Source organism: Brevundimonas sp. KH_060 (assembly GCF_057838275.1).
The window spans coordinates 2072565-2127424 of sequence record NZ_CM174463.1 but is presented as its reverse complement, the minus strand read 5'-3'; the positions used below and the strand labels follow the sequence as shown (position 1 = coordinate 2127424).

The 54860-nt window shown below is 67.2% G+C and carries 55 protein-coding genes and 1 tRNA gene (2 of these 56 cut by a window edge); 21 read left to right on the top strand and 35 right to left on the bottom strand.

Annotated features, from left to right (window positions below; all coding sequences use genetic code 11):
- The 10 genes in view from AC3IPP_RS10470 to AC3IPP_RS10425 are tightly spaced (at most 53 nt apart) and all read right to left on the bottom strand, a layout consistent with a single transcriptional unit that may run on beyond the window.
- A protein-coding gene (locus tag AC3IPP_RS10470) for a FliI/YscN family ATPase (protein WP_489148951.1) crosses the window boundary here: on the bottom strand, window positions 1-560 show its 5' portion. Its footprint begins 760 nt before the window's first position; 560 of the gene's 1320 nt are visible here — the first part of the coding sequence; the start codon lies at window positions 558-560; its stop codon lies beyond the left edge, outside the window.
- Window positions 557-1168, bottom strand: coding sequence for a FliH/SctL family protein (locus tag AC3IPP_RS10465; protein WP_489148950.1), 612 nt, complete (start codon window positions 1166-1168; stop codon window positions 557-559). The genes AC3IPP_RS10470 and AC3IPP_RS10465 overlap by 4 nt, the downstream gene beginning before the upstream one ends.
- A complete protein-coding gene (locus tag AC3IPP_RS10460; protein WP_489148949.1) occupies window positions 1165-1701 on the bottom strand; it encodes a hypothetical protein in 537 nt (178 codons plus the stop codon). Before AC3IPP_RS10460 ends, AC3IPP_RS10465 begins: the two co-directional genes overlap by 4 nt.
- Window positions 1698-2420 carry a type III secretion system inner membrane ring lipoprotein SctJ gene (gene sctJ / locus AC3IPP_RS10455; protein ID WP_003164555.1) on the bottom strand — a complete coding sequence of 241 codons (723 nt, stop codon included), beginning with the start codon at window positions 2418-2420 and terminating at the stop codon, window positions 1698-1700. Before sctJ ends, AC3IPP_RS10460 begins: the two co-directional genes overlap by 4 nt.
- An 11-nt stretch (window positions 2421-2431) precedes the next feature.
- Window positions 2432-2830 (bottom strand): hypothetical protein, encoded by a 399-nt coding sequence (locus AC3IPP_RS10450; protein WP_313416746.1) that lies wholly within the window; start codon window positions 2828-2830, stop codon window positions 2432-2434.
- Between the two features lie 26 nt (window positions 2831-2856).
- Window positions 2857-3165: a hypothetical protein gene (locus tag AC3IPP_RS10445; protein WP_489148948.1), complete on the bottom strand. Its 309-nt coding sequence runs from the start codon at window positions 3163-3165 to the stop codon at window positions 2857-2859.
- Window positions 3166-3189: 24 nt separating this feature from the next.
- Window positions 3190-4347 carry a SctD/MshK family protein gene (locus tag AC3IPP_RS10440; protein ID WP_489148947.1) on the bottom strand — a complete coding sequence of 386 codons (1158 nt, stop codon included), beginning with the start codon at window positions 4345-4347 and terminating at the stop codon, window positions 3190-3192.
- A 6-nt stretch (window positions 4348-4353) separates the two neighbouring features.
- Complete coding sequence (sctC, locus tag AC3IPP_RS10435; RefSeq protein ID WP_489148946.1) at window positions 4354-6273, bottom strand: type III secretion system outer membrane ring subunit SctC; 1920 nt, start codon at window positions 6271-6273, stop codon at window positions 4354-4356.
- Window positions 6274-6288: 15 nt separating this feature from the next.
- On the bottom strand, window positions 6289-8313 hold the full coding sequence (locus AC3IPP_RS10430) for an FHIPEP family type III secretion protein (protein ID WP_489148945.1): 2025 nt from the start codon (window positions 8311-8313) through the stop codon (window positions 6289-6291).
- Window positions 8314-8366: 53 nt separating this feature from the next.
- Complete coding sequence (locus AC3IPP_RS10425; RefSeq protein ID WP_489148944.1) at window positions 8367-8861, bottom strand: lytic transglycosylase domain-containing protein; 495 nt, start codon at window positions 8859-8861, stop codon at window positions 8367-8369.
- Between the two features lie 491 nt (window positions 8862-9352).
- Here AC3IPP_RS10425 and AC3IPP_RS10420 point away from each other — a divergent pair, with 491 nt between their 5' ends.
- The 9 genes from AC3IPP_RS10420 (at window position 9353) to AC3IPP_RS10380 (ending at window position 18147) form a co-directional block, all read left to right on the top strand.
- Window positions 9353-10564 (top strand): EscU/YscU/HrcU family type III secretion system export apparatus switch protein, encoded by a 1212-nt coding sequence (locus tag AC3IPP_RS10420; protein WP_489148943.1) that lies wholly within the window; start codon window positions 9353-9355, stop codon window positions 10562-10564.
- Window positions 10561-10959: a flagellar biosynthetic protein FliO gene (locus AC3IPP_RS10415; protein WP_489148942.1), complete on the top strand. Its 399-nt coding sequence runs from the start codon at window positions 10561-10563 to the stop codon at window positions 10957-10959. Before AC3IPP_RS10420 ends, AC3IPP_RS10415 begins: the two co-directional genes overlap by 4 nt.
- Before the next feature lie 88 nt (window positions 10960-11047).
- Entirely contained in the window at window positions 11048-11710 is a 663-nt protein-coding gene (locus tag AC3IPP_RS10410; protein WP_087140545.1) for a hypothetical protein, read from the top strand.
- Between the two features lie 97 nt (window positions 11711-11807).
- On the top strand, window positions 11808-12566 hold the full coding sequence (locus tag AC3IPP_RS10405) for a DUF6683 family protein (RefSeq protein WP_489148941.1): 759 nt from the start codon (window positions 11808-11810) through the stop codon (window positions 12564-12566).
- Window positions 12567-12845: 279 nt separating this feature from the next.
- Complete coding sequence (locus tag AC3IPP_RS10400) at window positions 12846-13874, top strand: Ldh family oxidoreductase (RefSeq protein ID WP_489148940.1); 1029 nt, start codon at window positions 12846-12848, stop codon at window positions 13872-13874.
- A gap of 49 nt (window positions 13875-13923) precedes the next feature.
- Window positions 13924-15363, top strand: a complete 1440-nt coding sequence (locus AC3IPP_RS10395; protein WP_489148939.1) for an aldehyde dehydrogenase family protein — start codon at window positions 13924-13926, stop codon at window positions 15361-15363.
- 73 nt (window positions 15364-15436) lie between these two features.
- Window positions 15437-16366, top strand: a complete 930-nt coding sequence (locus AC3IPP_RS10390; RefSeq protein ID WP_087140549.1) for a dihydrodipicolinate synthase family protein — start codon at window positions 15437-15439, stop codon at window positions 16364-16366.
- Between the two features lie 12 nt (window positions 16367-16378).
- Window positions 16379-17377, top strand: a complete 999-nt coding sequence (locus AC3IPP_RS10385; protein WP_489148938.1) for a 4-hydroxyproline epimerase — start codon at window positions 16379-16381, stop codon at window positions 17375-17377.
- Between the two features lie 83 nt (window positions 17378-17460).
- Window positions 17461-18147: a GntR family transcriptional regulator gene (locus AC3IPP_RS10380; protein WP_489148937.1), complete on the top strand. Its 687-nt coding sequence runs from the start codon at window positions 17461-17463 to the stop codon at window positions 18145-18147.
- Between the two features lie 10 nt (window positions 18148-18157).
- Here AC3IPP_RS10380 and AC3IPP_RS10375 read toward each other — a convergent pair whose 3' ends face one another.
- Window positions 18158-19045 carry a sulfite exporter TauE/SafE family protein gene (locus tag AC3IPP_RS10375; RefSeq protein ID WP_087140552.1) on the bottom strand — a complete coding sequence of 296 codons (888 nt, stop codon included), beginning with the start codon at window positions 19043-19045 and terminating at the stop codon, window positions 18158-18160.
- Window positions 19046-19147: 102 nt separating this feature from the next.
- Entirely contained in the window at window positions 19148-19957 is an 810-nt protein-coding gene (locus AC3IPP_RS10370) for an AraC family transcriptional regulator (RefSeq protein ID WP_489148936.1), read from the bottom strand.
- Between the two features lie 114 nt (window positions 19958-20071).
- Here AC3IPP_RS10370 and AC3IPP_RS10365 point away from each other — a divergent pair, with 114 nt between their 5' ends.
- Window positions 20072-21250: an MFS transporter gene (locus tag AC3IPP_RS10365; RefSeq protein ID WP_489148935.1), complete on the top strand. Its 1179-nt coding sequence runs from the start codon at window positions 20072-20074 to the stop codon at window positions 21248-21250.
- A 6-nt stretch (window positions 21251-21256) separates the two neighbouring features.
- Here the strand turns inward: AC3IPP_RS10365 and AC3IPP_RS10360 are convergent, their stop codons facing one another.
- Window positions 21257-21904 (bottom strand): HAD-IB family hydrolase, encoded by a 648-nt coding sequence (locus AC3IPP_RS10360; protein WP_489148934.1) that lies wholly within the window; start codon window positions 21902-21904, stop codon window positions 21257-21259.
- A gap of 196 nt (window positions 21905-22100) precedes the next feature.
- On the opposite strand from AC3IPP_RS10360, the gene clpX reads away from it, so the two are divergent.
- The 6 genes from clpX to AC3IPP_RS10330 all read left to right on the top strand — a co-directional run bounded on the left by clpX (window position 22101) and on the right by AC3IPP_RS10330 (window position 30198).
- On the top strand, window positions 22101-23369 hold the full coding sequence (gene clpX, locus AC3IPP_RS10355; RefSeq protein ID WP_087140556.1) for an ATP-dependent Clp protease ATP-binding subunit ClpX: 1269 nt from the start codon (window positions 22101-22103) through the stop codon (window positions 23367-23369).
- Between the two features lie 276 nt (window positions 23370-23645).
- Window positions 23646-26045, top strand: coding sequence for an endopeptidase La (lon, locus tag AC3IPP_RS10350; RefSeq protein ID WP_489148933.1), 2400 nt, complete (start codon window positions 23646-23648; stop codon window positions 26043-26045).
- A gap of 119 nt (window positions 26046-26164) precedes the next feature.
- The gene (locus tag AC3IPP_RS10345; protein ID WP_489148932.1) at window positions 26165-26440 is read left to right on the top strand and encodes an HU family DNA-binding protein; all 276 of its coding nucleotides are present in this window, start codon (window positions 26165-26167) and stop codon (window positions 26438-26440) included.
- Between the two features lie 46 nt (window positions 26441-26486).
- A tRNA-Val gene (locus AC3IPP_RS10340) sits at window positions 26487-26563 on the top strand.
- A gap of 348 nt (window positions 26564-26911) precedes the next feature.
- Window positions 26912-29074, top strand: coding sequence for a TonB-dependent receptor (locus AC3IPP_RS10335; protein WP_489148931.1), 2163 nt, complete (start codon window positions 26912-26914; stop codon window positions 29072-29074).
- The gene (locus tag AC3IPP_RS10330; protein ID WP_489148930.1) at window positions 29074-30198 is read left to right on the top strand and encodes a PepSY-associated TM helix domain-containing protein; all 1125 of its coding nucleotides are present in this window, start codon (window positions 29074-29076) and stop codon (window positions 30196-30198) included. The genes AC3IPP_RS10335 and AC3IPP_RS10330 overlap by 1 nt, the downstream gene beginning before the upstream one ends.
- Before the next feature lie 62 nt (window positions 30199-30260).
- Here the strand turns inward: AC3IPP_RS10330 and AC3IPP_RS10325 are convergent, their stop codons facing one another.
- The gene (locus AC3IPP_RS10325; RefSeq protein ID WP_331032560.1) at window positions 30261-30710 is read right to left on the bottom strand and encodes a MerR family transcriptional regulator; all 450 of its coding nucleotides are present in this window, start codon (window positions 30708-30710) and stop codon (window positions 30261-30263) included.
- Between the two features lie 137 nt (window positions 30711-30847).
- On the opposite strand from AC3IPP_RS10325, the gene AC3IPP_RS10320 reads away from it, so the two are divergent.
- From AC3IPP_RS10320 to AC3IPP_RS10310, 3 genes are read left to right on the top strand one after another with little or no spacing between them, the layout of a single operon-like run.
- Window positions 30848-31240, top strand: a complete 393-nt coding sequence (locus AC3IPP_RS10320) for a hypothetical protein (RefSeq protein WP_331032561.1) — start codon at window positions 30848-30850, stop codon at window positions 31238-31240.
- A complete protein-coding gene (locus AC3IPP_RS10315; RefSeq protein ID WP_489148929.1) occupies window positions 31237-31518 on the top strand; it encodes a hypothetical protein in 282 nt (93 codons plus the stop codon). Before AC3IPP_RS10320 ends, AC3IPP_RS10315 begins: the two co-directional genes overlap by 4 nt.
- The gene (locus AC3IPP_RS10310; protein ID WP_489148928.1) at window positions 31515-31733 is read left to right on the top strand and encodes a GDCCVxC domain-containing (seleno)protein; all 219 of its coding nucleotides are present in this window, start codon (window positions 31515-31517) and stop codon (window positions 31731-31733) included. The genes AC3IPP_RS10315 and AC3IPP_RS10310 overlap by 4 nt, the downstream gene beginning before the upstream one ends.
- Before the next feature lie 40 nt (window positions 31734-31773).
- Here the strand turns inward: AC3IPP_RS10310 and chrA are convergent, their stop codons facing one another.
- From chrA to AC3IPP_RS10270, 8 genes are all read right to left on the bottom strand, one after another.
- On the bottom strand, window positions 31774-32985 hold the full coding sequence (chrA, locus tag AC3IPP_RS10305) for a chromate efflux transporter (protein WP_489148927.1): 1212 nt from the start codon (window positions 32983-32985) through the stop codon (window positions 31774-31776).
- 137 nt (window positions 32986-33122) lie between these two features.
- Window positions 33123-33869, bottom strand: coding sequence for an arsenical resistance protein ArsH (gene arsH, locus AC3IPP_RS10300; RefSeq protein ID WP_489148926.1), 747 nt, complete (start codon window positions 33867-33869; stop codon window positions 33123-33125).
- Window positions 33866-34306 carry an arsenic resistance N-acetyltransferase ArsN2 gene (gene arsN2, locus AC3IPP_RS10295; protein WP_489148925.1) on the bottom strand — a complete coding sequence of 147 codons (441 nt, stop codon included), beginning with the start codon at window positions 34304-34306 and terminating at the stop codon, window positions 33866-33868. The genes arsH and arsN2 overlap by 4 nt, the downstream gene beginning before the upstream one ends.
- Window positions 34306-35391, bottom strand: a complete 1086-nt coding sequence (gene arsB / locus AC3IPP_RS10290; protein WP_489148924.1) for an ACR3 family arsenite efflux transporter — start codon at window positions 35389-35391, stop codon at window positions 34306-34308. Before arsB ends, arsN2 begins: the two co-directional genes overlap by 1 nt.
- The gene (gene arsC, locus AC3IPP_RS10285) at window positions 35391-35813 is read right to left on the bottom strand and encodes an arsenate reductase (glutaredoxin) (RefSeq protein ID WP_489148923.1); all 423 of its coding nucleotides are present in this window, start codon (window positions 35811-35813) and stop codon (window positions 35391-35393) included. Before arsC ends, arsB begins: the two co-directional genes overlap by 1 nt.
- An 8-nt stretch (window positions 35814-35821) precedes the next feature.
- Window positions 35822-36157 (bottom strand): ArsR/SmtB family transcription factor, encoded by a 336-nt coding sequence (locus AC3IPP_RS10280; protein ID WP_489148922.1) that lies wholly within the window; start codon window positions 36155-36157, stop codon window positions 35822-35824.
- A 286-nt stretch (window positions 36158-36443) separates the two neighbouring features.
- Complete coding sequence (locus AC3IPP_RS10275) at window positions 36444-37142, bottom strand: sugar transferase (protein ID WP_489177396.1); 699 nt, start codon at window positions 37140-37142, stop codon at window positions 36444-36446.
- A gap of 462 nt (window positions 37143-37604) precedes the next feature.
- On the bottom strand, window positions 37605-37796 hold the full coding sequence (locus AC3IPP_RS10270) for a metal-sensing transcriptional repressor (RefSeq protein WP_489177395.1): 192 nt from the start codon (window positions 37794-37796) through the stop codon (window positions 37605-37607).
- Between the two features lie 169 nt (window positions 37797-37965).
- On the opposite strand from AC3IPP_RS10270, the gene AC3IPP_RS10265 reads away from it, so the two are divergent.
- The gene (locus AC3IPP_RS10265; protein WP_489148920.1) at window positions 37966-39300 is read left to right on the top strand and encodes an MFS transporter; all 1335 of its coding nucleotides are present in this window, start codon (window positions 37966-37968) and stop codon (window positions 39298-39300) included.
- 23 nt (window positions 39301-39323) lie between these two features.
- On the opposite strand, the gene AC3IPP_RS10260 is transcribed toward AC3IPP_RS10265, so the two are convergent.
- The 7 genes from AC3IPP_RS10260 to AC3IPP_RS10230 all read right to left on the bottom strand — a co-directional run bounded on the left by AC3IPP_RS10260 (window position 39324) and on the right by AC3IPP_RS10230 (window position 47997).
- Window positions 39324-40022, bottom strand: a complete 699-nt coding sequence (locus AC3IPP_RS10260; protein WP_489148919.1) for a transmembrane anchor protein — start codon at window positions 40020-40022, stop codon at window positions 39324-39326.
- Between the two features lie 14 nt (window positions 40023-40036).
- Complete coding sequence (locus tag AC3IPP_RS10255; RefSeq protein ID WP_489148918.1) at window positions 40037-40768, bottom strand: HupE/UreJ family protein; 732 nt, start codon at window positions 40766-40768, stop codon at window positions 40037-40039.
- Between the two features lie 111 nt (window positions 40769-40879).
- Window positions 40880-44065, bottom strand: coding sequence for an efflux RND transporter permease subunit (locus AC3IPP_RS10250; protein ID WP_489148917.1), 3186 nt, complete (start codon window positions 44063-44065; stop codon window positions 40880-40882).
- A gap of 14 nt (window positions 44066-44079) precedes the next feature.
- Window positions 44080-45333 (bottom strand): efflux RND transporter periplasmic adaptor subunit, encoded by a 1254-nt coding sequence (locus AC3IPP_RS10245; protein ID WP_489151058.1) that lies wholly within the window; start codon window positions 45331-45333, stop codon window positions 44080-44082.
- Window positions 45334-45335: 2 nt separating this feature from the next.
- Complete coding sequence (locus AC3IPP_RS10240; protein WP_489148916.1) at window positions 45336-46607, bottom strand: TolC family protein; 1272 nt, start codon at window positions 46605-46607, stop codon at window positions 45336-45338.
- Between the two features lie 112 nt (window positions 46608-46719).
- The gene (locus AC3IPP_RS10235) at window positions 46720-47136 is read right to left on the bottom strand and encodes a hypothetical protein (protein ID WP_489148915.1); all 417 of its coding nucleotides are present in this window, start codon (window positions 47134-47136) and stop codon (window positions 46720-46722) included.
- 438 nt (window positions 47137-47574) lie between these two features.
- Complete coding sequence (locus AC3IPP_RS10230; protein ID WP_489148914.1) at window positions 47575-47997, bottom strand: MerR family transcriptional regulator; 423 nt, start codon at window positions 47995-47997, stop codon at window positions 47575-47577.
- 68 nt (window positions 47998-48065) lie between these two features.
- Between AC3IPP_RS10230 and AC3IPP_RS10225 the strand changes: the two genes are divergently transcribed.
- A complete protein-coding gene (locus AC3IPP_RS10225; protein WP_489148913.1) occupies window positions 48066-50207 on the top strand; it encodes a heavy metal translocating P-type ATPase in 2142 nt (713 codons plus the stop codon).
- A 168-nt stretch (window positions 50208-50375) separates the two neighbouring features.
- Here the strand turns inward: AC3IPP_RS10225 and AC3IPP_RS10220 are convergent, their stop codons facing one another.
- The 6 genes in view from AC3IPP_RS10220 to AC3IPP_RS10195 are tightly spaced (at most 24 nt apart) and all read right to left on the bottom strand, a layout consistent with a single transcriptional unit that may run on beyond the window.
- Window positions 50376-50846: a hypothetical protein gene (locus AC3IPP_RS10220; protein ID WP_489148912.1), complete on the bottom strand. Its 471-nt coding sequence runs from the start codon at window positions 50844-50846 to the stop codon at window positions 50376-50378.
- 1 nt (window position 50847) lies between these two features.
- Window positions 50848-51291: a DUF305 domain-containing protein gene (locus AC3IPP_RS10215; protein ID WP_489148911.1), complete on the bottom strand. Its 444-nt coding sequence runs from the start codon at window positions 51289-51291 to the stop codon at window positions 50848-50850.
- A 24-nt stretch (window positions 51292-51315) separates the two neighbouring features.
- Window positions 51316-53814, bottom strand: a complete 2499-nt coding sequence (locus AC3IPP_RS10210) for a heavy metal translocating P-type ATPase (RefSeq protein ID WP_489177394.1) — start codon at window positions 53812-53814, stop codon at window positions 51316-51318.
- Window positions 53807-53983: a hypothetical protein gene (locus AC3IPP_RS10205; RefSeq protein ID WP_489148909.1), complete on the bottom strand. Its 177-nt coding sequence runs from the start codon at window positions 53981-53983 to the stop codon at window positions 53807-53809. Before AC3IPP_RS10205 ends, AC3IPP_RS10210 begins: the two co-directional genes overlap by 8 nt.
- Before the next feature lie 10 nt (window positions 53984-53993).
- The gene (locus tag AC3IPP_RS10200) at window positions 53994-54635 is read right to left on the bottom strand and encodes a methyltransferase family protein (protein ID WP_489148908.1); all 642 of its coding nucleotides are present in this window, start codon (window positions 54633-54635) and stop codon (window positions 53994-53996) included.
- Window positions 54632-54860: the 3' portion of a hypothetical protein gene (locus AC3IPP_RS10195; protein WP_489148907.1), read on the bottom strand. It continues 47 nt past the right edge of the window; 229 of the gene's 276 nt are visible here — the last part of the coding sequence; its start codon lies beyond the right edge, outside the window — the gene reads right to left on this strand; it ends in the stop codon at window positions 54632-54634. The genes AC3IPP_RS10200 and AC3IPP_RS10195 overlap by 4 nt, the downstream gene beginning before the upstream one ends.

The window sequence follows — 54860 nt, the reverse complement described above, 5'->3', positions numbered from 1 at the left end:
GCGCAGTGGCGGGCGAACATTCCCATCAGGGTCGACTTGCCGCCGCCGGCCATGGCGAAGACGCCGACCCTCTGTCCCACGCCGACGCTCAGCAGGGTATCGACCGCGCGCACGCCGGTCGGGAACAGGGCGTTGATCGGCGGCCGGGCCAGCGGATTGGGCGCGTCGGCATAGACGTCGCGCATGGCGACCGGCCCCGCGATGGGGCCGAGGCCGTCCAGCGGGCGGCCGAAGGCGTCGATGACCCGGCCCAGCAGGCCGGGGCCGCTGGGGACTTCTGTCCGGTCGTCGGCGGCGATGACCTCGGCTTCGGGACCGAGGCCGTTGAGGCTGGTCAGGGGCGTCAGTATGGCCGCGCCGTCGCTCAGGCCCACGACCTCGGCCTTGACCACGGGGCCGCCGGCGGGGTCGCGGATCTCGACCTGCTGGCCGATGCGGGCGTTCAGCCCGGTGGCGCGCACCGTGGTGCCGAAAGCCTGAACCACCCGCCCGCGTCGGTCCAGGGTGCGAGCGCGGCGCAGGGCGTCGTGCAGGCGTAGTTCAACGGTATCGTTGCTCATGCGGCGCGCCCTCGCTCAAAGGCGCGTTCAAGGGCGGCGAGCTGGACCTCAAGCCCGGCGTGGCTGCGTCCGGCTGCGGTTTCGATGACGCAGTCGCCGGGGGCCAGGGCGTCGTCGGGCCGCACCTCGATCGCCGCGCCGATGGGCCACAGCCGGGTCGAGACGGCGCCGACGCCGTCGGGCGCGACGTGAACCACGACCGGCGCCTCGGGCAAGACGTCCTTCACCGCGCGCTCGGCCAGGGCCGCCAGCACGGCCTCGGGCGCCAGTTCGGCGGCGATGCGGCGCACCACGTCCAGAGCCAGGCGTCCGGCGGTCTCACGCAGACGCTCGCGTTCGGCCTCCATCTCGCGATGCAGACGGGCGGCGCGTTCAGCCACGTCGCGGGCGGCGGCGGTCAGCCCGGCCTCATAGCCGGCGGCGTAGCCGTCGGCGCGGCCCGCCTCGCCCTCAGAAGCGCGATGGGCTTCGACTTCGGCCAGCCGCGCCTGGGCCTGAGCCAGAAGTTCCACCGCCGTCTCGACGACGGCGCGCTCCTCGCGGCGAATAACGGGGCTGTCGGTCAGCAGGGCCGCGTCGGGCGCGGCGGCGATCAGGTGAAAGCTCATGCGGCGACCCCGCAGAGGAGCAGGGCCAGACGGCGCGCGGTCTCGGCCTGGTCTGTGTCGAGGCGCAGCAGGGGCGGGGCCAGGCCGTCGGCCAACCGCCGGGCCGTCTCGCCCGCCAGACCGGCCAGCAGGGCGGCGGCGCCCAGACCTTCCAGCGCTTCGGCGTCCAGCGCGCCGACCGGCGGCGTCTCAGGTCGTTGGGCGGGCGGCAGGGCCAGGACGGCGTCCAGCGCGTCTTCGCCGATGCTGCGCCCGACGACGCCGAGCATCCGTCCGTCGATGCTAGCCGCCAGCCGTTCGGCCAGCAGCACGGCGCCGCAGGTCGCGGCCAGACGGCGGCGCTCGTTCAGGGGCAGGGCGGACCAGGCGGGCGCCTTGAGGATGGCGGCGTAGTCCATCGGCGCGCGCGGCGGCGTCAGGCGGCGGGCCAGGGCGCGCGCACGCGGCGAGCGCGCGGCGTCGTCCGCGCCGTCCAGGGCGCGGGCCCGGCGCCACAGGGCGGCGCGTTCGGTCCTGGCGGCGCCCGACGTCAAGCCTCGCCTCGCTTGGCGTCTGCCTTGGCGCGCGGTTTGGGCCGCCGATAGAGGCCGTAGATGCCCAGCCCCGCCGCGCCCAGGATCAGCACGCCCAGCGGCAGGCTGAGCTGGGTGACGGCCGGCGCCTGCGGCTGGGTCAGGACTTCGGACGCCGGGAAGGCGACGACCGTCACCTTGTCGTAGGGCAGGCCCTCGATCGAGTTGACCACCAGGGCCTTGATCGAGCCGGTCTGGGCCGAGATGTCGTAGTCGGGCCGGTGCTTGATGAAGACCGAGGCGGAGGAGGGCGGTTTCTCCTGCGCCAGCGGGTCGCTTTCCGGCACGGCGATATGGACGCGCGCCTGCACCACCCCGTCGATGGAGGAGATGGTCTGACCCAACTCCTGCTGCAGCGCGTACATCATGCGCATGCGCTGCTCCATCGGCGAGGAGACGAAGCCTTCCTTCTGGAAGACCTCGCCCATGCTGGCGAAGTTCTGGCGCGGATAGCCGCGATCATGCAGCAGGGCGACCGCGCGGGAGAAGTCGCCGCGGTCCGCCTTCAGCACCCAGTTGTCGCCGTCGCGGGTCTTGGAGGCGTCCAGCCCCTGAGCCTTGAGCACGGCGACCATTTCATTGGCGTCGCGTTCCGTCAGGCCGCCGTAAAGCTCCTGCTGGCCGCAGGCGGCGAGCAGGAGGGCCGCGCCCGCGAGGGCGGCGAGCGATCGGATTCGCATGGCCGCCTCCCTCAGGACTGCTGCCGGAACAGCTGCTGCAGGCCGTCCGAGGTGCGGTTGGCCATGTTGGAGGTGAGCTGGCAGTTGAACATGAACTCGTGCGCGCGGACGGTCATCATGACCATCTCGCCGGGCGTCATGCCGCCGGCCTTGCCCTCGGCGGCCTGGGCCAGGGCGGCGAGGTCCGAGGCCTGACCGTTCACCTGTTCCAGGGCGCCCATCATGGTCTTCATGACGCCGTTGGGCTCGGTCGGGGCCGCCGGGGCTGACAGGGGCGTGACGTGCAGCAGGTTTTGGAACTGCACCGCCTGGCTGAGGGTGGCGTTGTAACCGACGTCGATCTGCTGCGTCTGGGGTTGCAGCATCTCGGGCGGCATGGCCGCTGCAGCGGCCGAAGCTTCGAAGGACATGAGCCCCTCCTGTTGAAATGAAGGGCTCAGTTCTTGCGAGCCATGGTCTCCAGCGCCTTGCCGACGGAGTCGGTCGAGGTGGAGGAGGAGTTGGCCATGAAGTTCATGCGCATCGACTCGGCGGTCAGCATGGCCATGGTCGAGGGCTTGTCCTCGCCGCCCGGTCCGATCTGTTCGGACAGTTCGACGATGCGGCCGGCCTGGGCGTCCAGGGTCTGGCCCCAGGAATGGGCCATGGCCTCGAACCAGGAGCCGGGGCGGGCCTTGTCGCGTTCGCTGTTCAGGCTGGGCGAGACGGCCAGCATGCCGAGGCCGTTCAGACTTTGGGATGACATGGGTATTCTCCTTTTGGGCTGGGGTTAGAAGTTGAGTTCGGAACGGGAGCCGTTGCGCTCGACCAGGACGCGGGTGTCCTCGATCGAGACGATGCGGTGGCCGGTCGGCAGGACGGCGCCGGGGAAGTAGCGGGCGCCGTCGGCGGTGGTGACGTGGCCGCGCTCGCCGCCGATCACCGACACCACCCGCTTGCCGCCGCCTTGCTGAATGTCCTCGAAGCGGCCGCCCTCGTCGGCGCCGGGCAACATGCTGACGTCGATGCGGCGCAGGCCCTTGATCTCGCCCATGGCCAGCCGCTCCAGGCGGGCGGCCTCGTCCGGGTCGCTGCCGGTGACGTCTAGCCGCACCATGCCCGCGCCGACCGAGCGCGCGGCCGCCTTCACGCCGTTGGCGAGGTAGAGCTCCTCGACCTGACGGGCGATGCCGTCGTGGGTCTGAAGCTCCAGGCGGGGGCGCCATTCGCGTGCGGCTAGGATGCGTTGCAAACGCACGCGTTCGGCGTCCGAGGCCAGCATCCCCTCGATGCGCAGGTCGCCGGCTTCGGTCTTGGTGACGACCAGCTTGTCGAAGCCTTCCTCTGACAGGACGGCCTGGACCTTGGCGGGCTTGGGCTGCGACTTGGGCCAGGCGGGGACGCCTGAGCTGATGGCGAACAGGGCCGAGATGGTGACGACGGCGATCAGCAAAATCGGAACGAACTTGGCCGAACGCGACACCAGGGCGTTGGTGTTGTTCAGCAGATACTGCCAGTTGCGGCCGTCGTTGACCGAGTCTGCGTCCTCATCACCGTCATCATCCGGCAAGGGGCGGGCGGCGGCCAGGATGCGTTCGGCTTCGCTCCAGCGCGGGCTTTCGGCCTCGCCGATGGCGACGGCGTTGTCGCCGATCAGCAGCGGCAGATAGAGGGGCAGGATGGCCTGGGCCGGGGCGGTCAGCTCATGCCCCAGCAAGGTCACGGACCCGGACGTCAGGTCCAGGTCGGCGGCGTCCGCCCGCGCCTTCAGCGTCAGCCGCACCCCCTCGGCGCTGGCGTCGCGCAGCACGATGTCGGCGTCCAGGTCATGGCCCACGGCGATGACGCGGCCCCGCTCCAACGGCGCCGAGGCGCCGCGCACGCGTCCGGCCAGGACGCGAAGGACCAGGCTTTCGATCTCGGGTGCGGCGACGGCGTCGGCGGGCATGGCGGATCAGTCCTTGGCCGGTTCATAGGGGGTGAAACCGGGCGGCGGCGCTTCACGCACGGCGACGGCGGGCGTGGCGGCCGGGGCGGGCAGGGGATCGTTCGGCGCCGAGCCCTGGTTGAAGCCCATGCGTGGCCCGCCCTTGGGCAGGGCCGGGGCGGCGGGCAGGGGCTGCGCTTCCGGCGAGCCGGGGTCGGCGCCGAAGTCCAGGCGCGGCGCGGGCGTCTCCTCGCCGATGGACGCCAGGCGCGGGGTGATCAGGAACAGGCGCTCGATCCGTCCGGTTGAACGCTCCGAGCGGCGGAACAGCAGGCCCAGCGCCGGGATATCGCCCAGCACCGGCACCTTGGTCACGGCGTTGACGTCCTGCTGCACCACCATGCCGCCCAGCAGCAGGCTCTGGCCTTCCAGGATCATGGCCTGGGTGTTCAGGGCCGCGCGCTGCACGACCGGAATATCATCGACGTCGGCGTCGGTCAGGGAGCCGTCCTCGATCTGGATCTGCATCCGGATGCGGGTCTGGTTCTGGTCGCGCAGGACGTGGGGCGTGACCTTCAGCGTGGTCCCGGCGGTGACGTTGTAGAGGTCGACGTCCCGCTCGCCCTCCAGGCCGACGTAGAAGCTGCGGGTGTTCTCGAACAGGGCCTGGACGTTCGACAGGGTGACGATCTGCGGCCGCGAGACGATGCGGGCGACGCCCTCGTCCTCCATCGCCGTGATGCGCGAAACGAAGTAGTCGCCGTTGCCGATGATGGTCGAGATGGCCAATCCGTTGTTGCGCGGGGTGATGTCCTGACCCCGACGCAGGCGGTCGTCGTTGCGGGTGCCGTCGCCGAACAACACCCCGCCGCGTCCGTCGTCAAAGCGCCAGGTGATGCCCAGCTGGCGGGCGCGGGTGGTGTCGATGTCGATGATGGTGGCCTGGATTTCGAGAAGCTGCGGCTCCTTGTCCAGGGCGGCGATCAGCGCCTCATAGGCCCCCATGCGCTCGGCCGTGTCGCGCACGATGACGGCGTTCAGCCGCGTGTCGGCCTGGATGCGCGCGTGCTGGACCGGCGCGCCGCCCGCCATCTGTTCGTCGGCCAGCGCCAGACCGAGCGTGTCCGGCGTCGGAGTGAAACCGCCTTCGGCGTAGCTGGCGTCCATCAGGCTATTTTGCGCCGCGCCCTGCGACGCCAGACCCTGACCGCGCAGGCCGCCGACGCGCGGCGAGCGGCGCGTCTCGATGCGGCGGGCGACGGCGCCGTTAGGGTCGTTGCTGACCATGGCGCGCAGGATGGAGGCGACGCCTGGAATGGTGACTTCGCTCTGGGCTGTCTCGAAGGTCACGTCGTCAGCCCAGGCGTAGCGCAGGGTGAAGACGCGGTATTCGTAGGTCGGCTGGGCGGCTTCGGCGCGAGCGCCAGGGCCGGCGCGGGCGATCTCGTCGATCTGCTGGATGAAGCGGCGGGTGCCGTTGGCGACCAGCATCTGTCCGGCGGGCTGCAGGGTGTTGCGGCTGTCCAGCAGGCCCATTTCCTGGGCCGTGGCGCGCACGCGACGCAGCATCTGCGGCGAGGCGGGGATCGACTGGCTGGTCAGCTCGGAGGTCTGATAGATGTAGACCGCTCCGCCGTCATAATAGGCCACCAGATCGAAGGCGTCCGCCACCTGACTGAAGATGGTCGACGCCGGACCGCTGAAGGCGCCGTTCACCGTGCCGCGCAGATTGGGGCTGATGATCACCGGCATGCCTAGCTGGCCGAAGAAGCTTTGCAGGAACTGACCCACCGGCTGTTCGCGCGGGGCGATCTGCAGCGTCTGGTTGCCGATCGGCGGCTCGCCCGCCGCAGCGGGCGCGGACAGTCCGAGCAGCGTGGCCAAGGAGGCCATGGCCAGGAGGGCGGTCTTGAAGCTCTTGCGGGCGGTCGGCGTCTTGATCGTCATGCAGGGTCCGTCGTTTCAGGCCGCAGCGGCCGTGGAGGCGGGGGGAGCGGAAGGGGCGGTCGGCGTCGCGGCGGCGGGCGCATCGACGTCAGGCAGGGCGACCCGACCGACGATCTCGAGCTTCAGGCTGGGCAGCAGCTCGTGGAACGACAGGGCGGGCGTATCGAACAACTCGGGCTCGACCAGCTTGCGGATGTGACGGCGAAGGTCGATGGCGGCCAGCACGGCGTCAGCGTCCGTGTCGCGCACCGTCTTCTGCACGGCCTCGATGATCTGGCGGGCCATGTCCGGCTCCAGCGCCAGTTGCTGACCGGCGCCGCCGACGCGGATGGATTCGCGCAGGTGCTTCTCCAGCGCGGGCTCCAGCACGGCGGCCTTCAGCACGCCGTCAGGGGCGTAACGGTGGCTGATCTGGCGACGCAGGGCCACGCGGGCGAACTCGGTCAGGGCCAGAGGATCCTTCTCGCGCTGACCGGCGTCGGCCAGGGATTCCAGGATGTCGCGCAGGTTGCGCAGCGGCACCTCTTCCTCGGCCAGGCGTCGCATGATCTCGGCGATGCGGGCCAGGGGCAGGGCGCGGGCGACCTCCTTGACCACCTCGGGGTAGCTCTCGCCGGCGCGGTTCAGCAGGGTCGAGGCCTCCTGGATGCCGATGAACATCCCCGCGTTGCGGCGCAGCAGCCCGCGCACCCCGGCCAGGGTCGCATCCAGCGCGTCTTCGGCCGGGCCGGGATCGCCGGCGCCCAGGGGCGCCTCGAACGCCATCAGCCGCCAGCGGTCCGCCGCCTCAGCCGGGCCGTAGCGCACCGTCACGCGCGGCAGAGCCACGCCCAGCGAGGCTTCGAACTCGTCCAGCAGGGTCTCCAGGGCGGCGGTCAGTCGCTCGGGATCGGTCGCGCGCAGGGCGCGGCCGTCGATCTCCAGCAGCAGAGGCGTCATGGCGGCGCCTTCGGTCGGCCGTGTCTGGGTCGAGGCGATCGGCCCTTCGGTCTCTGCGGACGAGCGGCCGGTCAGAGCCCTCATCTTGCGCCCGGCGGACTTGCGCCAGCGCGGCTCGATCATGATGGAGGCGGTCATGGCCGCTGCGCCCAGCAGCAGGAACACAATGGTCGGAAAGCCGGGCACCAGGGCCAGCAGCCAGCACATGCCGCCCGCGACCAGGAAGACCTTGGGCTGGGCCGACAGCTGACGGTGCATCAAGGCGCCCAGGTGAGCGTCGGTCTCGGAATCTCCGCCGCGCGTCACCAGCAGACCCGCCGACATGGCCGCCAGCAGGGCCGGGATCTGCATCACCATGCCGTCGCCGATGGTCAGGATGGAGTATTTCTGGACCGCCGCGCCGAAATCCATGCCGTTCTGCAACATGCCCACGGCCAGGCCGCCCAGCAGGTTGATCACCACGATGATGATCCCGGCGATGGCGTCGCCCTTCACGAACTTCATCGCGCCGTCGAGATTGCCGTTCAGCTTGCTCTCCATCTCGAGCAGGCGGCGACGGCGCTTGGCCTCGTCCTTGTCGATCAGGCCCGAGCGCAGGTCGGAATCGATCGACAGCTGCTTGCCCGGCATGGCGTCCAGGCTGAAGCGGGCGGCGACCTCGGCCACGCGCTCGGCGCCTTTGGCGATGACGATGAACTGCACGACGGTGATGATCAGGAAGACCACCAGGCCGACGACCAGATTGCCGCCCGCCACCATGTTGCCGAAGGTGTTGATGATCGCCCCGGCGTGGCCTTCCAGCAGGATCATCCGCGTCGTCGCGATCGACAGGGCCAGCCGGAACAGGGTCGTGATCAGCAGCAGGCTAGGGAAGACCGAGATGTCGACGATCGAGGCGATGTAGATCGACACCAGCAGCATCACCACGCCCGCGCTGATGTTGATGGCCACCAGGGCGTCGATCGCCAGCGACGGCAGGGGCATGATCATCATGGCGATGATCGCCGCCACGCCCGCCACCAGGAACAGGTCCGAGTAGCGGCCGACTCCTCCGCCGTTGTGGCGCGGACTGAGCAGTTTCAGCGGGCTGGCGAAGGACATAGACGCGCTTTGAGGCTGCCGGCGGATCAGGCCGAACGGGAGATCGGTGAGAACTATCGGAAGGAGGAACGGCGGGCGGTGAGGAGCTGGTCGTAGCGAGCCATGACCTTGCGGACGTAGTCCTGGGTCTCGCGGTAGGGCGGGATGTTGCGGCCGTAACGCTGCACGGCGCCTTCGCCGGCGTTGTAGGCGGCCAGCACCAGGCGCAGGTCGTTGCCGAACATGCCCTGCAGGGTTTTCAGGTAGCGCGAGGCGGCGCGAATGTTGGTTTCCGGCTCGTGCAGCCGCATCTCGTCGGCGACGCCGAAGCGGCGGCCGGTGGCGGGCATCACCTGCATCAGACCGCGCGCGCCGACGGGTGATCGGGCGTTGGGATTGTCGGCGGATTCCACGCTGATGATCGCCTGCAACAGGGCTGGGTCGATGTCGTGTTCACGCGCCGCTGCTGTGATCAGATCGCCGTGCGGCGGCCTGCTGCGATGCGGTCCTGCGTCGGCCGTGAAACTCCCCGACTTGTAAAAAACAACGATTTCCGAGGAACCGATCACCTCGGTCGGCGACTCATTGTCGTAGATCAGTAGTTGCTGGGCTGCCCGCGCCTCTCGCTGGGCGTGTGTCGAGCAAGGCCCTGATCCGAACGCTCCGCTTCCCAACGCCAGGGAAAACTGGCTGACGGAAGCCGCTGAAGCGACCAGCTGCGACGAGGTAGCGCTACAGTCTTCCGCAATTGCGGAGTGATTCCATGCAGTAATTATAAGTATTACTGTGCTTGTTACCGAGCAAAATTGTCTCACTTCGCATTTCGCCCGAAGCTATGTGAATTTCGATCTTGTGTGACAGCGATATTATTGCTCATGAATGTTGTCAACGAGATCGGGAATGAAAATTTCTGCCAGTAGGGTTAATCCTAGCTTGTTTTTATTCTGAAGTGGTCAGGGTGCGGATAAGGAATAAGCTTGACCATAAGCTGTGCCGTTTCTGTATTCGGCAAAGCTTGTTTCTGATGTTTTTCATACCTGTTCGATGAGGCGGAGCGCGCGTGGCGGAGAAGAACGACGGCGGCGACAAGACAGAACGGCCGACACCGAAACGGCTTCAGGACGCGCGCAAGAAAGGTGATGTCGCCAAGAGCAAGGACGTCGGCTCCACGGCCGTGCTGCTGGCTTGGCTGCTGATCGGCCTGATGCTGGCGGGGGCTGTGTTCGAGAACTTCGCCGCTCTGTTCGACGACGTATTCCGCGTGATGGATCAGCCGTTCGGCGACGCCTTCGAACAGGTCGCCTGGTCGGCGGCGCGGCGGTTCGTCTATCTGACGGCGCTGTTGCTGCTGCCGGTGGCCCTGTTCGCGTCGCTGATGGAGTTCCTGCAGACCGGGCCGGTCTTCACCCTCGAAAAGATGACGCCCAAGCTGGATCATCTGAACCCCGGCGAGGGGCTGAAGCGGATGTTCAACACCGACAACCTGTTCGAGGTGGCCAAGTCGCTGGTGAAGACGGCTCTGCTGCTGGGGCTGGCGGGGCTGATCCTGTTCGGTCAGTTCGACCGCATCCTGCGTCTGCCCGCCGCCCAGCCGGGCGAGGTGCTGGGCGCGTTCGGCGCAGCGGGATTTCATCTGCTGGGCTGGACGCTGGTGGTGTTCGTCTTCGTCGCGATCCTGGATTCGGCCTATCAGCGCTTCAGCTTCATGAAGCGGCTGCGGATGAGCCGACGCGACATCCGCCAGGAAGCCAAGGACATGGAGGGCGACCCTACGGTCAAGGCGCGGCGCCGTGAGCTGGCTCAGGAGTGGGCGCAGTCCAGCGCCGTCGGATCGGTGCGTGGCGCCGCCGCTCTGGTGGTCAACCCGACCCACATCGCCGTGTCCCTGGCCTATGATCCCGGCGAACATGTCGTGCCCGTGGTGGCAGGCAAGGGCGACGGTCTGATCGCCCGCGCCATGCGCGGCATGGCCGAGCGCGAAGGGGTGCCGATCATCCGCAACGTTCCCCTGGCCCGCGCCCTGCACGAACAGGTGCCGGTCGAGGCTGTGGTGCCCGAAGACATGTTCGCCGCCGTCGCCGAAGTGATCCTGACGGCGCGCCGTCTGCGCGACGAAGCGGCGCGCGGCGAGACGCTCGGCCCAGTCGACCTGACGGACGAAGGCGAAGGGCAGGGCGACGACGCCGAGTCCGAATCCGCTTCCGCCCGCCGCGCCCCCCTCTTTCCCGCCATGCCGGACGACGGCGTGGCTTCCGCCTCGGAGACCCGATGACGCCGTTCGCCTTGCTGATGGACTTCCTGACCGTTCTGGTCGCCCTGGCCCTGGTGCTGGGTTTGGCCTTCTTCTCGATCCGCATGTTGAAGAAGGTCCAGAGCGGCGCGCCCAGCGGCGATGAGATCCGCTTCATCCGCTCGCTGCCGCTGGGAACGCGCGAGCGGGCGACGGTGGTGGTCTGGCGCGACGAGGTGCTGCTGCTTGGCGTCACGGCGGGCGGGATCAGCGTCCTGGACCGGCGCGCTCGCACGGCGGAGGAAATCGCCGAAGACGCCGCCCGCGCCGAGGCCGTGCGGGCCCAGACGGCGGCTGTCGCCTCCCGTGTTCCGCCGCGCCTGCGCCGCTGGCTAGGGAAGTCCCTAGCTGGGGAACGGCCTGACTACCGAGGATAGGGGACGGGTGGTTTCGTGAGGTCGTCGGGTTTTCGGGCGAGGCGCCTGGCCGGCGAACCGGAAACGCACACTTATTCGGAGAAAGATCATGTTCGGCATCGGCGGCGGCGGCTTCAACATCGGCAGCCTCATCAGCCAGGCGGCCCTGGCGGTTGCGACGGGCGGCACCTCGGCGCTGGTCCAGGCGGCTCTGACCCAGGTCGTGTCGTCCATCGGCCAGCAGGTTCTGCAGCAGGTCGGTCAGGCTCTGGGTCTGCCGCAGTCGGTGATCGATCTGTCGATCGGCGCTTTCGCGGCGGCGACGGGCAATACGGGCGGCGCCTTCCAGAGCATCGGCGAATCTGCAGCCGGTCTGGCTCAGGCCACTGGCGGCGGCGCTTTCGAAGCTGGCGGCATCGAACGTCAAATGAACGACATCGTTCAGGATCTGGTCGACAAGACCCTGGAGAAGGCCCGCACCGGCGGCCGCGATGAAGAAGGCAACGCCGTTCCCGGCGGTCTGAACGGCAAGAGCTTCATGCTGCGTCTGGCCCTGGCTCTGGGCAGCGTCTTGGACGCCAAGATGGAGCGCATGGCCGAGATCGGCGAGAAGATCGACGCCGAAAGCCAGAAGAAGAAGCCCAAGATGGGCAGCCTGTCCGCCGAAATGACGGCTGTCGGCAAGGAGTTGGACTTCGTGTCCCAGGCCCTGAACAACGCCCTGAAGTCGATCGGCGAATCCGCTTCGACCCTGGCTCGCAAGCAGGGCTAAGGCCGAAAAGGCTGATTTGTGGGACGGCGGGCGAAACCTTCGCCCGCCGTTGTGCTTTTGAGGAATGAGCGTTTTTCAGAGTGATGGAGAGGCGGAGATGAGCGGCAAGCAGGTGTTTCTGGCGGGAGCGGTCGCAGCGGTTCTGCTCTGTGCGTCTCAGACTCAGGCTCAGGACTACGCCTTCCAGGGCTTCGCGACGGCAGACGCGATGAACCAGATGCACGCCGCCATGCGCGACAACATGATGGAGTCGTCGTCTGATGCACGCCCCTCGTCGCGAGGCGGGGTTGCTGCGGGCGTGGCGGCATCGGAACGTCGCGCCGCCGCGTCCGGCCGCACGACCTATCAGTCGTCGCCAGCGGTCACGCAGCGCGTCAAGCGCCAGTTCGCGGACTTCGTGGGTTCGACGGGCGGGGACGGCCCGGGGATTGCGGCGGCGATGGATCAGCAGGACTTCTTCGCCCGTTGGGGGCGGCACGTCGCACAATACGGCCTGCGTCGCGGCGACGTTGCGGACGCCATGACCGCCTACTGGATGCTGAACTGGCAGATCGCCAACGACGTGCGAACCGTGAGCAGGTCTCAGGTTCAGGGCGTGCAGGCTCAGGTTCGAAACATCATGGGCGGCAACCCGGCCTTCAGCGGCCTCAACAACGCCCAGAAACAGGAAATGGCTGAAGTCTTGATCCTGAATTTCATCGTTCAGAGCGTCGCCTATGAAGACGCCATGCGGGACAATGACGCGACGATGCAGCGTCGTTTGCAGAGCGCGGCGACGACGCGGTTTCGCAATGAGATGAACGTGGATCTGCGCCAATTGCGTTTGGGCGGCAGCGGGTTCACAGCCGCTTCTTGAAAGGGGCAGGGCGAGAGCCCGGAGGCCAATCCTTCAACTGAACCGCCGGCGACGCCTATGGGCGCGTTGGTTTTCGGCGTCGCGGGTTTGGCGGGCGCCGGTCTGACCGCTTTGGCGCTTTGGGCCATGAGGCGGCGGCGAGGTCGACAATAACATGAGCGAACTCTCCTAGGCGTCGGTCGACGATGTGGAGCGATGAAGCCGATCTGAGCTGATCGGCCTTGATGTTTCTCGCGCATCCCGGCAGCATCGTATACGATTCAATGTCGGGAGAGCGATGTGAGCGTGTTTGAGGCCCAGGAGACGGTCGCCCTGTCGATTGACGAGGTGTTCGCCCTGTCGCGGCGGGTGCTGACGGGGGCGGGGCTGTCGGTCGCGCACGCCGAGGCGGTGGCCCGCGTCATCACGGCGGGCGAGCGGGACGAGTGCGCCTCGCATGGGCTTTACCGGCTGCCGGGCTGCGTCATGACGATCCGCTCGGGCAAGCTGTCGCTGGATGCGGAGCCGCTGATCGAGGATGCGTCGCCCGCTCTGGTGCGGGTCGATGCGCGTCATGCCTATTCCCTGCTGGCGTTCGAGCGTGCGGCGCCGCTGTTGGCGCAGAAGGCCAAGGCCGTCGGGGTGGCGGCGCTGGTCATCAACAACTGCTTCCATTTCTCCGCCCTGTGGCCCGAGATCGAGCAGTTGACTGAAATGGGCGTGGCCGCGCTGGCCATGACGCCCAGCCATTCATGGGTGGCGCCGGCGGGCGGTAAAAAGGGGCTGTTGGGCACCAATCCGATCGCCTTCGGCTGGCCGCGTCCGGGGCCGTATCCTTATGTCTTCGACTTCGCCACCAGCGCGATCGCGCGCGGGGACATGGCGCTGCACGACATCGCCGGAAAGCCGATACCCGAGGGCTGGGGCGTGGACGCCGAAGGGCGGCCGACGACGAATGCGCGGGCGGCGCTGGACGGGGCCATGCTGACCTTCGGCGGACATAAAGGCTCGGCCCTGTCGACGATGATCGAGCTGATGGCGGGGCCGTTGATCGGCGACCTGACCAGCCGCGAGTCGATGGCCTTTGACGGCGGCGCCAAGGCGGCGCCCATGCATGGCGAACTGATCCTGGCCTTTGATCCGACCATCATGGGCGGCGGCGATGTCGAGGCGAACGCCGCGCGGGCTGAGGCCCTGTTCGCCGCCTTCGCCGATCAGGGCGCGCGTCTGCCGTCGCAGCGGCGCTATGAAGCGCGGACGCGCAGTCTGAAGCATGGGGTGCGCACGCCCAAGGTGCTTTATGATCAGATTCAAGCCCTGGGCTTCTGACTTCTTTCCTATCTTCTGACGATACCGACGCACGGACGAAAGACACGCCATGACCGCGACCATCGAACTGAGCCACTGGATCAACGGCGAGCGCCGGGGGGCCGGAACGGTCGAGAGCCTGAACCCGTCCGACACGCGCGAGGTCGTGGCGTTGACGCCCGAGGGCGGCGCGGCCGAGGTCGATGAGGCGGTGGCGGCGGCCTCGGCGGCGTTCGACGGCTGGGCGGGCGCCTCGCCCGAGGTGCGCTCGGACGTGCTGGACCGGGCCGGGACGCTGCTGATGGAGCGGCGCGAGGCGGTCGGCCGCCTGCTGTCGCGCGAAGAAGGCAAGACCCTTGCCGAGGGCATTGGCGAGACGGCGCGCGCGGCCCGCATCCTGAAATACTTCGCCGGGGAGGCCCTGCGCCTGCATGGTCAGAACCTGGCCTCGACTCGGCCGGGGGTGGAGATTCAGACCTATCGTCAGCCGGTGGGCGTGTTCGGCCTGATCACGCCGTGGAACTTCCCTATCGCCATTCCGGCATGGAAGGCGGCGCCGGCGCTGGCCTTCGGCAATACGGTGGTGATCAAGCCCGCCAGCCATACCCCGGCCACGGCCGAGGCCCTAGTGGCCATCCTGCATGAGGCGGGACTGCCCAAGGGCGTGCTGAATCTGGTCATCGGGGGCGGCCGGGTGGGGCAGGCCATCGTCGACCACAAGGATGTGGCGGGCGTCAGCTTCACCGGTTCGCAAGGCGTCGGCGCGGGCGTCGCCGCCGGGGCCGCGGCGCGTCAGGCGCGGGTGCAACTGGAAATGGGCGGCAAGAACCCGTTGATCGTGCTGGACGACGCCGATCTGGACCGCGCGGTGAACATCGCGCTGGACGGCAGCTTCTTCGCCACGGGGCAGCGGTGCACGGCCTCCAGCCGACTGATCGTGCAGGATGGCATCCACGACCGCTTCGTGGCGGCGTTGACCGAGAAGGTCGCCGCCCTGCGCGTCGGCAATGCGCTCGATCCCGACACTCAGGTCGGCCCGGCGGTCAGCGAGGCCCAGCGCGAGACCTCCTATCGCTACATCGACATCGCTGCGTCCGAGGGCGGGCGCGTCGTCACCGGCGGCGGTCGCCTGAACCGCGAGGCGCCCGGCTGGTATGTCGAACCGACCCTGATCGCCGACACCGATCCGGCCATGCGGATCAACAATGAAGAGGTGTTCGGCCCGGTCGCCTCGACCATCCGGGTCAAGGATTATGAAGAGGCGCTGGCCGTCGCCAATGGCGTCGAGTTCGGCCTGTCGGCGGGCATCGTCACCCAGTCGCTGAAGCACGCGCGTGATTTCCAGCGCCGCGCCAAGGCGGGCATGACCATGGTCAATCTGGCCACCGCGGGGGTCGATTATCATGTGCCGTTCGGCGGCACGAAGGCCTCGTCCTACGGCTCGCGCGAGCAGGGCTTTGCGGCGGCCGATTTCTTCACCCTGACCAAGACCAGTTACAGCGCCGGATAGGCGAACTTCGCTTGACTTAACTCCAGATCAGATATCGTATACGAAAATAAATCTGCTTTAGGAGGAGTAGCGTATGGCTGGGGCGAAGTTGGACTGGACCGGGGTGATCCCGGCGGCGACCACGCAATTCGATGAGGCGCTGGCGGTCGACCTGGACGCCACCCAGAAGGTGCTGGACGGTCTGATCAAGGACGGCGTCGACGGCATCATCGTCATGGGCACGGTCGGCGAGAACAACTCGCTGGAGCCGGAAGAGAAGCGCGCCGTGCTGAAGGCGGCGGTCGAAGTCGCCGACGGCCGCGTGCCGATCATCACCGGGGTCAGCGAACTGACAACGGCGCGGGCCGAACGCTACGCCAAGGACGCCGAGAATATCGGCATCGACGCCCTGATGGTGTTGCCCGCCATGGTCTATGTGCCGACGCAGGCGGAGCTGGAGGCGCACTTCCGCGCCGTGGCGGCGGCCAGCGGCCTGCCCAACATGCTCTACAACAACCCGCTGATGTATCGGCAGACGCTGAACAACGACGACCTGCGTCGCCTGTCGGATGTGCCGAACATCGTGGCCCTGAAGGAAAGCGCCCCGGATTCGCGGCGCATCACCGACATCTTCAACGAATTGGGCGACCGCTATTCGGTCATGGTCGGCCTGGACGATGTGGCGCTGGAAGGCCTGATCCTGGGCGCCAAGGGCTGGGTCTCGGGTCTGACAAACGCCTTCCCTGAAGAGTCGGTCGCCCTGGTCAAGGCGGTCAAGGACGGCGACATCGCCCGCGCGCTGGAGATCTATCGCTGGTTCATGCCCCTGCTGCACCTGGATTCGGTTTCGGATCTGGTTCAGTCGATCAAGCTGTCTGAAATGATCATGGGCCGGGGCAGCGAGCGGGTTCGTATGCCACGCATGCCGCTGGCGGGCGCCCGTCGGGCCGAGGTCATCGCCATGGTCGAGAAGGCGGCGGAAACGCGCCCGATCGGCTCGGGCAAGGCCGTGAAGATCGTCTGATCGGGAAACTGAATGCGCGACGTCTTCTTCTGCATTGACGGTCATACCGCTGGCAACCCGGTTCGCCTGGTCGCCGGCGGCGCGCCCCTGTTGTCAGGGGCCAGCATGGCCGAGCGGCGGCTGGATTTCCTCAGCCGCTATGACTGGATCCGCACCTCATTGTGCTTCGAGCCTCGCGGCCACGACATGATGAGCGGCGGTTTCCTGTATCCGCCGACCCTGCCGGACGCGGACGCGGGCATATTGTTCATCGAGACCAGCGGCTGCCTGCCCATGTGCGGCCACGGGACCATCGGCATGATCACCTTCGGCATCGAGCACGGCCTGATCCGGCCGCGAACGCCGGGGCGGCTGAAGATCGAGGTTCCGGCGGGCGTGCTGGACATCGCCTATGAGACTGAGGGCGGCAGCGTGACCTCGGTGCGTATCCGCAACGTCCCGGCCTATCTGGCGGCGGAAGGGATCGAGATCGACGTTCCGGGCCTCGGTCCGCTGACGGTCGATGTCTCCTACGGCGGCAACTACTACGCCATCGTCGAGCCGCAGGGCGCCTACACCGGATTGGATGATCTGGGCGCCAGCCGCATCATCGAACTGAGCGGCCTGGTGCGCGAGCGGGTGCGGGCGGCCTTCCATCCGGTTCACCCGGACGAGCCCTCGATCAACGGCGTCAGCCATGTTCTTTGGGCCGACAAGCCGAAGGGGCAGGGGGCCGACGGCCGCAACGCCGTCTTCTATGGCGACAAGGCCATCGACCGCAGTCCGTGCGGCACCGGCACCTCGGCGCGGCTGGCCCATCTGCACGCCAAGGGGCGGTTGAAGACCGGCGACGCCTTCGTCCACGAAAGCTATATCGGCAGCCGTTTCATTGGCCGGGTCGAGGCGGAGACGACTGTGGGCGACCATAAGGCGATCGTGCCCTCGATTGAAGGCTCGGCGATCGCCACGGGCTTCAACACGATCTGGGTGGATCGACGCGATCCCTTCTGGGGCGGCTTCCAGGTGGTGTGACGTATTCCACATCGTAATTGCGGACATTGCGAGTTAAGGCTGGGCCGGGCGACCGGCCCAGCCTTTTCCATTTGATGAACCGCATGGCCGCAGCCCCGCTTGAAGTCCGCACCCTGTCCGACCGCCTGATGGAGGTGGTGCGCGACATGATCCTGTCCGGTGCGATCGCGCCTGAGGTGCCGATCCGGCAGGACGCGCTGGCGGCTGATCTGAACGTCTCCAAGATTCCCCTGCGCGAGGCCCTGGTGCGGCTGGAGCAGGACGGCCTGGTGGTGTCGCACGCCAACCGGGGCTTCTTCGTGCGCGGCATGAGTGCGGCCGAGGCTGAGGAAATCTATGAACTGCGCCTGAAGCTGGAGCCGGAAGCGGCGGCCCAGGCCTGCCTCATTGCTGACGAGGCTCAGCGCGCCACGGCTCAGCGCGTGCTGGCCGAACTGGACGCGGCGGCTGCGGCCCGCCTGCCCAGCGTCGGCCCGTTGAATCGCGCCTTCCACATGGCCCTGGTTCAGCCGGGCCAGCGGGTGCTGACGGCCGAGATCACCGCCCGCCTGCACGTCATGGCGGACCGCTACGTCCGCAAGCACCTGGAGCACAAGGGCCGTCACGTGACGGCCGAGGCCGAGCACCGCGAGATCCTGCAGGCATGGCTGGACCGGGACGCCGACGCCGTGCGTCGCCTGGCGAACGCGCACCTGGAGCACACCCTGCGCGACCTGCGCGAGGAGTTCGAGCTGGAGGCGGCCGAAGCCGCCGGGCGCAAGGCCTCCTGAGCGAAGAGGCTCAGGTTTCCTTGACGTCTGCAGGTGCGGCGGCGGGCTGCGTTGATTTGAACGCGGTCGTCAGCAGGCTGGCGGCGGCGTAGAGGACCACGACCACCACGCCCCAGCGCAGAACCGTCAGCGGCAGGGAGGTGATGACGAAGGCGGCCAGCAGCACGGCCGGTATCCCGCCGATCGCCATGCCCAGCACCAGGCGCAGGTCGATGCGCTCGCTCCTGATGAAGCGCAGGCTCGACACTGGCATCAGGAAGGCGCAGGCGCCCATCATGATGGGAAAGGCCGCCGTCGGGTTCATCCCCATCAGGCTGAGCATGATCAGGGACGGCGCATAGAGGCCGATGCCGAAGCTCATCAGCGCGCCCATGACCAGATGCGCCAGTACGGCGACGATGAACAGATTTCCCTCCAGAGACACCGCCTCGCCGCCTGCGGGCATCAGGTTCAGATTGGTCATGGCGTAGAGGGCGGCGGCGATCAGCAGGGCCGCGCCGACCACCGTCTGCACCGCCCGCACAGGCAGGCGCAGCACGATGGGCGCACCGATCACCGCGCCCAGGATCGAGGCGCCGATACAGGCGATCAGCAGCACCGGATCGACCTGGATCAGCTTCATGAACACCAGCCCCTGCATCACCGTGGGTAGACAGTGCCCCGCGTTCAGCACGGCGGGCAGGAAGCTGTCGGGGACCAGCTTGCGGAACCGCAGCCAGGCCGTCGTCGGCGCAAATGACCCGATACCCAGGGCGTCGAAGAAGTTGGCGACGGCGCCGATGGCCACGCCCTCGGCCTTGGGTCTGAGTTCGCCGCGCGCCCTGGCCGTGCGGACCAGTTGCACGGCGTAATAGGCGGCCAGCAGCGCCAGCACCGTCAATAGAACGGCTACGATCATGTTTCCCTCCCCCGAGGTCTCGCCGCCCTTGCCGGACGGTCGAGCCGAAGGAAAACACGCCTATAAATCAGATACAATATACGTTGAGAGCTTTGTCTGTGCTCAGGCCTGATCGAGCGGGCGCCGGTCGGCCTGCGCGATATATCTGGCGGGGGGCTTACCCATGACGGTCTTGAACATGGTGATGAAGGCGCTGGCGGATTCGTAGCCCAGGTCATAGGCGACGCTCTGGACCGAGGCGCCGGATGACAGTCGCTGCAAGGCCAGGACGATCTGCAATTGTTGGCGCCAGCGGCTGAAGTTCATGGCCGTCTCGCGCACGACCAACCGGGTCAGGGTGCGTTCGCTCATGGCGACGCGGCGCGCCCATTCGCCCACGGTGGATCGGTCGCCGGGGTTCTCGATCAGCGCCTCGGCGATGCGGCGCAAGGCGGGGGAGGCGGGGATCGGCAGATGCAGGGCCGCGATTTCCGTCCGCCGCAGCTCTTCCAGAACGACCTGGGCGATCCGGTCCAGGTGGCCGCCGGGCGCATAGACGGGCGTGGGCTGGCGGGCGAGATGGCGGATCAGTTCGATCAACATGGGGCTAAGCGACAGGGTGCAGCATCGGTCGGGCAGGCCGGGCACGTCCGGCTCGACGAACACCATGCAGACGCGGCCGTTGGCGGTGACGCGGTTGCTGTGCGGCGTGCCGCCGGGCGCCCAGACGCCGCCGCCCAGGGGCGCCATCCACAGACCGTCCTCCGTCCGGCACATGACGCCGCCTTGCAGCGCCACGACCAGTTGGGCTTTGCGATGGGTGTGCAGGGGCAGTTCGACGTCATGGGCCGATCCGCCCAGGCTGACGGCGATGGCGTCCTGAGGAAAGGCGTCGGGGTCGAAGCTCTGGAAGCAGGCGTGCAGGGAGGTCATGGCGATCTGACCGATTATCGAAACTTCATGCCTGAATATCCGAAGTTAGCCGATCGCTCCATCGCTAGCGTGAGCCGGCCTTCCTCCCGAGGCGACTGTAGCCGGCGGCTTGTCATGACTACGCGTACCTCACTGCATCCGCTCTGGATCATCGCCGGCGTGCTGCTGGTGGCCAGCACCCTGCGCGGGACCTTCACGGGGGCCGGGCCGCTGCTCGGCGATATCGGCCAGGCGTTCGGCCTGGGGGCGAGCCAGGCGGGCTTCCTGATCACCCTGCCGCTGCTGGCCTTCTTCGTCGTCTCGCCGTTCGCGGCGCGGCTGGCCAGGGCTGTGGGGCTGGAACGAGCGATCTTCCTGGCGCTGGCGGCCATGATCGCAGGCGTGGCGATCCGGTCCGCCGGGCCGTTGTGGACGCTCTATCTGGGGTCGTTCGTGCTCGGGGCGGGCATCGCCATCGGCAACACCCTGCTGCCCAGCCTGTTGAAGCGGGACTTTCCCGATCAGATCACCAAGCTGACGACCCTTTACGCCATCACCATGGGCGTGGCCTCGGCCGGGGCGTCGGCTGTCATGGCGCCGCTGGCGCAGGCGTTCGACTGGCGGCTGGCGCTGGCGGCGTTGGTCGTATTGCCGACGGCGGCGGCTCTGGTCTGGATTCCGCAGTTGCGTCGTTGGTCCGCGCCGGGGGCCGCGCCAGGTGCCGAGGCGGCGGGCGTGAGCGGCGTTTCGGTGTGGCGGTCGGGCCTGGCGTGGCAGGTGACGCTCTTCTTCGGCGTGAACTCCTTCGTCTACTACGCGGTGGCGGCCTGGCTGCCGTCGATCCTGACGAGCGCGGGGGCGTCGCCGGAAGCGGCGGGCGGCCTGCACGGAGTGATGCAGTTGGCCACGGCGGCGCCGGGTCTGGTTCTGGTCCCCCTGGTCCGCCGGTTGAAGGATCAGCGGGCGCTGGCGGCGGGCTTCTCCCTTTTGGGTCTCGTGTCCTTGACGGGCCTGTACGTCGCGCCGGGACTGGCGATGATCTGGGTCGCCCTGTTCGGGTTCGCCATCGGCGGCGCCTTCATCCTGGCCCTGGCCTTCATCGGTCTGCGGAGCCGTTCGGCCGAGCAGACCGCGCAGCTTTCAGGCATGACCCAGTCGGTCGGCTATCTGATGTCCGCCTGCGCGCCCGTTTCTATTGGAGCCCTGCATGACGCGGTCGGCGCCTGGGCTCCGGCCCTGGCGGTATGCGGCGCCCTGTGCATCCTGATGGTCGGGCTGGGGCTGGGCGCCGGGCGTGATCGCCAGCTCGCCTAGGCTCGGTCACGGCCGAGCGGTGAAGACGCGGAAGCCCTTTTCCTCCGCCGCCGCGATCATCTGGGCGTCGCCCGAGGTGTCGCCATAGGCGGCGGCCAGCTGCATGTCGGCGCCGTAGGCGGCGCGCAGGCGGTGCATCTTCTCCTCGCCCCGGCAATTGCCGCCGACGAAGGTTCCCAGCACCCGGTCCTGGTCATCGAAGGCCAGTCGGGTGCCGATCAGGTTCTCGGCGCCCAGTTTGCGGGCGAAGGGGGCGACGGTGGTCTCGGGCGAGGCGGTGACGATGACGCGGTGGGCGCCGCGACGGCCCCAGTCTTCCCATGTCGCCAGGGCGTCCGGGCGCATGAAGCGCGGCCAGATGTCTGTGGCGAAGCGTTCGGCCTCGGCTTCCAGCGCCTTGCGGTCGGCGTCCATCAGGAACTCGCGCACCGAGGCGACCTTGATCCGGCCGCGATCCTTGTCGCTCAGATAGGCGAAGACGGCCGGGATCAGCCGCGCCAGGCCCTGAACCCAGCGGAAGGGACCGGCCCGCCACTTCAGGAACTCGGTAAAGCTGTCGCGAATCGTCAGGGTGCCGTCGAAATCGAAGGCGACGATGGCCTGGCCGGGGGCAGGGGACTGGTGAAAGGCTTTTTCGCTTCCCATGTCAGACATTAGCCGTGATCCCCATATTATCTGTCCTGTCCGATCCCCGAAGCACGCTGCGGCGCCGCAACGGGGTTGTGGCGGAACGTGTGATGGGTGATTGTCATTTTTTGAAGACCTTCGATGATAGATTCCTTGGATCGATCGTGAAGGAAGCGCCTTTCGTCCCAATGTCGGGGCGGATCGCGGATAGTGAGAAGGGTCTATGACCAAAGCCGCCGGCACAGACGCCAAAAGCACGCTCTACTGCTCGTTCTGCGGCAAGAGCCAGCACGAAGTCCGCAAACTGATCGCCGGACCGACCGTTTTCATCTGCGATGAATGCGTCGAACTGTGCATGGACATCATCCGCGAAGAGCACAAAATCGCGTTCAAGACCTCCAAGGACGGCGTACCCACGCCCAAGGAGATCCGCGATGTCCTCGACGATTATGTGATCGGGCAAAGCCACGCCAAGAAGGTGCTGAGCGTCGCCGTTCATAACCACTACAAGCGCCTGAACCACGCGACGAAGAACAACGACGTCGAGCTGGCCAAGTCGAACATCATGCTGATCGGGCCGACCGGCTCGGGCAAGACGCTGCTGGCCCAGACGCTGGCGCGGATCATCGACGTGCCGTTCACCATGGCCGACGCCACGACCCTGACCGAAGCCGGTTATGTGGGTGAGGATGTCGAGAACATCATCCTGAAGCTGCTTCAGGCGTCGGACTACAACGTCGAGCGGGCCCAGCGCGGCATCGTCTACATCGACGAAATCGACAAGATCTCGCGCAAGTCGGACAACCCGTCGATCACCCGCGACGTGTCGGGCGAAGGCGTGCAGCAGGCCCTGCTGAAGATCATGGAAGGCACCGTCGCCTCCGTGCCTCCGCAAGGCGGCCGCAAGCATCCGCAGCAGGAATTCCTGCAAGTCGACACCGCCAACATCCTGTTCATCGTCGGCGGCGCCTTCGCCGGCCTTGAAAAGGTGATCTCGGCGCGTGGTGCAGGGGCCTCCATCGGCTTCGGCGCCAAGGTCAAGGAGATCGACGAGCGCCGCACGGGCGACATCCTCAAGGGCGTCGAGCCGGACGATCTGATGCGCTTCGGCCTGATCCCCGAGTTCATCGGTCGTCTGCCGGTTCTGGCGACGTTGGAGGACCTGGACGAGGCGGCGCTGATCACCATCCTGACCGAGCCGAAGAACGCCCTGGTCAAGCAGTACAAGCGACTGTTTGAGATGGAGAACGTCACCCTGACCTTCACCGACGACGCCTTGTCGGCGGTGGCGAAGAAGGCGATCACCCGCAAGACCGGCGCCCGCGGCCTGCGCTCCATCCTGGAGGGCGTGCTGCTGGAGACCATGTTCGAATTGCCTACCTTCGAGGGCGTCGAAGAGGTCGTGGTCAACGCCGAGGTGATCGACGGCAAGGCGCAGCCGCTGCTGATCTATTCGGAAACCAAGAAGAAGACCGCCGACGGCGCCGCCTGACGCCACGGCCTGATCCAAGCGAAAAAGGGGCGGCTCGCCACGGGCCGCCCCTTCATCGTTTCAGGATCGGCTAAACAGCTCGTCTGAAATCACACGCTTTTTCACGCTTCTGTGGGCCGCCGCCCCGTTACGCTTGAACCGCGTCCAGACAGAACCACATACTCACACGAAAGCCGCTGAAAAATAGCGGGTCGAGTCGAGACGAGGCGGCAGTAACGCCAAGTCGGATCGGTTCGGCGGGTCTGAGATTCACGAAGACCCCGGAAAGTACGCATCATGACCGAGAGCAAAATCCTCCCTGTCCTGCCGCTGAGAGACATCGTCGTCTTTCCGCACATGGTCGTGCCCCTGTTTGTCGGGCGCGAGAAGTCCGTGCGCGCCCTCGACGAGATCATGAAGGGCGAGAAGCAGATCCTGCTCGCTACGCAGAAGAACTCTGTTGACGACGATCCGGCGACGGACGCCATCTATTCGACCGGCGTGCTGGCGACGGTGCTGCAACTGCTGAAGCTGCCCGACGGCACCGTGAAGGTGCTGGTCGAGGGCAAGTCGCGCGCGCGCCTGACCCGCTTCACTGACCGTGAGGACTATTACGAAGCCGAAGCCGTCGAGATCGACGACGAGGCCGGCGATCCGTCGCAGAGCGAAGCCCTGCTGCGCGCCGTGATCGAACAGTTCGAAAACTATGTGAAGCTGAACAAGAAGGTCCCGCCTGAGGCCCTCAGCGCCATCCCTCAGATCACCGATCCGTCCAAGCTGGCGGACTCGGTCGCCGCCCACCTGTCGGTCAAGATCGCCGACAAACAGGCCCTGCTCGAAACCGTGGTCATCCCGACCCGGCTGGAGAAGGTCTATGGCCTGATGGAAGGCGAGATCAGCGTCCTGCAGGTCGAAAAGAAAATCCGCAGCCGCGTGAAGCGGCAGATGGAGAAGACCCAGCGCGAGTATTATCTGAACGAGCAGATGAAGGCGATCCAGCGCGAGCTGGGCGAGACCGACGACGCTCGTGACGAACTGCTGGAGCTGGAAAAGCGCATCAAGAAGACGCGCCTGTCCAAGGAGGCCCGCATCAAGGCCGAGGCGGAGTTGAAGAAGCTGCGCAACATGTCGCCGATGTCGGCGGAATCGACCGTGGTGCGCAACTATCTCGACTGGTTGCTGTCGATCCCGTGGTCCAAGACCAAGCCCAAGGCCATCGACCTGCAGAAGGCCGAGGACATCCTCGAAGAGGATCACTACGGCCTGGAGAAGGTCAAGGAACGGATCATCGAGTATCTGGCCGTGCAGGCGCGCACCGGCAGCCTGAAGGGCCCGATCCTGTGCCTGGTCGGCCCTCCCGGCGTCGGCAAGACCTCGCTGGCGCAATCCATCGCCAAGGCGACGGGGCGTGAATACGTCCGCATGTCGCTGGGCGGCGTGCGCGACGAGGCCGAGATCCGCGGCCACCGCCGGACCTACATCGGCTCCATGCCCGGCAAGATCATCCAGTCGATGAAGAAGGCCAAGACGACCAACGCCTTCGTTCTGCTTGACGAGATCGACAAGCTGGGCGCCGACTGGCGCGGCGACCCGTCTTCGGCCCTGCTGGAAGTGCTGGACCCGGCCCAGAACTCGACCTTCGGCGACCACTATCTGGAGGTCGATTACGACCTGTCGCCGGTGATGTTCGTCACCACGGCCAACAGCCTGAACATGCCCCAGCCCCTGCTGGACCGCATGGAGATCATCCGCGTCTCTGGCTACACCGAGGACGAGAAGGTCGAGATCGCCAAGCGCCACGTCCTGCCCAAACAGCTCAAGGACCATGGCCTGAAGGACAGCGAACTGATCGTCCCCGACGATACGATCCGCGACCTGATTCGCTACTATACTCGCGAAGCCGGCGTGCGTTCGCTGGAACGCGCCCTGGGCGGTCTGGCCCGCAAGGCGGTGCGCGAGATGGCCAAGACCAAGACCGCTTCGATCACCGTGGATGCAGCCAAGCTGGCCGAATACGCGGGCGTGAAGAAGTTCCGCTACGGCGAGACGGATTCGGAAGATCAGGTCGGCATCGTCACCGGCCTGGCCTGGACCGAGTTCGGCGGCGACATCCTGACCATCGAGGCCCTGAAGATGCCGGGCCGCGGCCGCATGACCGTGACCGGCAACCTGAAGGACGTCATGAAGGAGTCGATCTCGGCGGCGGCGTCCTACGTCCGCAGCCGCGCGCTCAGCATCGGCGTCAAGCCGCCGGTGTTCGAGAAGACCGACATCCACGTCCACGTTCCGGACGGCGCGACGCCCAAGGACGGCCCCTCGGCCGGCGTGGCCATGACCGTCGCCATGGTCTCGGTGCTGACCGGCATCCCGATCCGCAAGGACATCGCCATGACTGGCGAGATCACCCTGCGCGGCCGGGTGACCGCCATCGGCGGCCTGAAAGAGAAGCTGCTGGCGGCCCTGCGCTCGGGCGTGAAGACCGTGCTGATCCCGCAAGAGAACGAGAAAGACCTGGAGGATGTGCCGGAAAACGTGAAGGCGGCCCTCGAGATCGTGCCGATCTCCACTGCCGATGAGGCGCTGAAGTGGGCCCTGACGGGCACGCCGACTCCCGTCGAGTGGGACGAGGCGGCCGAGCCCATGTCGCCGACGCCTCCGACGCCGGCGGCGGGCGAGGGGGCCAGCGTCAGCCACTGACGCCCGCTCTATGACCAGATGAAGGAAGGCGGTTCGGGGCGACCCGGACCGCCTTCTTTTTGACCTTCGTGTCGACAGGGCGTTAAGTGCGCGCTTCGTTCGCGCTGGGAGGCGCAGACATGACCAAAACGGAACTGATCGGGCGCATGGCCGAGGCGGCGGGCATAAGCCGCGAACAGGCCAAGCTGGCGCTGGAAGCTTTCACCGATCAGGTGACGGGCTCTCTGGTTCAGGGGCGCGACGTGCGCCTGGTCGGCTTCGGCAGCTTCGTCGCCGTGGACCGCAAGGCGGGCGTGGCCCGAAATCCCCAGACCGGCCAGGAGATCGCCCGCCCGGCCTCGCGCACCGCGCGCTTTCGTCCCGGCGAAGGTTTGAAAAGCGCCTTGAACGGCTGACCGCCACAGGGCATGAAGCCTGTCCCGACGATGAGTCGGATGATGTGGGCGGCTAGCTCAGCTGGTCAGAGCATCTCGTTTACACCGAGAGGGTCGGCGGTTCGAACCCGTCGCCGCCTACCAAATTTTCCTAGCAAAATCAGTATATTATGCCGATTTTGGCGAGTCAGATTGTTCCGGGTTCGGAGTAATTTGGGTCAAGGGGGGCAATAGGGGGGCAGTTTCTGCGGATTTCGCTGAAATGTCCTGAACAGGTTTGGTGCCCTAAGGCGTGTTCTGAGCCGAGGCGATCATCCGAGTTTGATCAAGTTCTCGCATGCGCGCGCTTCGGTGACCTGGCGCGCCGCTCTAGGCAGGACTTTATGAGGCTGCGTCGCCAGACCCACATTGCGCAATCCGCAGTTCGGGTAGTTTGGTGTTGCAAATCGCTCGCAATTGCATTTAAGCGCGGGGCTTCTTCAGGAGCCTCCGATGTCTTTCCCCTCGACCGCCCCGTCGCCGCGCCGATCCTATAGCCTTGTCGCAGCCTTGCTGGCAGGGACGGCCCTCGCATCGACAGCCGCCGCCCAGACGGCGCGGCAGGAGCCGGCGGTCAGCACGGTCGACGAGGTGGTGGTGACGGCGGCTCGGACGATCCTGCCTGCCAGCGCCCTGCCGATGACGGTGGATGTCATCGATCGCAAGGCCTTGGCGGAACAGGTGGCCATCAGCGGCTCGGTGATCGATGCGGTTGCGACCCTGTCTCCGTCTTTTTCGCCGACGCGACAGAAGCTGACCGGCTCGGGCGAGAGCCTGCGCGGCCGGTCGCCGCTTTTCGCCATTAACGGCATTCCGCAATCGACGCCGATCCGCGACGGTTCGCGGGACGGCTATACGATTGACCCCTTCTTCATCGACCGGGTGGAGCTGATCTACGGCTCCAACGCCCTGCAAGGCATCGGCGCGACCGGCGGGGTGGTCAATCAGGTGACGGTCGGGGCGCCGACCGAGGATGGCCTGACCGGTCGGATGCTGGCCCAGGTCTCGAGTTCGGGTGGGCCGGAAGGTGACGGGATCGGGGCCAAGCTGGGCGGTCTGGCCGCCTATCGCCACGGCGATTTCGACGGCGTATTCGGCGTGGCCTACGACCAGCGCGGCGCCTTCTATGACGCGAACGGTCGCCGCATCGGCGTCGACAACACCCAGGGCGAGGTTCAGGATTCCAAGGCCCTGTCCTTCTTCGGCCGCTTCGGCTGGGACCTGACGGACACGGTTCGCCTCGATCTGCTCGCCAATCGCTTCGAGCTGAAGGGCGACGGCGACTATGTGGTCGTGGCGGGCGATCGCCTGATCGGTCGTCCGGCCAGCAGCATGCGCGGCCAGGTTCAAGGCGAGCCTGCTGCGAACCGGGTTGAGACGGTGTCAGCCTCACTGACCGACAGCGATCTGGCGGGCGGCGACTTCAGCGCCCAGGTCTTCTTCAACCGGACGCGCGACACCTTCGGCGGCGACCGCTCCGCGACCTTCCAGGACGCGAGCATCGCCCCCATCGGGACCCTGTTCGACCAGTCGTCGAACCGCTCGCGCAAGCTGGGCGCGCGGGCCAGCTATGAGCGGGCGGTGCCGGGCGTGCCGGGGCTGACGGCGACGCTGGGTCTGGACGCCATGAAGGATCGCACCGAGCAGTTGATGATCGCGACCAACCGCGCCTGGGTGCCGCCGACCGAGTTCCAGAGCATCGCCCCCTTCGTCCAGGCCAACATGCGCCTGTTCGACGGCCGGGTGCGCCTGGCCGGCGGCGTGCGTCAGGAGAATGTCGAACTGTCGATCGACGACTTCACCACCCTGGCCTCCTACGGCTCGCGCCGGGTCACGGGCGGCAAGCCCAAGTTCGAGGCGACCCTGGTCAACGGCGGCGTGGTCTATGAACCGCTGGACGGCGTGCGCGCCTACGTCAGCTACGCCGAGGGCTACACCGTGCCCGACGTCGGACGCATCCTGCGCTCCATCAACGTCGATGGGGTGAAGGTCGAAAGCTTCCTCGACATCAGTCCAGTCGTCTCGGACAATCAGGAGATCGGGCTGGAGGTGAAGCGTGGTCCGTTCGAAGCCGGGGCGACCTACTTCTGGTCCTCTTCGGACCTGGGTCAGTTCCTCGTTCGCAACGCCGACGGCGTCTATGACGTCCAGCGCCAGGCGGTCGAGATCGAGGGCCTGGAGCTGAACCTGCGCGCGCGTACGCCGATCGAGGGACTGACGGTTTCGACCGGCTACGCCCGCCTGCGCGGTCAGACCGACACCAACGACGACGGCCGGGTGGACCGGGATCTGGACGGGGCCAACATCTCGCCGGACCGCATCAACGCCGCCGCCGTCTACGCCAACGGCCCGCTGTCGGCGCGTCTGCAGGTCCAGGCCTATCTGGCGCGCGACTTCGAAGGCGGCGACGTGCGCAACAATTTCGAAGGCTACACCGTGGCTGACGCCTATCTGCGCTACGACTTCGCCATTGGCGGCGTGTCGCTGGCGGTCCAGAACCTCTTCAATGAGGACTATGTGACCTACAGCTCCGACACCAGCAATCCGACCGACAACCTGCGCTATTTCGCCGGCCGGGGCCGCTCCTTCACCCTCGGATGGGACCGTCGCTTCTGATGCGTCTGGTCCGACTGGCGCATCGCTGGACCGGGGGGCTGATCGGCCTGCTTCTGTTCGTCCTGGGGCTGACCGGAACCGTTCTGGTGTTCAAGGACGACTGGCTGCGCGCCGTCGTGCCTCACGCCGCCGAGGCGCGGGTTTCGGACCCGAAGATCATCGGGGCGGCGCTGGATCGGGCGTTCGCGTCGTCGGACCGACCGCGTTCGGTCGTCCTGGCGACTGACCGGCTGGGCGTTCACCGCCTGAACTACGAAGACAAGACGCGCGGCGCTTACGTCGCCCAGTCGGGACAGGTCGTGGCGCGCTGGTACAGCCTGTGGGCGCGGCCCGAACTGTGGGTGTTCGACCTGCACCACTATCTGCTGATCGGCGACACGGGAAAGACCATCGCGGGAATCGCGGGGCTGGCCGGTCTGGGGTTCGTCATTACGGGGGTGATCCTGTGGTGGCCAACGCGACGGACCTTCGTATTCGCGGTCCTGCCCAGGACCTGGAAGCGGCCGGGGATCGTCAAACACCATCGCGACATGGGGGTGTGGAGCGCGCCGGTCCTGGCCGTGGTTCTGACGACCGGGGCGATCGTGGCCCTGTCGCCCCTGTATGACGGCCTGGCCAAGGCCCTGTCGCCGCGCGTGGATCTGGAAGCGGCCATGGCCCAGCCGAAGCATGAGGGAGGGCCGCTATCCGCCGATCTGGACTGGTCGGCCATGATGACAGCGGCGCAAGGCCGTTTCCCCGACGCCGAGCTGCGCATCGTCTCCCTGCCGACCAAGCCGGGCGGTCTCATCGGCCTGCGGATGCGGCGGGCGGCGGAATGGCTGCCCAACGGCCGGACCCAGGTGTGGTTTGATCCCGCTGACGGGCGGATCGTCGGGACGCGCGACGCCATGGCGCTGCCGCTTGGACTTCGGGTCGTCAACGCCCAGTACCCGATCCACGCGGCCAAGGTCGGAGGCCTGGCCTACAGGCTGGTCGTCGCGATCACGGGTGTGGCGCTGACCCTTCTGGGCTCTCTGGCCGTCGTGACCTTCTGGTCCAATCCGAGCGGGCTTCCGAAGCGGCGACGCCCAAGAGCGCGGCCTGTCCAAGATGTTGGAGCGGGCGGAGGTTCGCCAGACTGAGACGGGCGGGGAGGGGGCGCGCGCCAGAAGGCGACGCTTGGCCAGGCCGTTTCTCTCGTCCCTCAGGCGGCCTTCGGTCCGCAACACGACTTTTGTCGCGTCTGCGCCAGGTCTTCTAGGATCGCGCAATTCGGACTGGGGCCGCTGACGCAGGCGGCGTCGCAGTCGCTCACGAGCTTCGACAAGTCCGCTTCGAGCGCCTTGAGTTCAGCGAGCTTCGTCTGGACGACGTTCAGATTCTGGCGGGCGAGGTCGCGCGCATCGAGGCAGGAATGGTCGCCGCCGTTCTCGAGCAGATCGATCAGGCTGCGGACCTGCTCGATCGGGAACCCGAGTTCCCGGCATCGACGGATGAAGGTCAGTCGCTGGAGATCGGCGTCGCCATAGGTGCGATGACCTCCGTCACGGCGCTCGGCCCGGCGTACCAGCCCGATTTGTTCGTAGTAGCGGATCGTCGGCGGGGTCGCGCCGCTGCGCTTGGCGAGGGCGCCGATCGAAAGCTCGCGGTCCATTTGGATCCTCAACGAATAGGGCTTGAACCTCAAGTTACTTTAAGTCCTACAAACCGTCCAACGGATCGGCGCGCTGCGCCCAGTTCGAACTCTGCGGGTCGCTCGACCCTGGCTCAAACCTGTGGATGCTGTTGATCATGACGTCTCTCAATCCCAGTTCGCCGCTCAAGGCCGATCAGGCCAAGGGAGGCGTGGACCAGAAGGCGGTCGGCGTCGGCTCCATCGTGGCGACCTCAGGGGCGGTCGTCGCCTGTGCGGCCTGCTGCGTCGTGCCGCTGGCCCTGCCTATCATCGCCCTTGCGGGTTTCGGCGGCGTCCTGGCCTGGCTGTCCGGCGCCCATGTCTGGATCACCGCCGTCGCCGTGATGATCGTGGTCGCCGCCTGGGCCTGGCTGGCGTGGCGCACCTTCAACCGCCGCCTGCGACCGGCAAGGTCCACCCTCATCATGATGATGATTGCGACGGGTCTGCTGGCGCTCGCCCTGCTGTGGCCGCGTATAGAACCGGCCCTGCTGCAGGCTCTGCGATGAGCGGCCGCTTCAGGCCGCGATGGGCGGTTCTCGGTCTGGCCGGCGCCTGTGCGGTCTGCTGCGCCGTGCCGGCGGCCGTTCTTCTGATCGGCGGAGCGACCCTGGGCGGTCTCGGCCTGGCGCTGGGCAGGAACTGGGACGCCGTCGTCTGCGGGGGACTGGTCGTCATTCTTCTCGGGGCGGCCGTCGCCCTGTATCGCCCCCGTCGGGCCGAACCCGCATGCCGCATCGACGGCTCTTGCGGTTGTAAAGAAAGCCCTGAGGCGCCCGTAAAATGAGCGCGACCATCCTGCTCCAATCCACGCTGACCTGTCCGCATTGCGGCCATGTCGCGACCGAAGCCATGCCCACCGACGCCTGCATCTGGTTCTACGACTGCCTCGGTTGCGGCGTGAAGCTGAAGCCCTTGCCCGGCGACTGCTGCGTCTTCTGTTCCTATGCCGACGTGCCCTGTCCGCCGATCCAGGAGGATGGCAAGGGCTGTTGCGGCTAGGGATCGGTCAACGACAGGGGCAATCCCACGGCGACGACCCTCAGAAGGCGAGGGCGCCTGCCAGACCGGCTAGGACCAGGGTGACGGGGATCGCCAGCTGCGCCCGCCAGCGGTAGGCGGCGACCAGGGCGGCGCCGAAGATCGCCAGGGCCAGCGGCCAGTAGGGAACCGTGTCGACCAGAGAGGCTCCCAGCTGAAGGACGGTGGCGACGATCAGTCCCACGACGGCGGCGGCGACGCCGTCCAGCAGGGCGTGCAGCGACCTGTTCTCGAGAACCAGTTCCAGGCGATCATAAAAGATGAGGGAGAAGCTGAAGGCCGGAAGGAAGATGCCCGCCGTCAGCGCCAGCGCGCCTGGAAAACCGCCGCCGGCATAGCCGACGAAGGTTCCGAAGATGATGAGGGGCGCCGGGATCACCTGGGCCAGGGCGACGCCGTCGAGGAACTGGCCGTCGCTGATCCAGCCGCCTCTCGCGGCGTCGGCGCGCATGACGGGGATGGCGGTGTAGGCGCCGCCGAAGGTCAGCAGTCCCGCCTTCAGGCCGGTGAAGAAGAGGGCGGCGACGGACGCGTTCATCGGCGCGAGGGCAGCCGCCGTGGCAAGCGGGGCACCGTGGCCATTGAGCCAATAGCGGGCCGCCAGTCCGATCGAGAGCGTCAGGATGAAGAGCGCTGCCGCTGCAAGGCGCCTGCCCCTTTGGGCCAGGGCGTAGGCCAGGCCGGCCGCCGGCAGGATCAGCCAGAAGCTCACGCCCAGCAGCGAGGCCGCGCAACTGGCGGCGCCGATGAGCCAGAGGCTGCGGTCGACCATGACATGCCGGCCGATCCGGTGGGCGGCCCGCACGATCACGGCCAAGACAGCGATCTGGACTCCGATGAAGGCGCTGGTCATCCAGCCCGATTTCACGCCGATCGAGAAATAGAGCCAGGCCAGTCCCAGCATCAGGACGAGGCCGGGCAGCATGAAGCCGAGGCCGGCGAGGACGCCGCCGATCCGGCCTCTAGCCCTCATACCCATATGGACGCAGAGCTCGTGCGCCTCAGGCCCAGGCAGGACCTGAAGGACGGCGAGCAGCCGGTTGAAGCGCTCGCTCGACATCCACCGGCCTTCGTCGATCAGCCTGTGTCGGATCATGGCGATCTGGGCGACGGGCCCGCCAAACGCCAGGACGCCGAAGCGCAGAAACTGCAGGAAGAGGGCTGCGTAGCTCAGATGCGGGGGGCGAAGCTCGCCAGGGCCGTCGGACGTCATCGGGACACAGCCAATCTCCTGGGCGCCTTCAACCACAGCGGCGGCAATATGGCTTCTTTCGCAGGGCAGCACCCTTTCAAAAATCGTCTCGTCAGACCGTTCGACATGCGGATTACACCGAAGGACGGCTCATGGCGCTAAGCCGACCTGATCGCGATGGCGGACAGGTCGTTGGCCGCATCAATGGGCGTGCCTGACGCCTTCCGCTCGGAATAGCGGTCCACCAACTGGCCGGCGTGGGCGCGGGTCAGGACGGTGAAGCGCACCAGCTCCTCCATCACGTCGACGATGCGGTCATAGTAGCTGGACGGCTTCATGCGGCCATTGTCGTCGAATTCCATGAAGGCCTTGGCCACGCTGGACTGGTTGGGGATGGTGATCATCCGCATCCAGCGGCCCAGCAGGCGCAGGGTGTTGACGGCGTTGAAACTCTGCGAGCCGCCGGACACCTGCATGACCGCCAGGGTGCGACCCTGGGTCGGGCGCATGCCGCCCATGTTCAGCGGCAGGTGATCGATCTGAAGCTTCATGATCCCCGAAATCTGGCCGTGGCGCTCAGGGCTGCTCCAGACCATGCCTTCAGACCACAGGGCGTGTTCGCGCAGTTCGTGCACGGCGGGGTGGTCGTCATAGTCGACCTGATCGGTCAGGGGCAGATCGGACGGATCGAAGATGCGCGTCTCGCAACCCATGAAGCGCAGAAGGCGCGCGGCCTCCTCGACGCACAGGCGGGAAAAGGACCGATCCCGCAGCGACCCGTAGAGAAGCAGGATACGCGGTGGATGGTCGTTCGGGCCGAGGCCGAGCGCGGGCTGGCTGGACAGGTAGGCCGGGTCGAGCGCGGGCAGGTGGCCCGGATCGGGCAGGTCGCGAAGACGGGTCATTGGGGACGCAACTCCTTGAACATGAAAGCCGCCGAGGCCGGGCACAGGGCGCTGAACTGCCTGGAGGCGGCCATGGCGGTCGGCGCGGCTGATCGAGGCAAGGCGGTGTAGCCGTGCCGCTGGAAGAAGGCGGTCGCCGAGGTCGTGAGCAGATAGAGGCCGGACGCATTCTGCTCGGCCGCCTCGGTTTCCAGCCAGGACAGGGTTGCAGAGCCGTGGCCTTCGCCGCGACGGGCGTCGACGACGACCATGGAGCGGATCAGGACGTCGGGGCCGATCTGCTCCAGCCCGCCGTAGCCGATCAGCCCGCCGTCATCCTCGAAGCGGTAGAAGCGTCGACCGGGCTCATGGAGGTCATCCGTCGGCAGGCCGGCGGCCTCCAGCGAAGCGATCAGGTCGGGCGTGGGCTCGGACAAGGCCTCGACGTTGAAGGTCATCAGCAGACGTCCTTCTTCGGGGCGGTCGCGGGGAAGTAGCGGCGGCCCAGCCACAGGGCGACCGAGACCAGCAGGATCAACACTGGCACCTCGACCAGCGGACCGATGACGGCGGCGAAGGCGACCGGCGAGGCCAGTCCGAAGGCGGCGATGGCGACGGCGATCGCCAGTTCGAAATTGTTGGAGGCGGCGGTGAAGGCCAGGGCCGTGGTGCGCGGATAGTCCGCCTCGATCAGCCGCCCCATCAGAAAGCTGACCACGAACATGACGAAGAAGTAGATCGTCAGCGGGATGGCGATGCGCAGGGCGTCCAGCGGCAGGGCGACGACCTCGCCGCCCTTGAGGCTGAACATGGCGATGATGGTGAACAGCAGGGCGATCAGGGTGATCGGGGCGATGCGCGGCAGGAAACGCGTCTCGTACCAGTCGCTTCCCTTTCTCGAGACCAGGGTGCGCCGGGTCAGGAAGCCGCCGAGGAAGGGCAGGCCCAGATAGACCAGGACGGCGCCGGCGATGGTCCAGACGCTGACGTCCACCACGCTGCTCTCCAGCCCGAACAGGGGTGGCAGCACGGTCAGGAACAGCCAGGCGTAGAGGCTGAAGAAGGCGATCTGGAAGATCGAGTTGAAGGCGACCAGGCCCGCCACATACTGGTTGTCGCCGCGCGCCAACTGGTTCCATACCAGCACCATGGCGATACAGCGGGCCAGGCCGATCAGGATGACGCCGGTCATGTATTCCGGCTGATCACGCAGGAAGATCACCGCGAGGGCGAACATCAGCACCGGCCCCAGCACCCAGTTCTGGAACAGGGACAGGGCAAGCACGCGCCTGTCGGCGAAGACGCGCGGCAGTTCCTCGTACTTCACCCGCGCCAGCGGCGGATACATCATCAGGATCAGGCCGATGGCGATGGGGATGTTGGTCGTTCCGACCGACAGGCTGTCGATCCAGGCGGGCAGGCCCGGCACGACCGTGCCCAGCAGCACGCCCAGCGCCATGGCCGCGAAAATCCACAGCGTCAGCCAGCGGTCCAGGAAAGAGAGGCGGCGTTTCGACTGATCGGCGATGGCGGCATCAACCATCAGCGGACCCTCCGGCCCTCGGCGTCGATGACGATTTCGCCGTCCTCCTTGGTGAAGGGCTTGAGCCCATCGGACGGCAGAAGGTCGAGAACCGCCTCGGACGGCCGGCACAGCTTCACGCCCAGCGGGGACACGACGATGGGACGGTTCAGTAGGACCGGATGCGCCTCGATGGCGTCCAGCAGTTGATCGTCGCTCAGGGCGGGATCTCCCAGCCCGAGTTCGGCGAAGGGCGTGCCCTTTTCGCGCAGAAGGCTGCGCAGCGGGACGCCCATGCGCTCGACCAGCTTCAGGATCATGGCGCGGTTGGGCGGTGTCTTCAGATATTCGACGACGTGCGGCTCGATCCCGACGTGGCGGATCAGGGCCAGGGCGTTGCGCGACGTCCCGCAGGCGGGGTTGTGATAGATGACGACGTCCATGATGACCCTCAGGCGCGGCAGGGCGAGAGTTCGGCCAGCAGGGGCTCGCACAGTTCGGCGCGGCCCTGGCAGCAGTCCTTCAGCAGGAACAGGACCAGCCCCCGGAGGCGATCGAGGTTCGCCCGGTAGATGATCGACCGGCTGCGACGCTCCGAACTGATCAGACCGGCGCGGGACAGGACGCCGAGGTGCGCCGACATGGTGTTGGCCGGCACGGCCAGGGCGTCCGCGATCTCGCCGGCCGGCAGGCCGTCGGGTTCGTGTCGGACCAGCAGGCGGAAGGTCTCAAGGCGCGTCGGCTGCGCCAGGGCGGCCAGAGCAAGGATGGCGGATTCTGATTCCATAGTTCCAAGATAATAGAATTGTTAGCGCACGCAAGTCGGGCTCTGGCCTGCCGATCCAGACAAGACTGCCCGTGATCCGCATGGGATCCGCTGTGGGGAGCGCACTTCACTCCGGGCGTGCGCCGTCTCAGCCTGGTCGGGCTCCGCCGTCCAGGACCGAGTCGCGGGCTCCCGAAAAATATTCGCGCTTCGATCCAATTAGTTCGAGGTGAGGGGGCTCGTGAATGCGTATTGGCCAGTACGGGAGCGAGTAAGAAATATTGCATCGCCGCCGGCTAGCAGGCGATCAGTAGGAGCCGCGACCCGAGGTGACCGCGGGCAGGGTCGCCACGATGATCTTGAGATCGGTCCGAAGCGACTTGTTTCGCGCATAGAGGACATCGCAGGCCACCCGCCGACGATAGCTCATGTCGTTGCGCCCGCTGACCTGCCACAGGCCCGTGATGCCGGGCCGCACCGCGCAATAGTGTTGGAAGTAGCCGCCGTACCGTTCGATCTCGCCCGCCACGATGGGGCGCGGACCGACGATGCTCATGTCGCCCTGCAGCACGTTCAGCAGTTGCGGCAGTTCGTCGAGGCTGGATTTGCGCAGGAACTTGCCCAGTCGGGTGACGCGCGGGTCGCGATGCAGCTTGTGGTCCCGCTCCCAGGATTCCCGGGCGTTGGGATTGGACTTCAGCAGGTCCTCCAGCGCCGCATCGGCATTGCAGATCATGGATCGGAACTTCAGGCAGCCGAAGATCCGACCATCCTTGCCGACCCGCGCGTGTCGAAAAATCGGCGCGCCGCCGTCGCTCAGATAGATCAGCGCCGCGACCACCAGAAGCAGGGGGGCGATCAGCCAGAGGGCCGCCAGGGAGAGGAGGATGTCGAGGGCGCGCACCCGCTGCCCGTCACTGATCAAGGGGAGGCGGAGATGCGCGATCTTCGCCGAAGGGAGGTGTCCGGCAACGCCCGGCGCCGTTGAGACGCTCAAGTCCATCATGGCCACCCTTGCCGGCGACGTTAATAGCTCGTTAACGCTGTTCGGCGGGCAAAGGTTCGCAGCCTTCCGAGGCTGTGGGGCGTGGGGTTTGGTGTGGCTTTCCCAGTCACGCGACGACCGGCGACGGTCGCTTCATTTCGACTTTGGGATGTCGAACGACTTGCTGGGCGATCTGCCCGATGAGGCGCGTGAAGCCGCTGGTGGTCGGGCCGGGGCAGGGGAAGGAAGACGCGCTCTGGTCCTTCAATCGATCCGCTCACGCGCTCGACGGAGGGACGCCAAATCGGGAGGAGGAACCTCGGATAGACCCGCGGCGTTGCGGAGAACCCTCTTTCGCCCTCCGGATCGAGGCGACGGCCCGGTTTCCCGTCTATCGCCCTCCTGCGGGCTGACCGGGCCGTTTCCAGTTCGCCGCGTGGCGATATGGGCTGCGGCTCGTCAGCCGGGCCGCCTGCAGACCTGTCACAGGTATTTCGTGATCTCTCGGAATTCCGCCATCGCCTGTCGCGCTTCGACAGGATCGCCGTCAGCGGCATGCGCCAGGCAGTGATCGATGTGGTCGTGGATCAGGGTCTTCTTTGCGGCCGCAACCGCCTTTTCAATAGCGTGAAGCTGCTGGGCGAGATCAAGGCAGGCGCGCTTGTCCTCCATCATCTGGATGACAGTCCGAATGTGACCTTCCGCCCGCTTGAGGCGCTTGATGACGTCGGGGTGCGACGCATGAGAGATGTGTGCCATGGGTTTGACCTATCCCCCCGGTAGGGATATGTCAAATGATGAAGGACCGCAGGAGGCGTGTGAAGCCGCCGCCTTGGAAAGACCCATGATGTTCTCGCCGCTCAAGCACGCCGCCTATCGTCACCTGTTCATCGCCCAGGTCGCGGCCCTGCTGGGGACCGGCATGGCGACCGTGGCTCTGGGCCTCTTGGCCCATGATCTGGCGGGCGCCGGAGCGGGCGAAGTCCTGGGGATCGCCCTGGCGATCAAGATGATCGCCTATGTCGGCGTGGCGCCCTTCGCCAGCGCCCTGGCCTCCAGGCTGCCGCGCAAGACCCTGCTGGTTTCACTGGACGTGGTGCGCGCCGCCGTGGCGGCCTCCTTGCCCTTCGTCAACGAAGCCTGGCAGGTCTATGGCCTGATGACGGTGCTCTATGTCGCCTCCGCCGCCTTCACGCCGGCCTTCCAGGCCATGATCCCTGACCTGCTGGAGGATGAGGGCGAGTACACCAAGGCCCTGTCGCTTTCCCGACTGGCCGCCGATCTGGAGAGCGTCGCCAGCCCGGTGCTGGCGGCCGTGCTGCTGTCCGTCATCAGCTATCACAACCTGTTCGTCGGCACGGCGCTCGGCTTCATCCTCTCCGCCGGGTTCGTGGTGACGGCGGTTCTGCCTCGGCTCTCGACGGCCCAGACCCTGCCTTTCCTGCGCCGTCTCACCGGCGGCGTGAAGCTGTTCGTCCTGACGCCCCGACTGCGCGGACTGCTGGCGGTCAGTCTGGCGACGGCGGCGGGGGGCGCCATGGTCTTCGTCAATACCGTCGTCCTGGTGCAGTCGAACTTCGGCCTGTCGCAGCAGGCGACGGCTTGGGCCTTGGCGGCGTTCGGCGGCGGGTCGATGACGGCGGCCGTATTCCTGCCGAAGGTGCTGGAGCGCGTGACGGATCGCAGCGCCATGGTGTCAGGCGCCCTGCTGATGACGGCGGTGCTGATCGCCGGCGCGCTGTTCGCCCGAAGCTACCCGGTGCTGATTGCACTCTGGATCGTCATGGGGTTCGGCTATTCCCTGACCATTACGCCGGCGGGCCGCGCCCTGCGGCGGTCATCGACGGCCGGTGAACGGCCTGCGCTGTTCGCCGCCCAGTTCGCCCTGTCGCACGCCTGCTGGCTGATCGCCTATCCCGTTGCGGGCCTGGTGTCGGCCGAGGCGGATCCTCAGGCGGCCTTCATCGTGCTGGCGGCGCTGAGCGGTCTCGGCGCGATCCTGGCGCTCGTCATCTGGCCTGCGCATGATCCGCTGAATCTGCTGCATGATCACGCCGATCTGGAGCCGGATCATGAACACCTTGATGAAGGGATGCGCCGCGACGCCGCGGCCACCGCCCACGCCCACCCGGTCGTGATCGACGACCATCACCGGAGGTGGCCGCCTTCCGCACGCTGAGGCGAAAGGCGGCGCGACGAGCCTCAGTCTATGAACTCGACCTTCTCATAATCGCCCGAGGTGGTCAGGGTGATCGTGACGGCTTCATCCGTGCGATTGCGCCAGAACCAACCGTGCTTGCCGTCGAAAGCGGCGGTCAGCACGCCGCTTAGGCGCTGCTCCGTACCCTTGCCGTAGCCATGGTAGGATATGCCGGCGCCGTCGCCGTGCGTGTCATAGTTCACGGCCCCGCCGTCGGACGCCCAGGTGAAGTTGGCCCGTGCGCCGCTCTTCATGACCAGCTTCACCTCCGCGCCTTCGTCCGGCTCGAGCGTGATCGAGGTGCGGTCGGATTTTGCGGCGGGTTGGGCTGCGGGGGATGACGCCGAGGGCGTCGTTGAAGCGGCGTTGGGGGACGCCGCCGACGGAGTCTGCGGCACAGGGGCCGCTTCGGCCGGCGGGGCGGTCGGGGATGCGGCTGCGGGAGACGAGGCCTGAGAAACAGCCGCGGCCGCGTCGGCTGCGGCGTCGGCCGCCGCTTCCTCGGCGAGTTGGCGCTTGATCCGGCCCATTTCGGTCAGGCCGAACACCGAACCGATGCGGGTGGGATCGACGCCGTATTCGGCGGGAAGGACGACGGTGACCAGCAGGACGGAGGCGACGACGGCGGCGATGCCGGTGGACTTCAGCAGTTGGGCCGTGGAGGGCAGGTCGGCTTTGGCGGGACGGTTTGCGTTGTACATGAGGGTGTCTCCGATCACATGACGAAGAAGCCGACGAGCTGATAGCCCGTCAGAATGAAGCCGAGCGTCATCAGCACGACGTTGGTGAGGTAGGCGTGCTTCCAGAAGCCGTCCGTGCGGCGCCAGAAACCCATCAGGATGAGGATGCCGCCCAGGGCGAGCAGTTGTCCGATCTCGACGCCGATGTTGAAAGCGACGAGGTTCCACAGCAGGCCGTCGGGCGAGAGCTGGAAGTCCTGCAGCTTGGTGGCCAGGCCGAAGCCGTGGAACAGGCCGAAAATCATCGTGGCCGCCTTGGTGGAGGGCTGGAAGCCGAACCACCTCTGATAGGCGCCCATATTGTCCAGGGCCTTGTAGACGACCGACAGGCCGATGATGGCGTCGACCAGATAGCTGGAGACATTGATGTTCATCAGCACCCCGAGCAGCAGGGTCGACGAGTGGCCGATGGCGAACAGCGTCACATAGATGCCGATGTCCTTCATCCGGTAGAGGAAGAAGATCACGCCGAACAGGAACAGCAGGTGGTCGTAGCCGGTGACCATGTGCTTGGCCCCCAGATAGACGAAGGGCCAGAACAGGAAGCCGGAGGTCTCCTGGATGTAGCCCTTGTCACCCTCGGCGACGCCGTGGGCGAGGACCTGGCTGAGCAGGCCTTCAAGGAAGAGAAGGCCGACCACCAGGACCGCCAGGGTCCAGGGTGATCGAAGCCACGACAGTCGGTCGCGGCAGGGTGCGGAAGTCATGTGCATCCTTGCGATTGAAGGGGAGAAGCGACGGTCGCCATCATCGGCGGCCGTCGACGAAGAGGGAGGGGCGCTGATGACCGGCCGCCCCTGGCGGGGCGGCCGGTCGCCTCAGAGCGTGCGACGACGGCGGAAGGGCAGGTGGTCCAGCCAGGCGGGCCTGGGCCGGTCGCTCGGGGCGTCACGCCCGTGCACCAGGCTGTAGAGGGCCGGGAGCACGAGCAGGGTCAGGATCGTCGAGGAGACGATCCCGCCGATGACCACGGTGGCCAGCGGACGCTGGACCTCCGCGCCGGTGCCGACGTTGACCGCCATCGGCACGAAGCCGAGGCTGGCGACCAGGGCCGTCATGAGCACCGGGCGCAGTCGCGTCAGCGCCCCTTCTCGAATGGCCTGTCCGACGGGCTTGCCCTCTTCGATCAGACCTCGAATGAAGCTGACCATCACCACCCCGTTCAGCACGGCCACGCCCGACAGGGCGATGAAGCCGACGCCGGCCGAGATCGACAGGGGCAGGCCCCGCAGCGCCAGCGCCGCCACCCCGCCGGTCAGCGCCAGGGGCACGCCGGAGAAGACGATGGCGCTGTCCCGCCAGGAGCGGAACAGGGCGAACAGCAGACCGAAGATCAGCAGCAGGACCGCCGGCACGACCAGCTGCAACCGCTTGGCGGCCGAGATCAGTTGTTCGAACGTGCCGCCGTAGGAGACCCAGTAGCCCGCGGGCAGATCGACCTCCTGGTCCACCCGCTCACGGACCTCGCCGACGAAGGAGCCGAGGTCGCGATTGCGGACGTTGGCGGTGACGACGATCCGGCGCTTGCCGTCTTCGCGACTGATCTGGTTCGGGCCGGTCTCCAGCGCGATCACGGCGATCTCGCTGAGCGGCACGAAGCCGCGCGGCTGACCATTGGCGCCAGGCAGCGGCACCTGGATGCGGCCGATGGCGTCGGTGTTGCGGCGCAGGTCTTCGGGCAGGCGGACGACGATGTCGAAACGTCGGTCGCCTTCGAAGATCTGCCCCGCCGTGGCCCCGCCCATGGAGGTGGAGATCACCGACTGGACGTCATCGATGCTCAGGCCCAGGCGCGCGATGGCGTCCCGGTTGGGCGTGATCTGCAGCATGGGCAGGCCGGTGACCTGCTCGGACTGAGGGTCGGCGGCGCCGCGAACGGAGCCGACGATCTCCTCGATCTGGGAACCGAGCGCCACAAGCTGGTCCAGGTCGTCCCCGTGGACCTTGACGGCCACGTCGGAGCGAACCCCGGACAGCAGTTCGTTGAACCGCATCTGGATAGGCTGGGTGAACTCGTACTTGCTGCCGGGCACCTCGTTCACCGCCTCTTCCATCTCGCGAACGAGCTGGAGTTTCGGTTTGCGGGGATCGGGCCATGCCTTGCGGTCCTTCAGCAGGATGAAGGTGTCCGAGACCGAGGGCGGCATCGGGTCGGTGGCGACCTCCGCCGTGCCGATCTTGGCGACGACCCGTTCGACCTCCGGGAACTTGGCCAGACGGGCTTCGAGAACGGTCTGCATCTCGATGGCCTGGCTAAGGCTGGTGCCCGGAATACGCAGGGCGTGCATGGCGATGTCGCCCTCATCCAGGTTCGGCACGAACTCCGAACCCATGCGCGAAGCGACCAGGGCCGCGCCCGCGACCAGGGCGATGGCGATCGCCACCATCGCCACGCGCGTCCTCAGGGCGAAGTCGAGCGCCGGCTGGTAGCTGGTGCGCGCCCAGCGCATCAGGAAGCTGTCCTTCTCCTGAACCTTGCCCGTGACGAACATCGCCACAGCCGCCGGCACGAAGGTCAGCGACAGGATCAGGGCGCCGGTCAGGGCGATCACCACGGTGATGGCCATGGGGTGGAAGGTTTTGCCCTCCACGCCGTCCAGGGCGAAGATCGGGACATAGACCAGGGTGATGATCAGGACGCCGAACAGCGACGGCCGGATCACTTCGCTGGAGGCTTGCCCCGCCAGGGAGAAGCGCTCCTCGCGGGTCAGCAGACGGCCCTGTTGATGCTGGGCCTCGGCGAAACGACGCAGGCAGTTTTCGACGATGATGACCGCGCCGTCGACGATCAGGCCGAAGTCCAGCGCGCCCAGGCTCATCAGATTGCCCGAGACGCCCGTGCGCACCATGCCGGTGATGGTCATCAGCATGGTGATGGGGATGACCGCCGCCGTGATCAGGGCCGCTCGGAAATTCCCCAGCAGCAGGAACAGAACCACGACCACGAGCAGGGCGCCCTCGATCAGGTTCTTCTCGACCGTCTTGATGGCGCGCTCGACCAGGTCGGTGCGGTCATAGACGGGTGAAGCGATCACCCCGTCCGGCAGGGCTCTCGCCGCTTCCTGAAGACGGGCCGACGCGGCTTTTGCGACGACGCGGCTGTTCTCGCCGGCCAGCATCAGGACGGTCGCCAGCACCGTCTCCTTGCCGTTCTCGGTTGCGGCGCCGGTGCGAAGTTCTTCGCCCAGGCCGACCTCGGCCACCTCCGCGATACGGACGGGAACGCCGCCGCGCGTGGTGATGACGATGTTGGACAGGTCCTGCGCCGTGGCGGCCTGACCCGGCACGCGGATCAGCCACTGCTCGCCGTAGCGTTCGACATAGCCGGCGCCGACATTGGCGTTGTTGCGCTCCAGCGCCGACACGACCTCGTCCATCGTCACGCTATAGGCGGCGAGACGCTCGGGGCGGGGCGTGACGTGATACTGACGCTCGAAGCCGCCGATGGTGTTGACCTCGGTGACGCCGGGCGTGTTGCGCATCTGCGGGCGGATCACCCAGTCCTGCAGGGTGCGAAGGTCTTCAGGCGTGTAGGGCGTGCCGTCCGCCTTGCGGGCGCCTGGCCTGGCCTCGATCGTGTACATGAAGATTTCGCCCAGGCCCGTGGCGATCGGCCCCAGTTCCGGCGACAGCCCGGCCGGCATCTGGTCGCGCGCGGTCTGCAGCCGCTCGTTGACCAGTTGGCGCGCCCGGTAGATGTCGGTTCCGTCCTCGAACACGACCGTGACCTGGCTCAGGCCGTAGCGCGAGACCGAGCGGGTGTAGGACAGACCCGGCACGCCGGCCACGGCCGTTTCGACCGGGAAGGTGACGCGCTGCTCGGCTTCGAGCGGCGAATAGCCCGGCGCTTCCGTATTGATCTGGATCTGGATGTTGGTGATGTCGGGCGTGGCGTCGATCGGCAGCTTCTGGAAGCTCCAGACGCCGATGACGGCTGACACCAGGACCAGGGCCAGCACGACCCAGCGATGCCGGATCGACAGGCTGATGATGCGTTCAAGCATGATGCCCCATCCCCCTAGTGGTCATGGCTCGCGCCGGACTTCTCGATGTCCGCGCGAATGAGGAAGGCGCCGTCGACGACGTAGGTCGTGCCCGGCGCGATGCCGCCCAGGACCTCGGTCCATTCTTCGGTGCGGCGGCCCAGGTCGAGCATACGCACCTCATAGGTGTCGCCGACCTTGGCGTAGACCACGGTGAAGTCGCGGAACGGCTGGAGCGCCTTGGTGCGCACCGCCAGCGGAACCTCGCCTTCGCCGACCTGGACCATGCCCGACACGCCCAGGCCGGGCCGCCAGACGCCGCCCTGGTAGGGCAGTTCGACATGGGCGACGAGGGTCTGGCTGAGGACGTCGTCCGACGGCAGGATCGCCTTGATGACCCCGCTGGCCGTGTGCTCGCCGGCGAGGCTCTTCAGTTCAACCCGCTGGCCGACACGAACCCGTTCGGCGTCGCGCGGATAGAGGAAGAACTCCGCGTGCAGGCGGGTCGGATCGCCGATCACCAGCATGGGGGCGCCATTGCCGGTGATCGAGCCTGGGTTGACGGTCTTGGCGGTGATCACGCCGGAGATCGGGGCCGTGACCGAATAGGTCTGAAGGCTCTCGCTGGATTCCACGCGCGCGACGACCTGGCCGCGCGAGACGCGTTGCCCCAGTTGGACGCTCATGGACATGACGCGGCCCGGATAGCGGGCGTGCACCTCGGCCTGGCCTTCGGGCGTGATCTCGACCCGACCGCTCAGCGGCAGGGTCTCGCCCAGGACGGCGGGACCGACCTGCTGGGTCGTGACGCCGCCCGCACGCGCGGCCTCGGCGCCGATGACGGTCCGGCCCTCATAGGACTGATAGGACCAGGCTGAACGCTTGGCGGCCTGCGTGGCGGTGACCGAGACGTCGAAGGAGTGGGGCTCGGACACCACGCCCGGACTGGCCAGATAGTCGTTCTCCGGCGTGAAGGTGAAGCGATCCACCTTCGGACCGAGGCGGGTCAGGGCGATGCCGGCCTGGACCAGTTTCGGGTCGAGCGGCTTGTCCTTCAGATAGGGGTAGAGTCGGAACAGCGGCTCCGGTCCTTCTTCGAAGATGGTGACCTCGATGGCGAAATCACCGTCGCGAAGCAGACGGCCGTTGTGCGGTCCGCGCTCGTAGTCGGCGGCGGCGGCCGCTTCGCCCTCGGGCTTGGCGGCCTGATCACCGCCGCTGCAGGCGGCCAGCGACAGGGCCACGGCGGTCAGGACGCCGCCCAGCGCGGTCGCTGAAGTGCGGGACATCTTCATGGTTGGGTCTCCAGGCCGAGCAGGTCGGCGTGCGCGCCGGTCAGGCGGTCCAGCCGCGCGCGGTCGTTGTGGAAGGTCTGCAGCACCGTGACGCGGCGGGCCCTGGTCTGCAGCAGGGCCGTGTGAGCGCTCATCACGTCGTTGTAGGTAAAGCCCCCGCGCGCGAAGCCGTCCCGGACGAGGGTCACGGCGCGCTCCGCCTGCGGCAGGGTTTCCTCGGCGATGCGCCGGGCTTCGTTCGCCCGCGCCAGCAGTTGGACCTGCAGGCGGGCGATCTCGCGTTCGCGTTCCTGTCGCAGTGCGTTCTGGTCGGCTTGAGCGGCTGCCCCTTCGGCGCGGGCGCGGTCGATGGCGCCCTGGTTCCGATCATAACGCTGCAGCGGGATTGATCCGCCGAAGACGAGGGCGACCTCGTTGTCCCAGATGTGCCGGACGCCGACGCTGACCGTGGGATCAGGCACGGCGCGGGCTTCCTCCAGCCGAACCTGGGCGTCGGAGATGGCCTGACGGGCGCGAAACGCCTCCAGGTCCGTCGATGCGACCTCGCCGGCGGCGACGCGCGCGGCGCTGGTGTCCTCGAAGTCGGAACGCATCAGAGTAAAGTCGGCGCCTCCGTCCCAGAACTTGACCAGGACGATGCGCGCCACGCGAAGCGCAATCTCGGCCTGATCGAAATCGATCTGGGCCTGGGCGAGTTCGGCTTCGGCGCGGGCTCCGGCGAACAGCGGGTCTCGGGCCGCGTTGACCCGACGTTGCACCTCGGTCTGGAAGCGCTCGGCCAGCGAAAGCCGTTCGCGGGCGATCTCCAGCAGGGCGTCAGCCGCCATGACGTCGGCCCAGGCGCGCTGCACCGCCTCCAGGCGGTCCAGTTGCGCAATCCGGGCGTGAGCGACAACGAGCAGGCCCTCGCTTTGCGCCAGGCCGGTGCGAGCCGGACGGTCGCCGCCGCGTTCGAGCCTTTGCTCGTAGGTCAGGGTGGTTTCGGTCCGCCCCAGGATGTCGCCGCCGCCGAGCGTCGGCAGGTTCTCGACCATCAGGCCCAGGGTGGGGTTGGGCCGAAGGTCGGCCTGACGAACGCCGGCTTCGACCGCACGAAGGCGCGCGTCGAGGCCTGGCCGCGCCGGATCGGCTTCGGCGGCCCGCCGAAGCGCAGTCTCAAGAGCGAGGACTTGCCCGGAGCCCGCCGTCTCGACTGACGGCGGGGATTGGACAAGCGCAATGGCAGGCGGCGACGAAGCCGCCGTCAGGACGAGCGTGAGGGCGGACATGGCCGCGCCTCGCCCTCGCCATCCGGCAGGACCGGACATGGAAGGTTTCAAGGGATATCTCCAACAGGACGCGCACGGCCGCGAGGCCGCGCAGGATCAGCTTTTCAGGCGATCAGGCGTTCTGTCTGGGAGGCTGGTGAGGGGCGTCGAGGAGCGCCCCCGGAGGCAGGGCGTCCGGCGCGGGACCGAGATCAAGCGCGGTTATCATCCCCGATGCGATCGGATGGACGGGCGCGGCCAGGGCGACATGAATGTCGCCGCCGTTGTGGTGGTGATGGCTGAAAGGCGTCTTTCCGCCTTCATCGGCGACGTCGACAGCGACGGCGGCGTCGGAAGGCGCATCGTCGGCGGCGTCATGGCTGTGGCCGTGGTCAGGGGCATGATCGTGAGCCAGGTCGGACGCGTCCTCGAAGGTGACGCCGGGGAACTGAAGACCGTGCTCGATGCGGTGCTGGCTGTTGACCACGCCATGCATCTGCACCGCGACCATGACGGTCACGCCCAGGCAGACGCAAAGGAGGCGGAGCAAGCGTGGCAAATCGAAATTCCCCGATCGAATTTCGTTAGGGGAAAATGGTTTCCCTTGCAACGTCGCGATGGTCGCAGCGCCGGGAGGCGGCGACGCGGCCGTGACCCGGTCGGCCGGCGAAAGGGATACGAGCCTCAGCGCCGGGACTCTCCGAGCGAGCGCTCCCCGGCGACACGGATCCCGCCAAGTGGACGTCGTGACAGCGGAGACGCGCGAGAGGATAGGGCGATCGCCTGCTGCGGGGGCGCAGATGATCGCCCGTGGTTTTCGGAGGGACACATGCGCCGCACGCCTTTGCGGGGCGCCGTTCCGGCCGCGCTCGGCCTGTCAGGACTGACGGCGACCTTCCTGGAAGTCTTCACACCCCGCAATTCGGCGCCATTGTCGCCGATTTGTTGCGACGGGCTTGAGGCCGCCCTGGACGGCGGCAGATTGATCCTAGTGTCTGTCGTTCAAACAGCCGCCGTGGTCGCCCAGCGCCTCGATCACCCGGCATTCCGCCGTGGAGCCATGGGGGCATTGCGCCATGCGGGCGACCTCGGCCCTCAGGGCGGTGAGACGCGCGATCTTGTGGTCGATATCGGCGAGATGGGCCTGGGCGATGCTGTCGGCTGTCTCGCAAGGACCATTGGGGTCCCCCGCCAGGGCCAGAAGCTCCCGGATCGGTTCGATCTCGAACCCGAGCTCGCGGGCATGACGAATGAACCGCAGGCGCTGCAGGTCTCCGTCGTCATAGAGCCGCCGGTTCCCCTCGGAGCGGGGCGGCGAGGGCAGGAGCCGGATCTGCTCGTAGTAGCGGATCGTCGGCGCCTTGATCCCGCAGGCCTTCGACGCTTCGCCGATCGTCACGCCCCGGTTCATCTTAGCGCTTGCTCCTCTAGTCGCTAGAGGAAGTAACCTCGCCCGGCGTTCGAAACAAGGAGTCCCTCGTGATCCTGGAAACCCTGGAAACCCGGTATCGTGTAACCGGCATGGACTGCGCAGGTTGCGGCTCCAAGGTCGATACGGCGGTGCGGAAGCTGCCGGGGGTCACCGATGTCGTCGTGGCCGTCTCCACGGGGGTTCTGAAAGTCCAGCACGGCGACGGCTTCGCGTCGGACGGGGTGCTTCGTCAGGTGCGCAACCTGGGCTACGGCGTCGAAATCCTCGCGCCGCTGGAGCCGGTGGCGAACGGCGAACGCGCCGCGCGGTCCGATGCGAGGGCGCGCGGTCCCTGGTGGTGGACGCCCAAGGCCAGGTTGACGGCGGCCTGCGGCGTCGCCCTGGTCGCGGCCTACCTCTTCGGCGCCCTGTTCCCGAGTCTGGCGACGGGCGCCTTCCTGGTCGCCCTGGCGGTCGGCCTGGTCCCCGTCGGCTGGCGCGCGATCACCGCGGCGCGGTTCGGGACGCCGTTTTCGATCGAGATGCTGATGACGATCGCGGCGGTCGGGGCGGTCTTCATCGGCGCCGCTGAAGAGGCGGCGGCTGTCGTCCTTCTCTTCCTGATCGGCGAAATGCTGGAGGGCGTCGCCGCCGGCCGGGCCCGCAAGAGCATACAGGGCCTGACTGATCTGGTGCCCAAGACCGCCCTGGTCGAGATCGACGGCCAGGTCAGCGAAGTTCCGGCGGAAAGCCTCGCCATAGGCGCCGTCATCCTCGTGCGGCCCGGCGATCGCGTGCCCGCCGACGGGACTGTCGTGGAAGGCGAGGGGGAGATCGACGAAGCGCCGGTGACGGGGGAGAGCGTGCCGAGGCGAAAAATGGTCGGCGACCCGGTCTTCGCGGGCACCATCAATGTGGGCGGCGTCCTGCGGGTGGAGGTCACGGCGACCGCAGCCGACAACACCATTGCGCGGGTCGTGCGCCTGGTGGAGGAGGCCCAGGAATCCAAGTCGCCGACCGAACGGTTCATCGACCGCTTCTCCAAGATCTACACCCCCCTGGTGCTCGTCGTCGGCGCCCTGGTCGCGACCGTCCCGCCGCTCATGTTCGGCGGCGTGTGGAGCGAGTGGATCTACAAGGGCCTGGCGATCCTCCTGATCGGCTGTCCCTGCGCCCTTGTGATTTCCACCCCGGCGGCCATCGCCGCCGGGCTTTCCGCCGGCGCGCGGCGGGGGCTGCTGATGAAGGGCGGGGCCGTGCTCGAAACCCTGGGCAAGATCACCGCCGTCGCCTTCGACAAGACCGGGACGCTGACCTCCGGCAAGCCGGTCGTGACCGACGTCGTGGCGAACGGGTGTTCTGACGCCGAGGTGGTATCGCTCGCGGCGGCCCTGGAAACCGGCTCGAGCCACCCTCTGGCCCTCGCCATCCTTGAGCGGGCGAAAGCCGACAATGCGCCAATCCCGCCGGCTTCCGCTGCGCGGGCGATCGCGGGCGAGGGCGTCGAAGGGATCGTGGGCGGCGCGCATGTCTTTCTGGGGTCGCCCCAGGCCGCCGTCCGGCGCGCTCCGCTGTCAGCCTCTCAGGACGCGGCGATCTCGGGCTTCAACGCTGCGGGCAAGACGGTTTCCGTGGTTGTGGTCGACGGCCTGGTCATTGGCTTCCTGGCCATGAGAGACGAGGCGCGGCCGGACGCGGCGGCGGGTCTGGCCAGGCTCAAGGCCATGGGGATCCGCGCCGTGATGCTGACAGGCGACAATCGTCGCACCGCGGCGGCGGTCGCCGAAGGCCTGGGCGTCGAAGCGCGAGCTGAACTGCTGCCGCAGGACAAGCAGGGCATCGTCAAGGCGCTGCAAGCCGAGGGCCTTGTCGTCGCCAAGGTCGGCGACGGCATCAATGACGCGCCGGCGCTCGCCGCCGCCGACGTCGGCGTCGCCATGGGCGGCGGCGCCGACGTGGCCCTGGAAACAGCCGATGCGGCGGTTCTGCACGGCCGCGTCCAGGACATTCCCGACATGATCGTCCTGTCGAAGGGGGTGATGGGCAATATCCGCCAGAACATCACCATCGCCCTGGGCCTGAAGGCCGTCTTCCTCGTGACGACGGTGATCGGCGTCACTGGCCTGTGGCCGGCGATTCTCGCCGATACGGGCGCGACCGTGCTGGTGACCGCCAACGCCATGCGCCTTCTGGGATGGAAGCCGAAATGACGAGGTCGGGCTACAGGTCGCCGGCGCGGCGGCGACCCTGCCGGTTCCGGTCTTCACCTTGCGAGCGATCCGGGCGGTCTGCCCAGGCGGCCGCAGCCAGCTAGCCAGCCAGCCGGCCGGCGCCGTCCTGGACGCGCATGCCGCGCCGAGGGGAGAAGGCGGAGCGCTTCATTCCTTTTCGAGCCCAGGCCGGCCGGATGGGACGGCCAGGGGCGTCCCGGCGTCCTTCGGTCGGGACGTTGAGGCCGGCGGCCGGCCATGGTTGTGGGTTGAAGGGTTCATCTCGTTGCGCGTCGCGAAAAGGAAGGCGGAGCCGGCGACCCATAGGAGGGTGAAAAGCGCGGCCTGGACCGCCGCAGGGCGGCCGCGAGGCGAAAGGAACAGGCTGCCGCAGGCGAACAACGGCAGAACCACGCCGTAGGCGGCGTAGACGGGGATCCGGGCGACATTGAAGCCGGCGATGGCGAGGTAGAGGGCGAGGCTGGCGATGAAGACGGTGTTCAGGACCAGGAGGAAGCCGTCGAGCACGGGCCTGGGCTTGTGTCGGGCCCTCTTCATGGGACGGATGCGCTTGCCGTAGCGCCCCGGCCGCCAATTTATGGAAAGCCTGCCGCCTCCGCTGATGACCTTGCGGCTCATGTCAGTCTCCTGGGGATGTCGTGCTTGCCGCTTCACGGCGCGCCATCCAGAGACGCATGCGCACGATTTCGGACTCACGCGTCCGGATCAGTTCCTCCGCGACGCCCCTAGCGTCCGCGTCCGAGCCCTTTTCCAACTCTATCCGCGCCAGGGCGATAGCGCCTTGGTGCTGCGCGATCATCACCCGCATGAAGTCGACATCGGGATCGCCGCTCCAGGGGATGTTCATCGATTGATGCAGGCGTTCGTTGGCCTCCTTGAAGGCGCGGGTGGAAAGGGCGTCTCCGGGGATGTCGTCATGCCCGGCATGCTCGTCGATGGGCTGGGCCGTCGACGCCACGGGACGATCGGGACGGGGCGGAGCCTGTCGGGAGACCATGCCGAAGGCGAAGGCGGCCGCGCCCAGAAGGGCCGCGACGAGGGTGAGCCAGCTCAAGCGTTTCATCGATTGCGCTCCATATATCGGCCGTCAGGCCGCTCCGCCGCGATCGCGATAGGCGAGCAGGCGCAGCGCGTTGAAGACGACCAGAAGGGTGGAACCCTCATGCAAGGCGACGGCTGGTCCTATGCCCAGTCCGAGGATGGTCGCCGGCACGAGGAAGGCGACGACGCCCAGGCTGACGAAGAGGTTCTGTCGAATGACGGCCCGGGTCCTGCGGCTGAGGCCGACAGTGAAGGGGAGGTTGGACAGGTCATCGCCCATGAGGGCCACATCGGCCGTCTCGAGCGCGACGTCCGATCCGGCGGCGCCCATGGCGACGCCCACCGTCGCCGTGGCCATGGCCGGTGCATCATTGACCCCGTCGCCGACCATGGCGACCTTGGCGTCGGCCCGCAGACGCTTGACCGCCTCGACCTTGTCGTCCGGCATCAGGTCGCCCCAGGCCTCGGTCAGCCCCATCTGGCCGGCGATGGCTTCCGCGGCCTTCTGATGATCGCCGGAGAGCATGATCATCCGCCTCACGCCCAGGGCCCGCAGCCTATCGAGCGCTTCGCGGGCGGCCGGTCTCGGCGTGTCGAGCAGGCCGATGACGCCGAGATCACGTGCGCCTTGTCGCACGACCATCAGGGTGCGGCCTTGGGCGCGCAACTGATCGACGGCCTGGGTTGCCGACTGGCCGAGGGCCGCAACGCCGTCCGCGCCGAACATCTCAGGCTTGCCGATGTAGACGGTTTCGCCGTCCAACTCCGCGGCTACGCCCTTGCCGGTGAGGCTGCGCAGACTTGACGCCGTGCGTGTCGAGTTGTCGCCGAGGCGTTGAGCGCCATCACGCGTAATCGCTTCCGCGAGCGGATGATCGCTGAGGCGTTCGACAGCGACGGCGACGGCAAGCAGTTCGCGCTCTTCCACGCCTTCGAGCGGGATGATGTCTGTAATGCGAGGGCGGCCTTCCGTCAGGGTGCCGGTCTTGTCGAAGGCGATGGCCTCAATGGCTCCGAGGTTTTCCAGAGGCGCGCCGCCCTTGATGAGCACGCCGGCGCGCGCTGCGCGTGCGACGCCGGAGAGGACGGCGCTGGGGGTGGCGATGGCCAGGGCGCAGGGGCTGGCGGCGACCAGCACCGCCATGGCGCGGTAGAAGCTGTCACGGAAGGGTTCATCGACGACGACCCAGGCGAAGAGCAGGACGAAGGCCAGGGCCAGGACCAGAGGCACGAAGACGCGCTCGAAGCGGTCGGTGAAGCGCTGGGTCGGAGATTTCTGGGTTTCAGCCTCGCTCACCATTCGCACGACCTTGGCCAGGGTGGTGTCGCTGGACTTGCGGGTGGTCTCGATCTCGATGGCGCCGGCGCCGTTGATCGTGCCGGCGAAGACAGCGGAGGCCGAAGCGATAGAGGCGGGCCTGGTCCGGGCCTGGGCAGGATCGGATACAGGCTGCTTGTCGACTGGCATGCTCTCGCCAGTCACCGGGGCCTGGTTGATGCTGGTCGTTCCCGAGACGACAAAGCCGTCGGCGGGCAGTCGTTCGTTGGGACGAACCACCACCACGTCGCCAATCTCGAGACGCTCGACGGGGGTCTCCAGGATCTGGTCGCCGCGACGAACATGCGCGGTGCGTGGAGCGAGTTCGGCCAAGGCTTCGATGGCCCGCTTGGCCCGACCCATGGCGTAATGCTCCAGGGCGTGACCCAGGCTGAACAGGAAGAGGAGCAGGGCGCCTTCGGCCCAGGCACCGAGCGCGGCGGCGCCCGCCGCCGCCACAAGCATGAGCGTGTCTATCTCGAAGCGGCGCCGCTTCAGGTTCTCGAAGGCTTCCCGGACGGTGAAGAAGCCGCCTAGCCCATAGGCGCAGAGGAAGAGCGCGAGCGGAATCCAGCCGGCAAGGCCGGGCGCCAGTTTTTCCAGTGCAAAGCCGACGCCGAGCGCGCCGCCGGCCCCGAGGGCGAAGATGAGCTCCGTGTTTGAACCGAAAACGCCTCCGTGGGCGTGATCATGATCGGCATGGTCGTCGCTCCCCTCGCGGCCTTGATCATGCGCATGGTCGCCGGTCTTGCCTTCAGGTCGTTCTGACCTGGCGGGGAAGGGGGTTGTAGAGAAGCTCAGTCCATGGCCTGCAAGATTTTGCAGCAAGGCTTCACGGCTGGTCCTGGTCTGATCGAACTCCAGACGAACGGCGCCGGCCGCGTCCAGAGCGGCTTCCAGGACGCCAGGCTCATCGGTCATGGCGGCCTCGAGGGTACGGGCGTGACGGGCGTGCCGCACCCCTTCCACCCATCCGACAATATGGCCGAAGCGCTGACTGATCTCCGCCCCGGCTTGCAGGGCCTTGCGTCTGACGTCCGCCGGCGCGAGCAGGGCTGGGTCATAGTGGAGGCATAGCTGGGCTGCGCCGTCCGTCCCTGTGACGTGGACCTGGGCCAGGCCCGGCGCGCCGCTCAGGCGTTTGATGAGCCGTTCGACGCAGGCGTCGGACGCGTCCGGCGCTTCAGGGAGCAGGACGGGGATGTCCAGTCGGACAGTGTCAGACATGGCGGAGCTCCAGCTTCAAGGACTTGGGAGGAACGGGAAGGGGACTTGGGGTCGAGACGGCGCGAGCAGCTTCTGCTTCCGCGGCGGCGAGCCTGACTGCGACGCCTGCCAGAAAGGCCAGGCCCGCGAGGATCGCGGCGAGGGAGGTCACGAGGCGTTTGCGGTCCATGACCCGGCTTTCATGGCAGGTGGAGCATGACGCGTAGCCAGCCGAACTGTTGCAGGCCCTCGAGCAGTTCGAAAAGGGGGAGCGCCAGGAGGAAGAACAGTCCATCCGCGATCGTACGCAGAAAGAAGGCCGGGCGAACCGAAAGCTCGCTCTCGTCACGCCAGAGACGGGGGTTGGGCAGGAAGCGCGGGGTTCGACGTCTGTAGGCGTCGTAGGTCTCGCCGAAGGTCGCCCCCAGGAATCCTTCTTCGCGAACCACGACGATATGGAAGACGATCCAGCAGGCGGCGGCGAACACCAGTCCAACCGTCAGGCTGCCTGACAAGGCGCCGACCCCGAAGGCGCCGACGAAGCTGAAGACGTAGAGCGGATTGCGGCAGAGCGAATAGGGGCCGCTCGACACGATCTCCTGTTTCTTGCGTCCGCCGATGTAGAGCGAACACCAGGCGCGTCCGATGATGCAAACCATGATGGCGATGAGGCCGAGGTGCTCGACCGGATGTTCAAGGGCGGGTCGCGCCTTCACCAAGGAGGCCCAGGCCAGCAAGGTGAAAAGCCCGGCGAGGATGAAGAGTTTGCGCCAGCGCTGGATCGACTGAAGATCGATCGTGGAGGCGTTGGCGACGTTTGAATCAGGCTTGGTCGCATTCACTGTTGTTCTCCTTTCTTTGGCGACGCCTCAGGCGTCGTGGAGGAATTCAAATCTGCGTTTCGGGGCGAATGGCGGCGATGATCCTCCGGACAAAAAGGCCAGGACGGCTCCAGCCCAAGCCCCCCGTCCGCCGGCGACCAGAATGCCGCCGTTGGAGGCGAAGCGGCGGTCAGCTCGTGTCGGTCGCAGGCCAGGAAGCCGATCAGATAGACGGCGGCGTCGGAA

Coding starts and splice junctions, on each gene's coding strand:
- AC3IPP_RS10205 (WP_489148909.1), bottom strand. CDS start 53,983: ATGGACCGCAAACGCCTCGTGACCTCCCTCGCCGCGATCCTCGCGGGC.
- AC3IPP_RS10430 (WP_489148945.1), bottom strand. CDS start 8,313: ATGTCCTTCGCCAGCCCGCTGAAACTGCTCAGTCCGCGCCACAACGGC.
- AC3IPP_RS10370 (WP_489148936.1), bottom strand. CDS start 19,957: ATGACCTCCCTGCACGCCTGCTTCCAGAGCTTCGACCCCGACGCCTTT.
- AC3IPP_RS10380 (WP_489148937.1), top strand. CDS start 17,461: ATGGCCGCAGCCCCGCTTGAAGTCCGCACCCTGTCCGACCGCCTGATG.
- chrA (WP_489148927.1), bottom strand. CDS start 32,985: ATGACGTCCGACGGCCCTGGCGAGCTTCGCCCCCCGCATCTGAGCTAC.
- AC3IPP_RS10445 (WP_489148948.1), bottom strand. CDS start 3,165: ATGTCATCCCAAAGTCTGAACGGCCTCGGCATGCTGGCCGTCTCGCCC.
- AC3IPP_RS10265 (WP_489148920.1), top strand. CDS start 37,966: ATGATGTTCTCGCCGCTCAAGCACGCCGCCTATCGTCACCTGTTCATC.
- sctJ (WP_003164555.1), bottom strand. CDS start 2,420: ATGCGAATCCGATCGCTCGCCGCCCTCGCGGGCGCGGCCCTCCTGCTC.
- arsN2 (WP_489148925.1), bottom strand. CDS start 34,306: ATGACCTTCAACGTCGAGGCCTTGTCCGAGCCCACGCCCGACCTGATC.
- lon (WP_489148933.1), top strand. CDS start 23,646: ATGACCGAGAGCAAAATCCTCCCTGTCCTGCCGCTGAGAGACATCGTC.
- AC3IPP_RS10255 (WP_489148918.1), bottom strand. CDS start 40,768: ATGACTTCCGCACCCTGCCGCGACCGACTGTCGTGGCTTCGATCACCC.
- AC3IPP_RS10310 (WP_489148928.1), top strand. CDS start 31,515: ATGAGCGCGACCATCCTGCTCCAATCCACGCTGACCTGTCCGCATTGC.
- clpX (WP_087140556.1), top strand. CDS start 22,101: ATGACCAAAGCCGCCGGCACAGACGCCAAAAGCACGCTCTACTGCTCG.
- AC3IPP_RS10330 (WP_489148930.1), top strand. CDS start 29,074: ATGCGTCTGGTCCGACTGGCGCATCGCTGGACCGGGGGGCTGATCGGC.
- arsH (WP_489148926.1), bottom strand. CDS start 33,869: ATGACCCGTCTTCGCGACCTGCCCGATCCGGGCCACCTGCCCGCGCTC.
- AC3IPP_RS10385 (WP_489148938.1), top strand. CDS start 16,379: ATGCGCGACGTCTTCTTCTGCATTGACGGTCATACCGCTGGCAACCCG.
- AC3IPP_RS10215 (WP_489148911.1), bottom strand. CDS start 51,291: ATGAAACGCTTGAGCTGGCTCACCCTCGTCGCGGCCCTTCTGGGCGCG.
- AC3IPP_RS10395 (WP_489148939.1), top strand. CDS start 13,924: ATGACCGCGACCATCGAACTGAGCCACTGGATCAACGGCGAGCGCCGG.
- AC3IPP_RS10320 (WP_331032561.1), top strand. CDS start 30,848: ATGACGTCTCTCAATCCCAGTTCGCCGCTCAAGGCCGATCAGGCCAAG.
- AC3IPP_RS10405 (WP_489148941.1), top strand. CDS start 11,808: ATGAGCGGCAAGCAGGTGTTTCTGGCGGGAGCGGTCGCAGCGGTTCTG.
- AC3IPP_RS10260 (WP_489148919.1), bottom strand. CDS start 40,022: ATGTACAACGCAAACCGTCCCGCCAAAGCCGACCTGCCCTCCACGGCC.
- AC3IPP_RS10275 (WP_489177396.1), bottom strand. CDS start 37,142: ATGATGGACTTGAGCGTCTCAACGGCGCCGGGCGTTGCCGGACACCTC.
- AC3IPP_RS10360 (WP_489148934.1), bottom strand. CDS start 21,904: ATGTCTGACATGGGAAGCGAAAAAGCCTTTCACCAGTCCCCTGCCCCC.
- sctC (WP_489148946.1), bottom strand. CDS start 6,273: ATGACGATCAAGACGCCGACCGCCCGCAAGAGCTTCAAGACCGCCCTC.
- AC3IPP_RS10375 (WP_087140552.1), bottom strand. CDS start 19,045: ATGATCGTAGCCGTTCTATTGACGGTGCTGGCGCTGCTGGCCGCCTAT.
- AC3IPP_RS10415 (WP_489148942.1), top strand. CDS start 10,561: ATGACGCCGTTCGCCTTGCTGATGGACTTCCTGACCGTTCTGGTCGCC.
- AC3IPP_RS10220 (WP_489148912.1), bottom strand. CDS start 50,846: ATGAGCCGCAAGGTCATCAGCGGAGGCGGCAGGCTTTCCATAAATTGG.
- AC3IPP_RS10315 (WP_489148929.1), top strand. CDS start 31,237: ATGAGCGGCCGCTTCAGGCCGCGATGGGCGGTTCTCGGTCTGGCCGGC.
- AC3IPP_RS10250 (WP_489148917.1), bottom strand. CDS start 44,065: ATGCTTGAACGCATCATCAGCCTGTCGATCCGGCATCGCTGGGTCGTG.
- arsC (WP_489148923.1), bottom strand. CDS start 35,813: ATGGACGTCGTCATCTATCACAACCCCGCCTGCGGGACGTCGCGCAAC.
- AC3IPP_RS10440 (WP_489148947.1), bottom strand. CDS start 4,347: ATGCCCGCCGACGCCGTCGCCGCACCCGAGATCGAAAGCCTGGTCCTT.
- AC3IPP_RS10345 (WP_489148932.1), top strand. CDS start 26,165: ATGACCAAAACGGAACTGATCGGGCGCATGGCCGAGGCGGCGGGCATA.
- AC3IPP_RS10465 (WP_489148950.1), bottom strand. CDS start 1,168: ATGAGCTTTCACCTGATCGCCGCCGCGCCCGACGCGGCCCTGCTGACC.
- AC3IPP_RS10270 (WP_489177395.1), bottom strand. CDS start 37,796: ATGATGGAGGACAAGCGCGCCTGCCTTGATCTCGCCCAGCAGCTTCAC.
- AC3IPP_RS10210 (WP_489177394.1), bottom strand. CDS start 53,814: ATGTCTGACACTGTCCGACTGGACATCCCCGTCCTGCTCCCTGAAGCG.
- AC3IPP_RS10240 (WP_489148916.1), bottom strand. CDS start 46,607: ATGTCCGCCCTCACGCTCGTCCTGACGGCGGCTTCGTCGCCGCCTGCC.
- AC3IPP_RS10325 (WP_331032560.1), bottom strand. CDS start 30,710: ATGGACCGCGAGCTTTCGATCGGCGCCCTCGCCAAGCGCAGCGGCGCG.
- AC3IPP_RS10365 (WP_489148935.1), top strand. CDS start 20,072: ATGACTACGCGTACCTCACTGCATCCGCTCTGGATCATCGCCGGCGTG.
- AC3IPP_RS10245 (WP_489151058.1), bottom strand. CDS start 45,333: ATGTCCCGCACTTCAGCGACCGCGCTGGGCGGCGTCCTGACCGCCGTG.
- arsB (WP_489148924.1), bottom strand. CDS start 35,391: ATGGTTGATGCCGCCATCGCCGATCAGTCGAAACGCCGCCTCTCTTTC.
- AC3IPP_RS10335 (WP_489148931.1), top strand. CDS start 26,912: ATGTCTTTCCCCTCGACCGCCCCGTCGCCGCGCCGATCCTATAGCCTT.
- AC3IPP_RS10280 (WP_489148922.1), bottom strand. CDS start 36,157: ATGGAATCAGAATCCGCCATCCTTGCTCTGGCCGCCCTGGCGCAGCCG.
- AC3IPP_RS10390 (WP_087140549.1), top strand. CDS start 15,437: ATGGCTGGGGCGAAGTTGGACTGGACCGGGGTGATCCCGGCGGCGACC.
- AC3IPP_RS10450 (WP_313416746.1), bottom strand. CDS start 2,830: ATGTCCTTCGAAGCTTCGGCCGCTGCAGCGGCCATGCCGCCCGAGATG.
- AC3IPP_RS10230 (WP_489148914.1), bottom strand. CDS start 47,997: ATGAACCGGGGCGTGACGATCGGCGAAGCGTCGAAGGCCTGCGGGATC.
- AC3IPP_RS10410 (WP_087140545.1), top strand. CDS start 11,048: ATGTTCGGCATCGGCGGCGGCGGCTTCAACATCGGCAGCCTCATCAGC.